The following is a 57,671-nucleotide window of genomic DNA, read 5'->3' as shown; positions in this document are numbered from 1 at the left end:
TACTTGCCCTGCAGTCAGGAAGTGGAGCACCGGATATTGCGGATATTGAGCTCAATCAGTATCCCAACTTTTTACGAGGAGAGCCTCAACTTCTCCCAATGAATGAATATGTGGAGCCTGAGCTTGAGAATTTTGTTCAGTCTCGTTTAGAGATTTATGCAAAGGATGGCACTTACTACGGACTACCAACACATGTAGGTGCAACGGTTATGTATTACAACACTGAAATTACAGAGGCTGCAGGAGTGGACATTGATAGCATTGAAACATGGGACGACTACATTGAGGCTGGGAAACAGGTCGTTCAAAATACCGATGCCGTCATGACGACAGTTGAGTCAGATGAGTCTTGGACATTTTATCCTCTCATCAGTCAACGAGGCTCCGATTATTTTGATGAGAATGGAGAGCTTATTTTAGATAATGAGGCGAATGTGGATACGCTTCAGTTTATTCACGATCTCGTTTACGAAGAGGAGATTGCTCAGCTGACACCAGGAGGTTTTCACCACGCAGAAGAATACTACGGATTTATGAATGACGGAGGCTCTGCGTCATTAATGATGCCAATGTGGTACATGGGTCGCTTTACAGATTACATGCCAGATTTAAAAGGGAAGATGCAAATTCGTCCTTTACCGACATGGGAGGAAGGTGGCAACCGTTCTGCTGGTATGGGTGGAACTGGTACAGTCGTGACTAATCAAACAGAGCATCCGGATCTCGCCACAGAGTTTTTAGCATTTGCAAAACTAACGCCTGAAAGCAACATTAAACTTTGGGAAATATTAGGATTTGATCCTCCTCGTTTCGATGTATGGGATTCACAAGAAATGAACGAGCCGAATGAATTCTATGATTATTTCCACGACGATATCTTTGAGATCCTATTAAGTATTCGGGATGAAATTAATGAGTTAAATATTACGGAGTATAATCCGGATGTTGCTCAAGAATTAGAATCAAACGTGTATCATTCCGTCCTAAGAGAGCAAAGCCAGACGCCACAAGAAGCGCTTGAACAAGCTGCTGAAGCGGTAAGAAGCAGAATCGTCGAATAGTCAGTCGGACTGATCATTAATCAAGCTGGATCTAGGTCGCGCGTTGTTGCTTAGATCCAGTCTATTAAGTGCTTCTAAGTCTTTTGAAGGTCAAGGGGGAATACATGTGGCAACTTCCACGTCAGAACAACGGATTCATAATGAAGGAGTAAAAAAACGTAGGTTTCGTTTTTTATATTCAAAAAAAGTAGCACCCTATGTATTTGTTTCTCCCTTCATTATCTCGTTTTTACTGTTATCTCTTTACCCGTTTTTAAGCGCGATTAATATGAGCTTTCAGCGTGTACTACCAGGCCAGATAGACTATATTGGCTTGCACAATTATTCGCGCGTATTTAATCCAACCTTTTATACAGCTTTGCAAAACACCACTATCTATGTGGTTTGGACGGTGCTTATCCTCACGTTTATCCCATTAGTCCTAGCGGTGCTGTTGAACAATCGTCTGATGACATTCACAAACATCTTTCGAGCAGCTATTTTCATTCCGGCGTTAACCTCGGTAATTGTAGCTGGGACAATTTTTAGAATGATCTTTGGAGACTCGGAGGCAGCATTTGCTAATCAAGTACTTCAATTTATTGGTCTGGATGCCGTGGAATGGCGATATGGTGCTGGATCGGGCATGTTTTTAATGGTTGCATTGGCTTCTTGGAGATGGATCGGTGTGAATATTCTTTACTATTTAGCAGCCTTGCAAAATGTTAATCACGATCTGTATGAAGCTGCAGATATTGATGGGGCGGGAGTATGGCAAAAGTTTAGAAACGTAACATTTCCAGCAATTAAACCTGTTGTTATATTTTTATCGACCATCACTATTATTAATGGCTTTAGAATGTTTGAGGAAAGCTTTGTGTTTTGGGAGACCAGCTCGCCTGGGAATATCGGGTTGACTGTAGTCGGATACATCTATATTGAAGGTATTCAGCGAAATGATATGGGATTTGGTGCAGCTGTTGGAATTGTTCTTCTTCTCATCATTTTAGTCATAAGCATCACGCAACTCGTATTGACCGGTGCGTTTAAAAAGGGTGATTCATGATGAAACAAAAAAAGAATCGTGAAAAAGCAATGGTGATCGGTCTATTAATCATGTTTGTACTTATAGCGGGAATAGCGCTATTTCCGGTGTTTGCGTTAGTCATCGCGTCATTGAGTCCTGCTTCAGACTTAATGCGCTACGGTTTAACGGGCGAGCTGTTTTTAAGCGCCTTTGATTTTCAAAATTATGAAGCGCTATTTGGTAGTGGAGAAACTAATTATTGGAGTTGGTATGCAAATAGTATCATCATTTCAGCCGTGCTTATCGTTGTGTCTCTATTCTTCTCTTCTATGGTTGGCTACGCACTAGCTCTTTATTCATTCAAAGGACAACGTTTTATCTTTCTCTTAGTGTTGGTGATCGTGATGATTCCATTCGAGATTCTGATGCTCCCACTATTTCGCTTAATGACGTCCCTTCAGCTCGTGGATACGTACCTAGCGGTTATGCTACCGCTCATTGTAGCACCAATTGCCGTGTTCTTTTTTAGACAGTATGCAATTGGATTACCAAAGGAACTAATGGAGTCTGCAAGGGTAGATGGCTGTACAGAATATGGGATCTTTTTTAAAGTGATGGCACCACTCATGCTTCCATCCTTTGCGGCGATGGCCATTTTACAAGGGTTAAGTAGCTGGAACAACTTTCTATGGCCATTACTCGTTCTAAGATCCAACGACATGTTTACGTTACCTATTGGGCTTGCTACGCTTCTAACCCCTTATGGTAATAACTATCAGGTGTTATTCTCAGGTGCCGTGCTAAGCATTATCCCAATCATTCTTTTATTCTTATTCTTCCAGCGATTCTTTATTGCTGGTCTAACCTCTGGAGGCGTCAAAGGATAGCTAGTAGGCTAATTAGGAAGGGGGAGAGTACGACATGGTGCCAGGATTAGAAGCATTTTTTAGGATTATTGCGCGGTTCGCTTACTTAAATGTCCTCTGGTTACTTGGAATAGTAGCAGGGCTTGGGGTAGTAGGGTTCTTTCCTGCCACACAGGCGCTACTCGCTATTTCTAAACGCTGGGTCAAAAATGATTATAGCTTCCCAGTGGCTAAAACCTTTATAAAGCTATACAAACAGTCAATATGGAGAGCGAATGCTACTGGTTTTCTCATTCTGTTAGTTGCAACGATTTTATATGTAAACTATCGAGTGATACAAGCAAGTGGCGGGCTTATCCCGTTTCCAGTTGTTATCGCATTTATTATTCTTGTACTCCTAGTGGGGTCTGTCAGTATTATGCTTTTTCCATTAGGAACATACGCGCAGGATTCATTAAAAACAAATGTGAAGACCGCAATTATTTTTGCATTCGGCCGGTTTCATATAACGATGTTGACGGCCTTAATTACGTGGTGCATGTTGTATATGTCATTAGCTATACCAACGCTCTTTCTATTTTTCTCAGGGAGCGTAGGATCATTTTTAATTATGTGGTTTATCGAGCAAGCGCTTCATAAATCAGAGTCGCGAGCAACTACTGTTTTACCATAATTCAGATACAGGTGATGGAAGGGGAATTCATTGTGAAAAAAGCAAAAATGATTATTGATAAGGCGTATAAGATTGCAGAAATTGATGAGCGAGTATACGGGTCATTTATCGAGCATTTAGGACGTGCCGTATACGGAGGATTATACGAACCAGGTCATCCAGAAGCTGACGAGCAAGGGTTCAGAAAAGACGTTATTGATCTCGTTCAACAATTGAATGTGCCGATCGTACGTTATCCAGGAGGAAATATGGTATCAGCGTATAACTGGGAAGACGGAATTGGACCTAAAGAGGATCGCCCAAAACGTCTAGAGCTTGCTTGGCGTGTAATTGAAACAAATGAGGTTGGAACAAATGAGTTTGTAGACTGGGCTAAAAAAGCAGGGTCAGAAGTCATGATGGCCATCAATCTAGGGACGAGAGGCATTGACGCAGCCCGAAATATTATTGAGTATACCAATCATCCAAGTGGTACGTACTGGAGCGATTTACGTGTCAAGCACGGCTATAAAGAGCCGCATAAAATTAAAACATGGTGTCTTGGAAATGAAATGGATGGACCGTGGCAGGTCGGGCAAAAAACCGCCTACGAATACGGGAGACTCGCAAGTGAAGCAGGAAAAGCGATGCGCCTAGTTGATCCAGATATTGAGCTTGTATCCTGTGGAAGCTCGAATACGGATATGCCAACATTTCCTGATTGGGAGGCGGAGACTCTTACACATACGTACGATGTCGTAGATTATATTTCCTTACACCAATATTTTGGTAATCGGGACGATGATTCGCAAAACTTTATTGCAAACGGAATGGAACTTGAACGATTTATCTCTACGGTAACCTCTGTAGCGGATTATATTAAAGCCAAAAAACGTAGTAAAAAGACGTTAATGCTTAGCTTTGATGAGTGGAACGTTTGGTATCACTCGAATGATGCGGATAAAGAGATTGAGCCTTGGACGGTTGCACCTCCCCAGCTAGAGGATCACTATAATTTTGAAGATGCGCTTCTTGTTGGAAGCATCTTGATTACCTTCCTAAAGCATGCAGATAGAGTGAAAATGGCGTGCATGGCACAGCTTGTAAACGTGATCGCTCCTATTATGACAGAGAACATGGGGGCTGCTTGGAAGCAAACTATTTACTATCCATATATGCATGCCTCTGTGTATGGACGAGGGGTTTCTTTAAAAGCGATTGTAGACTCTCCAAAGTTTGATACAAAGGATTATACAGACGTGGAGTATCTAGATACGGCTGTTGTATATAACGAAGAGGAAGAGGAACTAACTGTTTTTGCCCTAAATCGTCATATTGAAGACGACCTTCATGTAACGATTAATGTTAGTGGCTTTGAAGACTACGAGATTAAGGAGCATATTGTCCTTGAACATGATGATTTAAAAGCGGTCAATACGGCAACGCATGAGTCAGTTACTCCTCATCGAAATGGTAATGCCGTTTTACAGGATGGCTTTATTGAAGCAAAGCTTTCTAAAGCGTCTTGGCATGTGGTGCGACTACGTGCTAGTAAAACAACGAACTAATGGACAAAGGAGGAGAAGAGTATGAGTATCGAACAGCTAAAAAAAGAAGTATGTGTTGCTAATAAATCCCTTCCCTCTTACGGACTCGTTACCTTTACTTGGGGAAATGTGAGTGGTTTTGACGTAGACAGTGGTCATGTGGTTATTAAACCAAGTGGTGTATCCTATGAGGATTTAACACCCGAGAAAATGGTTGTCGTAAATCTGAGTGGAGAAGTGGTCGAAGGGGAGCTTAAGCCCTCTTCGGACACGGCTACCCACGTGCATATGTACCAGGAGTTTAAAGGTGTAACAGGTATTGTTCATACGCATTCTCCCTGGGCTACAGCTTGGTCTCAGGCTGGTCGAGAGCTCCTTCCGCTAGGTACAACACATGCTGACTATTTCTATGGGTCCGTCCCCTGCACACGCTCCTTAAGTTCGGAAGAAATCACTGCGGACTACGAGCTCAACACTGGAAGGGTAATAGTAGAAACCTTTCGCAAGCATGCTATTGATGAGCTTGCGGTACCGGGTGTTCTAGTAAATGGACATGCTCCTTTTACTTGGGGAGGGAGTGTAAAGGACGCGGTGAAGCATGCAGTGGTACTAGAGGAATGCGCCAAAATAGCTTTTCATAGCTTTCAGCTTAATAGTAAGCTAACAGCGGTCGACCAAACCCTTTTAGATAAACATTATTTAAGGAAGCATGGGAAAGACGCGTATTACGGTCAGTAGGGAAATGGACGGAGGAATAAAAATGGAGAAGTATACAATTGGGATTGATTACGGCACACAATCGGGACGAGTCGTACTAGTCTCTTTAAAGGATGGAAGAGAGCTAGTCGATCACGTCACCGAATATAAGCATGGGGTTATGGATGATACCCTTCCTATCGATCGTATATCGCTCGGAAATGAATGGGCCCTCCAGCATCCCCAGGATTATTTAGATGTGATTGAGCAATCAGTCCCAGCTGTCTTAAAGGCAGCAGAAGTAGACCCGGCAGACATTATTGGAGTAGGGATTGATTTTACTGCTTGTACAATGCTTCCAATAGACGAAAAGGGTGAACCTCTCTGCTTTAACGAAAAGTGGAGTAAAAATCCCCACAGCTGGATTAAGCTATGGAAGCATCATGCAGCTCAACCACATGCTAATGAACTAAATAGTTTAGCTAAAGAGCGTGAAGAAACATTTTTAGCAAGGTACGGTGGGAAGCTTTCCTCAGAATGGATGCTTGCAAAAGCCTATCAAATCCTAGACGAGGCGCCTGATGTTTATCAAGCTGCCGACCGGTTTGTAGAAGCGACAGATTGGGTAACGATGAAGCTATCGGACAATTTAGTAAGAAATAGCTGTACAGCTGGATATAAATCGGCCTGGCATAAAACAGAAGGCTATCCATCAGAAGAATTCTTTAAGGAAATCGATCCACGTCTTAAAGACCTTACTTCTACTAAGCTAAGAGGCGAGGTAGTGCCACTCGGTACAAAGGCAGGCAGAATCACGCGAGAGGTCGCTGAGAAAACGGGACTCAAAGAAGGTATTGCTGTAGCGGTTGGCAACGTTGATGCACACGCAGCGGTACCAGCTGTAGGAGTGGTGGATGAAGGCAAATTAGTCATGGCGATGGGGACATCGATTTGTCACATGCTTCTTGGCAAAAAGGAGGTACATGTGGAAGGGATGGCAGGAGTCGTAGAAGACGGTATTATCCCTGGCTATTATGGCTATGAAGCCGGTCAATCTGCAGTAGGAGATATTTTTGAATGGTTTGTAAATAAATCTGTTCCTGGTCATTTGCATCAAAAGGCAGAAGAGCGTGGCGTGAATGTTCATACAGTATTAGAAGAAGAGGCAGCTAAATATCGTCCAGGGCAGACAGGACTCCTTGCCTTAGACTGGTGGAATGGTAACCGTTCCATTTTAGTTGATACAGAGCTAAGTGGGCTTTTGTTAGGGTACAGCCTTAAAACGAAGCCGCAGGAAGTATACAGGGCTCTATTAGAAGCCACCGCATACGGAACGAAAATGATTATTGACGCTTTCACAGATAAGGGAGTTGCCGTCAATGAGCTTTATGCCTGTGGTGGGCTGCCACAAAAAAATGATCTTCTTATGCAAATTTATGCAGATGTCACTAACCTTCCTATTAAAGTTGCCGCTTCTAAGCATACGCCAGCTCTAGGTGCAGCAATGTTTGCATCTGTAGCAGCAGGTACAGATGAAGGTGGATATGAGTCGATCGTAGATGCGGCAGCACATATGGGAAGAGTTCGTGATAAGGTTTATCAGCCAATTGCCGAGCATGTTGACATTTATAAACAGCTTTACGCAGAGTATAAAGAGCTTCATGACTATTTTGGTAGAGGCAAAAATGATGTCATGAAACGACTTTTAAGCCTAAGGTAAAGCTATTCGAGTAAAATAGAACAAATGAGGAAGGGTGCCGATACATGAAAAAGGAAGCATATTCATTTTGGTTTTTATCTGGAAGTCAGCACTTGTATGGCCCAGAGGTGCTAGATCAAGTCGTCTCACAAACGGAGGAAATGGTTAGTGGTCTTGCAAACGCTTCTCTTCCCTTTACCTTAGAGCTAAAACCAATACTCACAAACGATGAGGATATTCAGGAGCTCATTATAAAAGCAAATTCTGATCCATCATGTGCTGGCGTCATCACATGGATGCATACCTTTTCCCCAGCTAAGATGTGGATAAGGGGAATCCAGCTTTTACAAAAACCATTGCTACATCTAAACACGCAATTTAATCGTGATATTCCGTGGGACTCAATTGACATGGAGTTCATGAATTTGAATCAATCTGCACACGGGGACAGAGAATTTGGTCACGTTGTTAGTCGAATGGGAATTGATCGTAAGGTCGTAGTCGGTCACTGGGAAGATAAAGAAGTATTACGCAATATGTCTGCATGGATGAAGGTGGCGGTCGCGCACCAAGAGAGCTACAAAGTAAAGGTTGCACGCTTTGGAGACAATATGCGCCAGGTAGCGGTTACGGACGGAGATAAAATTGAAGCCCAAAAGGTATTTGGCTGGACGGTAGACGGCTATGGAGTCGGTGACTTAGTCGAATATGTTCATAATGTTTCTGAAGAGGATGTAGAGGCACTCTTCGAGGAATATAAGCATCAATATGAGATAGAGGAAGACGTCCAACAAAACTCAACTAAAGTAGCCTCTGTAAAATACCAAGCAAGATTGGAACTTGGTATGAAAGCTTTCTTAGACACAAAAGGGTATAACGCCTTTACTACAACCTTTGAAGATCTTCACGGCCTTGAGCAGCTTCCTGGTCTAGCTGTGCAAAGATTGATGGAGCAGGGCTATGGATTTGCAGGAGAAGGGGACTGGAAAACGGCGGCGCTCTTAAGGGTTTTGAAGCAAATGACAAACAATGAAGGCACGACGTTTATGGAGGATTACACCTATCATTTTAAGCCGGGAAATGAAATGGTTCTTGGCTCCCATATGCTTGAAATTTGCCCAACTGTTGCAAATGACAAGCCTCGATTAGCTGTTCACCCTTTAGGTATAGGCGGAAAGGATGATCCTGCTCGAATGATCTTTAATGGTCAGGGTGGTAAGGCTGTTAACGCGAGTATTGTAGACTTAGGTGATCGTTTTCGTTTAATTGTTAGTGAGATCGAAGCCTTCGTACCAGAGGAAAGCACACCAAAGCTTCCTGTAGCTAAACTACTTTGGAAGCCTGAACCTTCGTTGTCTATAGCAACAGAGGCTTGGGTTCTGGCTGGTGGCGCCCACCATACGGTGCTATCATTCCATGCCAGTAAACAACAGCTTATAGAGTGGGCGGAGATGCATGGGGTTGAAGTAGTTCTTATTGACAATAATACGCAAATTCATCCGTTCAAAAATGAGTTAAAATGGAATAAACTTATTTGGAGGAGTTAATTTTATACCTCGAAAAGTATAGGTTAGGTTGGTTTTTCCCTTAGGTTCAAAGAGAAATATACTTAAAAGTGAATTAAGTATATAAAATAGTTATACGTATAAGTTAAAATCTAAGGTAGTTACCTAACGAATGAGGTGATTCCATGGAAACAAAATATAATATAGTGAAAAATCAAATTAGATCCATGATCTTACAAGGACGTATTCAGCCCCATCAAAAAATTGGATCTGAAAGTGAGCTTATGGAGCAATTTAATGTAAGTCGCCATACAATCCGCAAAGCAATTGGGGATTTAGCTAATGATGGCTGGTTATATAAAAAACAAGGCGCAGGAACGTTTTGTTCAGATCGTTCTGTAGAGTCAGATAATACGGGAGCGAGTCTCAAAAAAATAGCGGTTATCACCACATATTTTTCTGATTATATCTTTCCAACGATCATTCGGGGAATAGAAAGTTATTTAAGCGAGAACGGCTTTCAAATGACGGTATTCAGTACAAACAATGACATTGAATTAGAGCGAAAATATTTAGAAGTAGTGCTATCAGGAGATTTCGATGGATTAATCGTGGAGCCCACAAAAAGCGCATTACTAAACCCAAACATCAGCTATTACTTAAATATTGAGCGATTAGGAATTCCTTATGTCATGATCAATGCCTATTATGAAGAGTTAGAACCTCTTCACCTTATCATGGATGATACAGCTGGTGGATTAATGGCGACTACTCATATAATTAAACATGGTCATACAAACATTTTAGGTTTTTTTAAAAACGATGATATTCAAGGTATAAAGCGTATGAAAGGATTTATCCTGGCTCATCGTGCAAATAAGTTACAAATAGTCCCACAGAATATTGTGACGTATACGACTGAGACTAAAGATTATCTTCCAATGGAAGCATTGTACACAAGACTCCGTGCTAAAGGTGAAGCACCTACTGCAATTGTCTGCTACAATGATCAGCTAGCAGTCATGCTCCTAGATGTTCTTCGAGATATGAATATCTCTGTACCGGAGGATATGTCTATCATTGGCTATGACGATTCTTTTTTGGCAGTAGCGACAGAGGTAAAGCTTACAACAATTACACATCCGAAGGTAGCGCTTGGGGTAGACGCAGCCCGAACTATCCATCAGTTTATTGCCGAAAAGAATGATCCGTCTTTAAAAAATGAAGCGATGTCGATCATGTATCCTCCAAAACTAAAACAACGTCGTTCCGTACGCGAATTGCAAGTAAAAGAGGTGGCATATAGTGAATAATTCGTTACTTGATTGGTATCAGCTACACATGGAGAAACTTGAGGATAGTCAATTAGCAGCCCCATTACAAACGGAACAGATGGAAGTCGGAAAAAACGCATATGCAAAGCTTGAATCTTTTCTTAGTAGTCACGATTTCACACACATCCATCTTGTTTATGACAAGCATACGTTTCAGGCTGCTGGAGAAAGCCTTGTAAAACGTTTACCGTCACATAACCAAATTACCATTTCCAAGACGGAACTCTCTCCTGATGCGAATGGCGATGTTATAGCAAATGAGACGTCCATCGCGTATCTTCTTACAGAGGTGCAGCGACCGGATGTCTTAATTGCAATTGGTGCAGGAACGATCCACGATATTACGCGCTTTGTTAGCTATAAAATGGGGCTACCGTTTATTTCGATTCCGACAGCCCCATCTGTAGACGGCTTTAACTCTAAAGGAGCTCCAATCGTGCTTAAGAAGCGAAAAATTACCTTCCAAACGCAAGCTCCTATTGCGTTATTTGCAGACACGTCAGTACTGGCAGAAGCACCTCGTCCTCTTATTGCTGCGGGCGTAGGTGATATGATCGGGAAATGGACATCGCTCGCCGATTGGCAATTCGGCACAATGATGGCGCAAGAGCCATATAGTGAGACGGCTGTTGCGATGACGAAAGAAGCACTAAAGCTTGTCACGTCATCACTGGACGATATAAAGAACCAGACGGACATCGGAATGAAGGCGTTAATAGAAGCCTTACTAAAATCAGGGATGGCCATGTCTCTCTTTGGACTCTCTCATCCAGCCTCAGGGGGGGAGCATCATCTATCGCATTACTGGGAGATGCATTATTTAGAAAAGAATAAAAAACAGCTCCTTCACGGCGCCAAGGTAGGAGTTGCCTGCGGGCTACTGGCGGATCATTATCATAAGCAAGCGAACAAGCTTCTTTTAACTGATAGTCGCCTGACGATCAACCAACAAGAAAAAGCGCAGGCAATTCTAGCTAGTATACCGAGTGGCGACGAAATCCGTCGTACGTTATCAAGCGTGGGTGGTAGTACAACACCACATGAGCTAGGCGTCCCTAGTGAACTTGTAGAAAATAGTATCAAACACGCACACACGGTTAGAGATAGGCATACATTCTTACGATATATTAATGAAAGCAGATAGGGTGATCAAGTGAGAAAAACGGACAGATTTCAGTCCGTTTTTTTAATTTTTATTTATTTCCACTAATATTTGTAGATAATTAAATATTCAGAATGTTATTTAATTGATTTGTTCCAACAAGTTTCGACCAAACGAGTCGTTGACCCGAGCACAACTTGCTACGATGCTTGGGCGCATTCTAATAGAGGAGAGGGGCATTGAAGCACCGACCGAAAGCGTGTTCTCTGACGTAGATTCGAATTTCTGAGCGTTTGACATGATTAACCTTGTTCAAAAAGAGGGTATCATGACTGGTCACGAGTTTAATCAATTCCGTCCAAATGAGTTTGTGACTCGTGCTCAATTCGCAACAGTTGCTGACCGGTGGAGTGACCACATGGGTAAAGATATTACCACACCATACACGGACATAAGTCATCATTGGGCAATGTCATCAATTCAAGCCATGTATGACTTGGGCTGGATGAGTGGTTTCAATGATAATACGTTCCGTCCCAATGAGAACATGACTAGAGCGCAAGCAGTCAAAGTATTAAATCAAATGTTTGATCGTCCACTAATCTCTAACGTGCTAAAGAGCAAGTGGACCGATATACCAAATAGTCATTAGGCCTTCCTAAAAATTGAAACTGCATCAAATTCTTACAGAACAATGCTTGTAGATGGTGAGGAACTATTTGATACAATAATTGAATAATCACCATAAGAAGAGTGCCATAATCAATTATTGGCACTATTCTTTAATTTCCTTAAATTGCGAGACGAGTTTATTTTAAGATGCTGGAAGTTAGTATGTGTTTTCTTTATCAGTCTTCTTAATTTTATTCAGTCAGGAATGATAAAAAATAAAACATAAATAACCAGGAGTGACTTAATAACTTGAGCGACAGGATCGTATGGTCGAACATAATCTAAAAGCATTGTCACACATGACCTAACACACATTAATTGTAGAGAGGTGTAAATTATAATAATCATTTTTTTGATATTAACCTTAATGGTAAGTAGGAATATTCACAAGTAGATAAGTGGTCATTTAGGTATTGGGTCTTTAGTTAATACCGCTTTAATTGTAAGGATAGATATAGCAAAAGAGAGAGTGAAAATAGCAAGAAATATAAAGAAATATAAAGAAAGAAAAATCAAAGTAGATATGAAAATAATAAGGAAGCACATGGGGTAAATAAGGAAACGTTGGGTAATCTCTAACAACTAAATTAAGAACAGAGACAGGGATAATATTTATCCTATGAACTGAGTAAGTAAGTAGACAAATTATATAGGTAATAATAGCTAAATTAGCTGAAAGTATAAATGATTCACGTGTAATAGTAGCTAATTTCGGGCTTATTTTTAGCTGCTGTAAGATAGCTTGAGATCTATCCATGAGTCTTCTTGTTTTTATCCAATATGGAATGATAATAATTAATACAAAAATAATCAATAATAAAAGCAATTATCAGAGCATAGCTAGTTATTGGAAGCAATATCGCTCACGTCCTAACATAGAGCATTATGTAAAGAAGGGACTGTATCTTGAACTCTAAAAATGAGGTTGTCTGTATAGGTGTGACCATAGCATAAAACAGTTGCTGGATGAGAAAGGTGGTGCTGAAGAAGAAACTCATGAAGTATGGTAGTTACTTCATCGTCTTTAGTAGAGTCGTTAATAATGAATGTAGTTGTATTATTCGTATAGACGGACATAGCGAAAACGTGTTCCATTAACGGAGTATAGGTTAAGTAAATCCCACTTTTTCTAAGCGCATTCTTAAGTTATTGTTCTTCCTTTTTCTACGACAATTTATCGATGTAGAGGCTCAAAAGATGGCAGACTCGGAGAACATCAGGAGATAGTTAGGAATATTCTTGGAATGACCCCCGTTGGGATCGCTTTTGGAGGAGACGACAGTCGACTCCTGCAGAGCGAGGAGGCTCAGGCACAGACCCTGCTAATGTCGTAGGATGTTCGTAGAGCTGACCTATACTAGTTAGTATTTGAGCAACTTACTCTTCAACATAAAAAAAGGAAAAAATACTAACCTAGACTTGCACAATCTTTTCTACCCATGTTAAGCTTACGAAGGAATGAACAACTGAAAACGTCCTCGTTAGGTGAGGCTCCTGTGCAGGAGATACGCTGCTGCCCAAAAACGTCTAAAGACGCCAATGGGTCAACAGAAACTATCGACATAAGGTAGTTTTTAATGTAGCTGGCATTGTCCTATGCCGCACAGTGCTAAAGCTCTACGAATGGAGGGTGCGAGAATCTAGTTAACCATGTGCAAATTTGTACATTGGCTTACTTTACTATGGATGTAACCCTCTATTTCACCGAGATAGAGGGTTTTTGTATGTTTTCAGAATCTGTAAAAAAGGGGAGTGGACAGTATGGACGAAGATAGTTGTAGAAGCATGACAAAACTAGCATACACACAATTTCATCACACCAGACTGTCCCAATCCTACGTTGGGCGGCTGTCTTAAGGGAGGCTACCAACATGAAGCAGATTCATGCATTTATTGAAGAGCGCAGATTAGACGAAGCGCGTGAAGCATTGCTTGAGCTACACCCACGTGAACAGGGGGAGCTCTATCTATCTCTCAACGAGGGAGAGCGACTATTTTTATACGAGATTTTAAGCCCGAGTGAGCTCGGTGATATATTTGAGCACCTATCGGATAATGAGCGCGAAGACTTTTTGGACGAGCTGGACGAAACGTATTCGGCAATGATGTTAAACGAGATGAATGCCGATGATGCGGCAGATATTTTACAGCTCGTTGACGAAGCAAAGGCAGAGCGAATCTTTGCTAAAATGCAACAAGATGGCGCAACAGAGCTTAGACAGCTCATGAATTACGAAGAAGAAACTGCAGGTTCAATTATGACAACAGAGTTTGTTGTCTTAAAATCGACGGAGCGAGTGAGCGACGTAATGACACACCTTCGTGATGAAGCACCAAATGCAGAGACGATTTACTATCTCTATGTCGTCGATGAAGTAGGAAAGCTTGCTGGGGTTATCTCGCTAAGAGATCTCATCGTTGCAGATCCGAGTGAATTCATCGAAGACAAACTCAATAAGAAAGTCGTCTCCGTCGATGTGTCACTCGATCAGGAGGAAGTAGCGCGGATTATCAAAAAATACGATTTTCTCGCCGTACCGGTTGTTACGAACGACAATCATTTAGTTGGGATCATCACGGTCGATGATATTTTAGACGTCGTCGATGAGGAGACGGAAGAGGACTTCGGGGAAATCTCCGGTGCACGGGGATCGATGAACACGAAGCTATCCTCTTTTGAGGCGGCAAGAGCGAGGGCGCCGTGGATCATTATGCTTATGCTGTTTGGACTTATCACAGCAAATGTTATTGGCTTTTTTGAAGAAACGTTAGAGACGATCGTCCTGCTTGCAGCCTTCATCCCAATGATCATGGGGTCTGCTGGAAATACCGGTACGCAAGCCTTAGCTGTAGTCGTGCGCGGTTTAGCGGTCGGTACGATCGATCGATCCAGGTTTTTTTATATAATAAAAAAAGAGTTTGGGACGGGAGCACTTCTTGGAATCACCTGTGCACTGACTATGCTCATTATCATCCCAATCTTTTACGACAGCTTTATCATAGCTGCGATTGTTGGTACCTCTCTTTTCCTCACGTTATGTATGGCAACTGTCATCGGAGCGACGATTCCAATCATTATCAACAAGTTTAACATCGATCCAGCCGTAGCATCCGGCCCGTTCATCACCACGATCAACGACGTGATCGGACTACTCATCTACTTCTCCATTGCAACGTCGATGTTGCAGTATTTGTAAAGACTAAAGACGTTTGAGTACATCACTCAAGCGTTTTTTTGGCGAGAAAATAATGTAGTAGTAGCTAATTTTTGGTAGAATGAGGGAAATGAGGTGAGCAAAGGATGCATCAGATTGTAGAGAACTTAAACAAGCTGGGGGTTCATTCTATCGAAAACAACCTACAGCTCTTACTGGAGATTAAAGAGACAGATACGAAGCAGGTGTCGCAAATTGATGAACAGATGTCTCGTCTTTTTGCTAGGACACGAAAAAACCTCTCGTTGGAATGTCCGAAAGCATTGTTAGACGAGCTACCAATCACGGCAGGTCACATGCAGGCCACTGCAGAGCGTATGCATTATACGCGGTCGCTTACTGGGAGCGAGTTTATGGATACTTTCGACTTTGAGGTTTGGGATAGTGATGCAGAGAGCACGACGATGTTTCTATCAGAGGTAATGGAGAGAGACACCGCGGCAACTCGCGCGTTTATCCAGGTGATGAAGGAGGAGCTACCGTCGCAGGCTGCACGCATGATCACCGTCTCGCTCATAGACGGCGAACCAGCCGGGATCGTGCTACCGCACTTGGAGCCTGGGAAGGACGCCGAGGGACGCTTCTTTTGGATCGGTCTTCACCCCACTTTCCGAGGAAAAAACAGAGGATGCGCGCTCCATCACATTGGACTCCACAGACTCCAACACGACTTCGGCGCAACAACATATGTCGGAGCAACCGAGCTCGGCAATGCGCCGATGCGAGCCATCATGAAGCAAAACGGATGCACCGAGCAGAAAGCGGTAATGGTGACGCTGGAGTGTGTGGTGTGCAAGTAAAAAAGCCGTTCTGCACCGAACGGCTTTTGCTACGTGGTTGTTATATAGAGGACGGCTAGAATGATGAAAATAACTCCAAATACCCTGCTCCATATCTTAGACCTCTTTCTATCTTCACCAAAAGTGAATGTCTGAGCAATAGTGGTTACTCCTACAACAAGATAGACTAAGTATTGAGGCAAGTTAGAGAACAAAATAAAGGCAATTGTTATAAGTCCGAGTCCAGTAATAACATAAAAAGGCATGCAATCACTCCAAATAATTTTTGAATTATACTGTTGAAAAGCATAACATATTTCCATATTTGGATGTAATTGATGTGAAAGAGAGGATCGTGAACAATGTTAAAAATACCATACAAAATTAGAGGAAGAACGATATTTTCAGGTGTAATGTGGATGGTGGTGGCTGTAATACAACTATTATTATTTAGCTCAGGGTTATCCAGTGCTTATCCGTATTTCCCAGCGTTGAATTTATTTGTATTTATCTCTGGGCTATTCCTATCTTTAGCTCATTTTTTCATATACAAATTTGACTACTTGCGCCTTAATTCCGAGATTATCTCGACTGATCGAGGCTTTCCATCTCCGAGAAAAGAAATAGAGATCTCCACCATTAAAGAAGCAGACTTTTTAGAGGACAAAATTGTTTTACAAACACAAAAAAACAAAGAAATAGTTCTCAAAGCGGAGCATATAAGCGAAAGGGACTTTCAAAAAGTCACTACTGAGTTAAAAAAGTTGCTAAACAAACAAGAAACGCACTGCAAAGCAAGCACTACAGCAACTAGATCTTAGTTTTTCATTTATTTATAAAGCTTTATTAAGTAAGAATGTACCGTGCAGCGGATAAATGAACCGTACTACGGATAAATGAACAGTACGAAGAAGAAATGAACCACAGGATTGTAATACATGAAAAGGAAATTAATGCTAAGTGTCGAATTTAAGATAAAAGTTAGGTTATCGATATTTTTCTACCTTTCGTCTAGCTTTCAGATTAAAAATGGGGGACTCTTATGAGACACGTTTATTATTACCTTATTGGCTCATTATTCATTTTGTCAGGAACGATTTTGCTCGGGTTCATGCATCTAGCTATTGCTGTATATTTACCTGACTTATCAAGCTGGTCAAATCCACCTGGACAAGTTATAACAGTTATTGGTGTGATAGGAGGCTGGTTCCCATACACATTGAGTATTATACAGCTTGTCATAGGAATCATTTTGATATCGGTGCCGTTAATCAAAGAAGGAAAGAAAAAACAATTCATTGTGAGTGAATGAAATTTAAAACACTTATTATAAACAAATCCTCACAAAAGAAAAACTAGGCAACGTCCTGTCGCCTAGTGCTCTATTTCCTACACAAAAAAGAAGGTGTAAGGTCATCTCTCTCTATAAACCGTTCCGGAGGTGACCCGGAGCGGCGGGAGCGTACTACCAGTGGGTCAACCGTGAAGCGAAAATCCTTTCCGTCGGCCATTGGTTTGGCCGACGGAAATAGTTGAGCAAGCACCACAGGTAGTTGCGATCGCCGCGCAGGGGCACCGTAGGTGCCGCCCTTGACCTTAAGTTCTTGACCTTAATCTTTACAACCCAACCTTCTCATTACGCTTTACCATACGCTCCAAATTATACTGAAACATCTCCTCATGCTCTTCCGTCCACGGAAACTCCTGAAGCATACCCCGCTCTCGAAGCGCCACCTCAATGCGCTCCGTCAACTCCTTATTCGATACCGCTGGCTTCCCGTGCTCAGCAAGCGACGCCATCGTCTCCGGCACAATCTGCGGATACGTAAACGACGTTGGCGCACCTTGAACGGCACGCTCGTAAAACGTACGAATTAGCTCGGCGCGAGCCGCACCACTTTCCTTCATCGCTAAATAAATTTGCACCGCCACTCCGCCGCGAATGCGGCGTTGTGAGATGCCGGCGAACTTTTTACCGTCAACGCTTAAATCATATCTGCCCGGACAGTACGACGTCTCAACCTCTCCATCTACAATACTAGAGCCAAACTCCGGCAATAGTTCCTGCGTGAACTCGACCATGGCTTCGTAGCTACGGTCAATGGTGAGGCCGCGTTCTTCTTTAAATAGTAACGACAGGTTGTAGACATCCTCGTCCAGAACGACGGCAAGGCCGCCGGAGTTACGGACGATGACGCGGTAGCCTTGCTCCTGCAAATAGGAGATGCCGTCTTGTATGTGCGGGAGGCGGCTGTCCTGGATGCCTAACACCACGGTTTTATCGTGTACCCAGGTGCGCGCGATGCCGGTGTCTTCCTGCGTAGCAATGTGTCTACAAAGGGTATCATCAGTGGCAAACGACTCCATCGGGTTCATCGTTAATCCTGTTACGGATTGGTCGATCAGTAACCATTGTTTCTGCCCAAGAGGGCTTAGGGATTGTGTCATGCTGTGTGCTCCTTCTCATTATCATCTCATCAGATTATAGCAGAGGATGTGGGCTTAAAGGAACTCATTGAAGCGGTGGGCAAATAGGGGTAGAATGGACAAAGCTACGTTAGAGTCTAGGGAGGATATGCGTTTATGAAGAGGCCGGATGGGCAATTGCAGGAGGAGAAGGTGTTTAAGGACCCGGTGCATCGCTATATTCATGTGCGTGATGAGCTGATTTGGGAGCTTGTTGGGACGCGTGAGTTCCAGCGGCTGCGTCGGATTCGTCAGCTTGGGACGACGTATTTGACGTTCCACGGGGCGGAGCATACGCGTTTTAATCATTCGCTTGGGGTCTATGAGATTATGCGTCGTATGGTCGAAAATTTGGAGAAAAAGGGCGAGTGGGATAAGGATGAGCGTCTTGTTTGCCTTGCGGCGGCGTTGTTACATGATGTGGGGCACGGTCCGTTTTCGCATTCATTTGAGAAGGTTTTCCATATGGATCACGAGGAGTGGACGCGTCGCATTATTTTAGGGGATACGGAGATTAACAGCGTACTGTCTCGCATGGGCGCGGATTTCCCAATGCGTGTGGCGGACGTAATTGCGAAGACGTACGATAATAAGCTGATCGTGAGCTTGATTTCGAGTCAGATTGACGCCGATCGGATGGATTATTTGTTACGCGATGCGTTTTACACGGGCGTGAGTTACGGAAACTTTGATATGGAGCGCATCTTGCGGGTTATGCGTCCGAGTGAGGATCAGGCGGTCTTCAAGCAGAGTGGGATGCACGCGGTTGAGGACTATATCATGAGCCGTTACCAGATGTACTGGCAGGTCTACTTCCACCCTGTGAGCCGCAGCGCCGAGGTGATTTTAACGAAGATTTTGCACCGCGCCAAGCATTTGCTTGCGAATGGCTATGAATTCAAGCTCAACCCGCGTCATTTCCACACGATGTTCCGTGGCGAGACGACCTTAGAGGATTACATACGTCTAGATGAGTCAGTGATTTCCTACTATTTTCAGGAGTGGGAGGATGAAGAGGATGTCATCCTGCGCGATTTGTGCCAGCGCTTTATGCGTCGCCATTTGTTCCAGTACGTCGAGTGCGATCCAAGCGAGCAAATGCTTATTTGGCCCGAGCTCCAAGACTTATTTAAGAAAATTGGGGTAGACCCTCATTACTATTTAGTGGTCGATTCCTCGTCGGACTTACCGTACGATTTTTACCGTCCGGGTGAGAAGGACGAGCGTGTGCCAATTCATTTATTGATGCCGAACGGTTCGTTGCGCGAGCTGTCACGCGAGTCAGATGTTGTCGAGGCGATCTCTGGTAAGAAGCGAACGGATCATAAACTCTATTACCCGGAGGATTTGTTGCTAGATCAATCTGAGTTTGCCGAAGAAAAGCAGCGAATTCTTGCGCTGTTAAAGAAAGAGGAGGAATAATTGTGTTAGATCAGCATGCAAAGCTACTGTCCCTATTGAAGCAAACCGGCGAAATCGTGGGGCGCAAGAAGCTCCAAAAGATGGTGTACATCGCAAAGAAATTGGACTTGCCGTTTTACGAAAAGTATCAGTTTCATATGTTCGGTCCTTACTCCGAGGAGCTGACGCTTCGCGTCGAAGAGATGTGCAACGTGCAGTTTATTGAGGAAGTGAAGGAGAAGAAGGCTGGCTACCAGCAGTACCGCTACCAGCTTTCTGAAAAGGGTGAGGCATTTTTGCAAATGGCGCCTGACGCGCTTCCTGCGAAGGAAGCGATGCTTCAGGATATGAACGAGCAGTCGTCGAAGTTTTTGGAGCTTGTGTCGACGGTGCTGTACTTCGAGGAGCTTTCGAAGGAGGAAGTGAAGGCGAAGGTGTATAAGCTGAAGGCGAAGCAGAATTATTCGGATGAGGATATTGATGAGGCTTATCGGTATATTGAGAGGTTGCGTTCTTAATAGGCAGATTGTTTTTCTATGTTGGAGGTCAAGTGATTACGTGCGGGACCTCCGGTCCTCCTGCGCTTACTGACGGACGCGTTCGGCAGGGCTACCTCAACTATTTTGCCCGGCCAGCGGCCGTGCAAAAGGATTTTCGGAAACGCTAAGACCTCCTGCCTGAGTCGCCGTCAGACGCTCCGGAGGACCTGCGGGTGACGGTTGTGGTATACAGCGTCATCCTCTTTTTTGTGGGGAGGATCACTAGGCGAGAGATCATTGCCTAGCTTTTAGAGAGATTAATAGTTTAGGTTGCGTATGCAGACGATTGTCTGCGTACGCTTTTTGGTATGTACGTACGCAATCTGGATTCTGCGTACGGTTTGTTATCATCATGTACGCCGTGTATTCTTTAATTGAATAAGTTTCACTCATTGCTACATAAGGGAAATAAAATGAGAGGGTTAACTGAGGATGAGGTTATGTAAGTTTCTTAAAATAAAGAGTGTATAGAAAGGAGCGTTTACATATGGTTAAAGCAGAGAAACTCGCCTCCTAAAACAAGGTACATTAATTTTAGGAGGCGAAAGAAATGACATTTATCCGTATAAACAAAAAGGAATGGGATAGAAAAGAGTACTTTGATCACTATTTGAATCAGCAAACGACATTTAGTATGACGAGTAACATTGACATCACAAAATTGTTAGTGGAGTTAAAAAAGCGTCACTTAAAGATATATCCAGCTTTCATCTACCTAGTGTCTAAGGTGGCGAATAGCCATAAAGAATTTCGAATGGCGATGGATTCAAATGGAGAGGTTGGTTATTGGGGAGAAGTTTATCCCTCTTATACTATATTTGATCAAGAGGCGCATACCTTTTCAAGTATTTGGACGAAAGGCTTACATGATTTTGCTCTCTTCCATTCAAGCTATGAGAAGGACGTCGATCTATATAAAAATACCGGGAAGCTATTTCCTAAAACTCCGGTCCCAGAGAATACGATCCCTATCTCCATGATCCCGTGGAGTTCATTCACTGGGTTCCATTTATCTGTTAACAACGGAGGCAATTATTTGTCGCCTATTATTACATCGGGGAAATTCTCGCAACTAAATGGGCGTACAATACTCCCTGTTTCTGTCCAAGTGCATCATGCTGTTTGTGATGGCTATCACGCTAGTTTATTTATCAACGAGTTGCAATTGTTAGCTGACTCATGTGAAAACTGGATCTGATGTACGCGTAGAAGTTATGCGATAATTGTAGATGAATGATCATGTTAGAGGGGACTATCAAAAAAGCTTATTACAGAGCTTTTTTGATAGTTTTTTCACAATAAATAACTACCTTTTAGGAGGTCCAACCATGAAGGTGATTACGGTTTATCAATACGATGCGTTTAGTAGGGAGCCGGGTAAGGGGAATCCTGCGGGTGTGGTGCTTGATGGCGCTGATTTGTCTGATGCGGAGATGCAGGAGGTTGCTTATCGGGCTGGCTTTAATGAGACGGCTTTTGTGCTCGAGTCGGACGTTGCGGATCTCCAATTTCGTTACTTTACGCCTGGCCACGAGATGAATTTATGCGGGCACGGCACGATGGCGGCGGTCTATGCTTGCCAGTCTCATAATTTTTTAGGAGGAAAATCGGAGCTTACGATTGAGACGAAAGCAGGCATTTTACCAATACATATAGATGGTTCAGCGATCACGATGAAGCAGGCGCAGCCGGAATTTATGGAGTTTGCTGGTTCACGAGAAGCGTTGGCAAACGCCATCGGACTTGAGGAAGCCGAGCTTCATGGGGATTTGCCGATCCTGTACGGAAGCACGGGCACGTGGACCTTACTCGTTCCGATCAAAGAGCTCGATTCGTTCGACAAAATGGTGCCAGCTACTCAAGATTTCCCTCAAATACTCAAGGAATTACCGACAGCATCGGTGCACCCGTTTTGCTTAGCGACGCACGACCCAGCTGCCGAGATGCACGCCCGCCACTTCTCGTCCGCGGCATCAGGCACGATCGAAGACGCCGTCACCGGCACAGCCTCCGCCGTCATGGGAGCCTACTATGCCTCTTTTTTAGAAAATAAAGACGAACAGCACCTGCACCTTGTCGTCGAGCAAGGACAGGAAATGGGCAAAGACGGACGAGTCGACGTCCACGTCTCACGAAGCGGCGACACAGTCGACATTCACATAACGGGGAACGCGGTGTATGTGGAGGAGAGAAAGGTAGAGCTACTGTAAGAGAAGGAATGAACCGTATAGAAGATTTATGAACCGTATGAGGAAAGAATGAACCGTACAGAAGAATTATGAACGGTATGCGAAAAGAATGAACCGTATGGAAGAATTATGAACGGTATGCAAAAAGTATGAACCGTATAGAAAGTTTATGAACCATATTGCCATTAAACTAGTGCTTCAAACATGAAAGAAGCAATCAAAGACTTCATGGTAAAACGTGCCGAAGGTGTACCGAAGCGGAGGGAGCGGACTCCTAGAGGAATCTTTCGCGTAGGTGAAAATCCTTTCAGACGGCCACTGGACGGCTGAAATAGTTGAACTAGCGCCTCAGGAAAGACGCTCCCAGAGCGCAGGGGAACCGGAGGTTCCGCCCTTGACCTTGACCTTGAACTTAGAATCTTGACCTTGAACTTATTAAAACAACCTGCTACGATAAAACCAACAACTTGAAAGAGGGTGAACTGTAGGTCTATGAAGTACTAATCCTATTTTTATGAGCAGATAACGATACGTGTAAAAAACCTTCGTAAAAGAAGGCTTCTTTTGCGTGCGCGTTGTCGATGTTCAGAATAGGATTAGAGTAGGACCTGACAGTTTGCTCAAGCGGCAAGTCTCCTATTCTGAACGTATGTCCGGAAATAGGGGACTTTTTTGTATGAAAGTCTCCATGAACGAACGAAATGGAGATGGTATTTATGACATTGATAAATCTACACGATATTACCTGTGAACAAGGAGATCGCACGCTCTTTACCTTAAAGCAAGCATCCATCAACAAAAAGGACCGCATCGGACTTGTCGGTCGCAACGGATCTGGCAAAACAACGTTACTAAACATGCTGGCAGGAACCGTCGAGCCGACGAAAGGGACTGTTACGGCAACTACGACAGTGGCGCTACTGCCACAACTTAAGCCTCGGCGTGGTCAAAAGAGTGGCGGTGAAGTGTCGCAGGAGGTCATCTACGAGCTGCTGGCTGACGAGGCTGGTGTGTTACTCGCTGATGAACCGACGACGCATTTGGATACGCCACATATTGAGAGACTGGAAAAGCAGCTACGTGATCGCCCAGAGGCGCTTATTGTGGTTTCTCACGATAGAGCCTTTTTAGACGCTATTTGCACGCAGATCTGGGAGATTCGCGCCGGAGAGGTGCATATGTTTACGGGTAATTACTCGGACTTTGAGCGGCTGAAGGCGGAGGAGGAGCGGCATCACGAGCGTGAATACGAGAAGTATGAGCGGAAGAAGCGTCAGCTGGAGCTAGCGGTTACGGAGAAGGAGAAGCGGGCGCAGCGGGCGACGAAGAAGCCGAAAAATGTGTCTGCGTCGGAGGCGAGTATTACTGGAGCGAAGCCGTATTTTGCGAAGAAGCAAAAGAAGCTGAATCAGGGTGCGAAGGCGATGCAGACGCGGCTCGAGCAACTGGAGAAGGTGGAGAAGCCGGAGGATTTGCCGGAGCTTAAAATGCAGGTGGCGAATGAGGAGAAGCTTGGTCGCCGGCTGATTATTCGTGGCGAGAAGGTGGCTGGGCGCATTGGTGCTCGGGAGCTTTGGCGCGAGTTTGATCTGAATGTGCGTGCTGGTGAAAAGGTGGCAATTATTGGGGCGAACGGGAGTGGGAAGACGACGCTTCTTAACATGATCATGCGTAAGGCAGAACCGATTTACGTGTCGCCGGCGGTGTCGTTTGGCTATTTTGATCAGCTTTTGGAGGGGCTGTCGTTGAATGAGACGATCCTCAAAAACGTTGAGCTCACGTCGATCCAAGACGAGACGACGGTGCGCACGGTACTGGCGCGGCTTGGTTTTATGCGCGATGACGTGTTTAAGAAAGTCGGCGTGCTGAGCGGTGGTGAGCGCGTTAAGGTGTCGCTTGCAAAGCTATTTGTGAGTAGCGCCAACGTCCTTGTTTTAGACGAGCCGACGAGCTATCTTGACATCGATGCCGTCCAGGCGCTTGAATCCCTGCTCGCGAGCTATCCCGGCACGATTCTGTATGTGTCCCATGACCGTCGCTTTTTAGAAAATACAGCGACACGGATTCTCTCCTTTGAGGACGGGGTGATTCAGTCTGTGGAAGGTGGATATACAGCGCTTGAGCAAGAAGAAGCTGGAGCTGAGCCAACGTCTATAGACGAGGAGCGGATGAAGGTAGAAATGGAAATCACGCGCGTGCTGAGCGAGCTCAGTGTTGCTCCGTCAGAGGATCTTGAGCAAACATTTCAGGAGCTGTTGCGACAGAAACGAGAGCTGGCGGAGTAGAGCGTGTTTATGTGGAGGTATGTTCTTTATTTCAAAGTTATGGACTTCTTTGATTGAATACGCGCATCGTGTAGCTTTCTGCGCGAAATGCCACTGTATGGTAAAGATGACTGATGTTATCGCGCTAGTTGGGGTTTGATTAACGTGCTTTTTCTATAAAAGTGAAGGAAATAACGTGTTTAATTGGAATTATGTTCTTTATTTCAAAGTTATGTTCCTTGTTGTGGTTTTATGTGCCGCATTTGGATTTTATGTTCCTGGTTGAGGAGTTATGTTCCTCATTGTGGTTTTATGTGCCGCATTTGGATTTTATGTTCCTAATTGAGGAGTTATGGACTTGGTGGAAGGGTTGTAACGAGTTATGTTCCCCGTTCCTGATTTATGTGCCTTATTAGCTTTTTATGTTCCTTATGTGGAAGTTATGGACTTCCTTTCTGGAACAGAGTTATGAACTCATACCCACGTTAGGACCGCACAAAAAATCCCCCCTGCACCTTCATGCAGGAGGGGATTTTTACTTACACCTTATCGCTTGGGCGTTCGCCTGCAACACCGTAGTGTGCTGGGTTCATTTCTTCGATGATAACTGTCACCTTATCCTTTGGTGCCTGCGTTGTCTCAGAGACAGCGTCTGTTACACGAGCGACGAGGTCGCGCTTTTGGTCGTCGGTGCGACCTTCTAGCATTTGTACAGTTACTATTGGCATGTATAACTCCTCCTTTTTATGTACACTTCCCTTTCATCATAGCAGAAAAACTAGGAACGGATGTATGGAATGACCTAACGAAAAAAACTGTGATACACTAAACGTATTATGACCCGTATAAGGAGGCTATTTGTACCATGAATGAAGCAGATCGTTTAAAAAATGAGAAGATTAAAAAGATGAGTAAGAGCTTCAATATTTTAAGCAACGATTCCACTGATGGCCACGGAGGCTATGGAGTAGGAACGATCAATTTAAATAACGTCAGCCCACTTTTCATCGACATTGAAGAAGAGGAAGCGTTCGTTGACATGGGTGCTCTTCACGCTCGCAGTGTGGTAGAAAAGGGAATTAAGTTTCTGAAAACGAAGGAAGAGGTACCGAACGGCAAGCCGTACTGGCTCGTTTGGGTAACGACAGATTACATTAACGGCAAGCCAGCCTATGCAGGCGTGGCGGCGTGTGAAATGACGGTTGACCGCTCGATTCGTCGCGGCTATAAGAGCCTGCCGGAGCACGTGAACAACATGGACAAATCGATGAAGCACCGCATCGTAGTCGATCAAATGGACGACAAATCGAAGCGGATTTTGCGCGATTATTTGACGGGTCACAACAAAGAGCTTTGGGACAATGCCGTTGATCAACTGAAGCAGGATTTAGACCTTAGTTAATTTGTGAACAAAATGTGACATTCAAAGCATTCCCATTGATAGAAACGCTTACCTTCGGTACACTAAAGTCCACACATGCAATATACTAAGACAGGAAAACAGACGAAGGAGGCCTATGCCCTTTCGTCTGTTTTTCTTTGTGTTGAATGAAGTGCAAACTAGCTTAGTGAAGCTCTTTGAGCTAATTGCTTTAGTGCCAACAATCTTAGAGCGGCTCTTCGAGCTTCTAATTGCTAAAATGCCAACTAGTTTAGTGAAGGTAACTTTTGTTAGGTGGTAAGAGCAGTCAGCTCTGCAGGCATTCTACGACATCCGTAGGGTCTGTGTCTGAGCCTCCTCAGAAGGCAGGAGTCAACTGTCGTCTCTTCCTAAGCGCCCCCAGCCTATTCCTACGGATTGTCTCCGAATGTCTTCCGAGTCTGCCTGCTTTAGAGCTTCTTTTAAAAAAGGTTAAAACTAGATTAGCCGTCATCCATTTATTTTAAGTTCGTTTATAGAAATCAAAACTATTTCAAAGAACTAGGTGCTCATTCGTGGCCTAGTTTCTTTGTGCTTAATTTTAAAAAAACAGGGTAGGTGTATAAGAAAGCCTATATTTTCAAAAATATAGAAGAGAGGATGATTTGGTGAGTCAATCGAATAGAGAACCCTTTTACTCTACTTTTAAGAGATCTCCGTGGATGCCCACCTTTATGGCAGTTATAGCTGTTATTTTTATCACCTTATTTGATTTAGCTGGAGGAGGCTCTGTCATTCCTTCATTTCTTGGGGGATTGACAGGGATTGCAGTCGTTCTTTTAATCAATGCACTCTACATTAGTAAAAAGAAACAGCGAATAGATTGAAAATACTAGTTATAAACCATTATACGAATTAAAAAGTCACCTTAGAGGAAGAATGCTTTCATACCATCTTCAATCAATACTTACAGCTATCGGCTTTATGCAAATACGAGAATTAATTTAAAGCGAATCCGAAAGGAGTAACCTGTAGCTTATAATTTCTTAACTATAGAAGTAAGGCGTATTTAGTGAGAAGTAAGCTATAAACAAATTCTCCACAAAAAGAAAAGCGAGGCAACGACTTGTCGCCTCGTAGTCTAATAAAAAGGGAGAGAGTTAACGACAGAATTTTGTTCCGCAGGGGAACCGAAGGTTACGGGCACTTGACTGACCTTTAATCCTCATCCTGCGTCCACTCCGTCAACCTTCCAAGCCAACTTCTCTCCCTACCACCCTCATGCTGGTGCGGCAACGACTCACCTGCTTCTTCCACCGCACCACTCGCATCAGCAAGATGCGACGTGCAGAGGTCTGTCGGCTCCGTGCCGTTATAAAACAACGTCGTACGGGACACCGGACAACTATCCGACGCAAGCAAGCCGTTTGCCGGATTGATGTCTACCTCATGCACATTCTCCGGCACGTGAAACGCAAGCTTCAGCTCGGCATCTAACGACCGCTTCATAAACTCCGCCCACAGCTTCTTCGCATACTGAGAGTCACCGCGTTCTAAAGACGACCCATCGTCATAGCCCGTCCACACCGTCGTCAACAGCTGTGGCGTGAAACCGATCATCCAGCTGTCCGCAAGCGTCGAACCACTTTTACCTGCAACAGGACGATCCAACGCCTCCGAAATGCTGGCGCCCGTTACCGAGGCGTACGACGCGTTTAAGGACGGCTCGAACATACCTTGCATCATATTTGTCATCATCGCCGTATATGCGGGGTTTAAGACTTCCTCCTTGCGCGGCGATACTTCTAGGATGGTCGTACCGTCTGCGGCATCTACTTGCGTGACGAGCTGCGGAGCAACGCGACTGCCGCCGTTGGCAAACGGCGCGTAGGCGTTACCCATCTCTAAAACGCCAACTTCGGCTGTGCCGAGCGCCAATGAGGGTGTGGCTCGGAGCTCACTTGTGATGCCGAACTCTCGCGCGGTTTCACCCAGACGATCAAAGCCCAGGAGAAAGTGGGTCTTCATCGCATAAATATTGTCGGAGAGGGCGAGCGCCTGGAGCATGGTGATGTAGTCGTTGGCGTACTGATGATTAAAATTGCTCGGCTTGTACTCCTCGCGCCCCTCATCGTAGACGAAGGTGGTCTCCTCACTCTTCAGCATCGAATTTGGATGGAGGCCGTGCTCGAGTGCGGCGTAGTAAAGGAAGGGCTTCATTGTCGAGCCAGAGTGCCTGCGCGCCTGCACCGCACGGTTAAAGGCCGACTCGTCGTAGTCCTTCCCGCCGATCATCGCAACGACCGCACCCGTCCGCGGATCCTGAGCCGTGAGCGCAACCTCGACGTTCGCCTCGGTCAACTGCTCCTGCACAAGCGCCTCCGCGTGCTCCTGCATCTCTACGTCAAGCGTCGTGTAGATCTTCAGGCCACCGCGATTAATCACCTCTTCGTCGATCCCAGCGCGCATCAGCTCGGCGCGCACCGCGTCCTTAAAGTGTGGAGCGAAGGTCTTAGCGCGATCTTTTTGGGTAAACGAGAGTGACTCATTTACATACGTGCGCTCCTCCTCAGGAGAGGTGAAGCCTGCGGCAGTCAAGGAGGCAAGCACGATCCGCTGACGCTCGCGCGCCGCTTCTTCGTCTATGAATGGAGAGTACACGCTCGGTCCTTTCGGGATCCCAGCAAGCATTGCTGCCTCTGCATAGGTGAGCTCTTGTGCGGGCTTCGAGAAGTACGCGTCGGCCGCTGCCTGAATTCCGTAGACGCCGTGTCCATAATAGATGGTGTTTAAATATCCCTCGAGTATTTCTTCTTTTGAATAGTGGAGCTCAAGACGTAGTGCATAAAAAGCTTCATGGAGCTTGCGCTCCCATGTTTTATCGTGATAAAGGTATAAATTTCGGGCGTACTGTTGTGTAATGGTGCTGGCTCCTTCTGATTTTCGCCCAGTCTGAAGGTTGGTAATGATGGCTCTCGTGATCCGCACGGGATCGAGGCCAGGGTGCGAATAAAAGCGGCGATCCTCGACGGCGAGGGTGGCCTCTTGTATGGCGGTTCCCATTTCATCGATCGGGATCCAGTAGCGCTGTTCGCTGTGCTCAAATTCGCCGATCGGGCTTGCATCCTGTGCATACAGAGTGGTCGTTTGCGCGACTTGAAGCGGCGGTGCTTCCATCTGGTACGCATAGAAGACGACGCCTCCTGCGAGCAATGCGCAGGTGAGAATAAAAAAGATAGGAATAGTCCAAAGGCGTAGGCGTCGTTTATGTTTATTGCGTCTTGGGTTCATAGAGATTCCCTCCTTAGGGATAGTATGGGTAAGGAGGGAAAGAGTTATTCACAAAGCCCGTTGGTTAATGAAGTGCCAACTAGCTTGGTGCAGCTCTTCGAGCTTGTTTGCTTAAGTGCTAACTAGATTCGTTCAGTTCTTCTAACTTCATAGGTGTAGGAGCTGTCAGCTCTGCGAATACCCTACGACATTAGTAGGGTCTGAATCTGAGCCTACTCGTCGGCAGAGGTCGACTGCCGTCTCCCTCTAAGCGCCTTCCTGCGTGGTCTCAGCTCCATCCTATTCCTACTAATTGTCTCCGGGCATCCTCCGAGTCTGCCAGCTCTAGAGCTTCTTTAAAGGAAGGGCAAAAGCTAAGATTAGGTGAGGTCAAGTGCAAGACCAAGACCAAGACCAAGACCAAGACCTAGATCTAAACTTTGCTGAAGGTTGAGGGAATTAAGATCAGCTCTACGAGTAAGTTAATAAAAATGGCTTAGTAAGTACTAACTTGTAAGGGTGTTGAGGAAGTTTCAGTTTGATGGTCGCGTGAGTTTTCTAATTGAATAGTAACTTTATTGGAAATGAGATATGCTTACTTAAATGGAAAGGGTGAGTGAGTCATATGAATTTTCCTTTTGATAAGCTTAAGCGGAGTCCGGATCTTGTTGCTGTTCCGCTAATAATTGATCTGTTTTTATTCTTTGTCTTAATTTCTATTTTCTCTAGCTCTTATTCGGTAGGCTATCCATTTCAATTTGCGGTGACTATACAACCTGTTACGCCTTCACTTGTCGGTTTGTATGGAAATATAGGAGAAGCATTAGCCCAATTTGGCAACCTTATATTAATAGGAGTGTTTCTGATTTTTTCATTAGTGAGCAAGGCATTTGTAAACGCTGGTTATGTGTATTTATTAGATGAGACTGTTCGTCGTGAAGGGGCGAATCGTTCTAGTACAGCAGTTTTTGCGGAGGGAGTGAAACGGTATTTTCTCCCCATGATTGGTGTGGAAGCAGTCTTTGTGTTAATTTTGATAGGTGGGGCTATCGCCGGAGGAATGCTAGGAATTGTCGTTGTAGTGATATTTTTTGCTATCCGAATATTGCTTGTATTCTGGGAGTTTACGGTAGTGTTGGACGACGAGGATACGTTGAGCAGCGGAAAGCGTGCACGACAATATTTAAGAGAAAGTACGTCTGAGGTGCATGCAGCGATTATGCAAGTTATTGTAGTGCACCTTATATTTATAACAGCTACTTTTTGGATCCCTGCTGCGATCGATTGGATCGGTGCATTCAATTTAACCATCTTCTCTATTCCGCTTATCATCCTTGCCTATGCCGTATTTGCATCGGCATCGCAGCTTAATCTTTATGAAAAGCTGGTGAAGGTGCGGGGATGATTTGTTATGGAAAATGAACGGTATACATATAAAAAGAGCCCTGTTAAGTAGCGGCATCAGGTGTGAGCTTCTACGCTCAAAAGAAGTAATGCACAAATGTATAGAAGTAACACGGAAGTTGCTAGAACTAACGCGGAACGGTCGGGAAACAGCACGGAATTTGGTTCAAGTAACTCGCAAAAAAGAAGTAAGTTAGAAATGTGGAGAAGTAGTACGCAAAACGGAAGAAGTAGAACGGAAACTACCAGAAGTAACACGCAAAGAGAGAGAAGTAAGACACAGAAAGAACCAGCATCACTCTGCTGGTTCTTTTTGTGCCTTCTCCCACGCGTTTAACTTCTCTTGAATCAAGTCGTACGTCTTCTTTGATACCTCGGGAAGCTCGCCGAAGATGTCTTTGACGGCTTTAAAGCCGTCGTCGATTGCGCCTCGGAGGATGCCTAGCTTTTCGACGTCGCCTCCTGATAAGGCGATCGCGAAGTTGACGATGCGCTCACTTGTTGCTTCTGCGCCAAGGGGTCCGTCGTCTGCAATGGCTGCTGCAGCCTCTGCGCGAGTTTCGTCATCGACTTCGATCTTATCAAAATCGACGTTGCCATCGACAAAGTCCTGATAGCTGAGTCCCTGCTTTTCGAGCATCTTTTTCACGAGGTTTTTAAGGCTCTCAAAGTGTTGCTCCGACTGTTTGCGGAGATTGCTAATGTAATTGTCGCGCTCCTCCGGCGTCATTTCCTTCACGTTCGGCCGCGCGGACGGCACGTATTCTTCGGTCTTTGGCTTCTCGACAGGTGCTTCCTTCTTCGTGGCGTTATCCTGCGACTGTGGCTTGACTGGCTTTGCGACTGGTTGAGAAAATCGTGAAATTTCCACCATCGTCAGCTCCTCTTTTTTCTTATATATCGGCAGATCGATAGGAAGCTTTATAACAACTTCAAAGAATAGCCAAAGTAATACAAAAATGCTCCCTTTTTTCGATTGCATGTTTCCCCGATTTTCTGTACTTTTAGAAGGTAGGTGAAAAAGCACCCAACCCTAATGATGAGGTGAAGGATAGATGAGTATTTGGTTTACAGAAAAACAGACGGAAAACTTCGGCATCACGGCGAAGATTAAGCGCACATATGTAAGTGAGAAGACGGAATTCCAGCAGCTTGATATGGTCGAGACAGAGGAATTCGGTAACATGCTTCTTCTTGACGGCATGGTTATGACGACGGAGAAGGATGAGTTTGTGTATCACGAAATGGTGGCACACGTGCCACTTCATACGCATCCAAATCCTGAGCACGTGCTTGTTGTAGGTGGCGGAGATGGTGGCGTTATTCGCGAAATCTTAAAGCACCCTGAAGTGAAGACAGCAACGCTTGTCGAGATCGACGGCAAGGTTATTGAGTATTCGAAGCAGTACCTGCCATCGATTGCAGGCAAGCTTGAGGATCCACGCGTGGATGTGCAGGTGGACGACGGCTTTATGCACATTGCGAAAAGTGAGAATAAGTACGACGTGATCATGGTTGACTCCACAGAGCCAGTTGGACCTGCGGTAAACCTATTCACAAAAGGCTTTTATGAAGGCATTTCGAAGGCACTTAAAGAGGACGGCGTCTTTGTTGCACAGACGGACAACCCTTGGTTCCACCAGGATCTTATTAAGAACGCCTTCCGCGATGTTTCTCAAACATTCCCGATCACGCGTCTTTACACAGCAAACATCCCGACGTACCCAAGCGGACTATGGACGTTCACGATCGGATCAAAGAAGCACGATCCACTAGAGGTTGCAGAGGATCGCTTCCACGAGCTTGACACGAAGTACTACACAAAGGACATCCACCGCGCGGCGTTTGCACTTCCGAAGTTTGTCCAGGACTTGACGAAGGGAGAATAAGCGATGTTTTTTGATGAAGGATATTCTGGCCGCAAATTTATTATGGCCGATAAAAGCTACGACGACGCAGAAATCGTCATGTACGGCATGCCGATGGACTACACGGTAAGCTTCCGCCCAGGCTCGCGCTTTGGCCCAAATCGCATCCGCGAAGCATCGATCGGCCTTGAGGAGTACAGCGTCTACCTCGACCGTCATTTAGAGGAGCTACGCGTGCACGATGCTGGCGACATGATGCTTCCGTTTGGAAACGCGGGTCGAAGCCTTGACATGATTGAACAGCTGTTAGATCAGCTGTTTGCGGATGGCAAGTTTCCTGTCGGGTTAGGTGGAGAGCACCTCGTCACGTGGCCGGTTATTAAAGCAGCGCACAAAAAGTACAATGACCTTGCTATCATTCACATTGATGCACACGCAGACCTGCGCGAAGAGTACGAAGGAGAAGTACTTTCTCACTCCACGCCAGTACGTAAATCATGTGACCTTTTAGGTGCCGAGAACGTCTACTCATTCGGCATTCGCTCTGGCATGCGCGAGGAGTTCCAGTTTGCCAAGGAATCCGGCATGCATATGAGCAAGTTCGAGGTCGCTGAGCCACTTAAGAAAATCCTGCCGACATTAGCAGGGCGTAACGTCTACGTTACAATTGACATTGACGTACTAGATCCAGCCTATGCACCAGGTACAGGCACAGCAGAAGCAGGCGGTATTTCTTCGAAGGAGCTTTTAGAAGCAATCCATGCGATTGCAGGCTCTGACGTAAACGTTATCGGCTGTGATCTCGTCGAAGTAGCACCAGTCTACGACCATTCAGAAAAAACATCCATTGCAGCATCCAAGTTCATTCGGGAGATGATGCTAGGATTTACAGGTAAATAAGCTTTGATGAAAGGGGGTAACGCTTTAGAAGGCGTTGCCTTCTTTTTTTTGAAGCTAATTGCTGAAGTGCCAATTAGATTAGGGCATGTTACTAAAGTGCCAACTAGTTTCAGAGCAGCTCTTCGAGCTACTTTTATGAAGTGCCAACTAGTTAGATCAGCTCTTCGAGCTTTTGAATGCTCTAGTGCTAACTAGTTTAGTGAAGGTGACTTTTATTATTAGGTAAGAGCAGTCAGCTCTGCAGGCACTCTACGACATCCGTAGGGTCTGTGTCTGAGCCTCCTCAGAAGGCAGGAGTCGACTGTCGTCTCTTCCTAAGCGCCTTCCTGTGGGGTCTCATCCACAGCCTATTCCTACGGATTGTCTCCGAATGCCTTCCGAGTCTGCCTGCTTTGGAGCTTCTAATTCGGTGGGAGAGAACAAAAAGCTTGAAGAACGGAAGGTTCTCTACTCAGAAAGGCTGAATCACCTAACTCAGGTGCCTTCTTCTACTTTTGTTGTAAAGATAACGTTTAAATGTTCAGGAGTTTTTGTTTCATGATCTGCGATTTGAACAAGTAAGACTGGATTTCCAACTATAGAAATGTACTCTTCTTCCGTTTCAATGAGAAGGATGAACAAGTCGCCATTATCATAGCCATATCCTGTGACGTTCTTAATTAATCGACTTTTAGGAGAGATAGACGACGCTTGTACGTTAATTGGCCATGTAGGATTATCTGATAATTCGTAAGGAAGAGGCCCTGGCGTTTTTTGATGGTTAGATAGTAATATATGATCCCCGTCATTATTGTTTTCCCAGCCAAATTTAATAAAACCATAGTCAATTATATGCGACCAGTCATCAGATGGAAGGATCCAGTAAAGGTAGAATTGCTGATTCATTATTTGATAATGGAATTCATTAGCATCGTTGATCATGTTAAACCGATCTCCAAGAATTTGAGTTAAATCCTTTCCTTTAAGATCCATCAGTGATTGCCATTCTTTTTTCATTTGCACACCTCCAACAAATTAAGTCAATAAAGTATGTACGCTAGTGGCTCAAGTGTCTCCTTCTACTTTTGTTGTAAAGATCACTTGGTAGTATCCGTCCACTTCAAGTTCCTGTGTTGCAATACGGATTTCCATTAAGCCTGGTGCTCCTTCGATGTAGATGTACTCTTTCTCTGTTTCCAGAAGGAGGATGTACACATACTCCTCTCCCTCGGTTTCAAAGCCTAGTCCACTGACGTGCTTTACATAGTTGCTTTTAGGAAAATACGTTGATACATCTACACTGATTGGGGATGAGGTGTCATTTGTTAATCTATATGGAAGCGGATCTGGTGTTTGTTGCGTTTGAGATAACAAGATACTTTCACCAAAATCATTTTCAGACCAGTCGAATTTGATGAACCCATAATCGTGTATGGTGAGCAAGTCATCGGAGGGAGTTATCCAGCGAATAAAGAGTTGCGAGCACATTAGTTCAATAAGAAGCTCGTCCGATCGATTAAACATAATGAAACGATTCGCAAGAAGCTCCGCAAGATTTTTACCCTGAAGCTCCATTTTTCATAAACAGCCTCCTTGATAAAAAATTCACAAGTATATTAAATCAACTTATCCCTATTTTAACAGAATTATCCTATTAAAGGATTGGATAAGTGGATTTTATTAGCTTGGTTTTGATGTTTAGAAGAATTGCATACCTCGACTACATACTTCACAACAACTCCATCTATCAGCACACTCACCATCACAAAAAAACGAGGCAACGCCCTAACGCCTCGTCAACTCAAACAAAATAGAAGGTATTGTACTTTTCAAACGAACCGTAACCGAAGGCGACCCGGAGCGGCGGGCGCGAACTACCCGTGGAAAACTCCGTGAAGCGAAAATCCTTTTGACTAGGCATTGGTTTGGCTAGTCAAAATAGTTGAGCAAGCACCACCGGTAGTTGCGGCCGCCGCGCAGGGGCGCCGAAGGTGCCCGCCCTTGACCTTGCAATTAATCCCTTGATCTCCACCGTACATAACCCTCACTTTAAACCTTGAACTAAACCAACAACTGGCGTTATAATAAACAAGTTATAGACACAAAAGGATCGGGTGAATACGTAATGACAGGTCTACCAATTACGATACAAGTAAGAACAACGATTCGCGACGGCAAACGCAGCGAGCGTCACTCGATGGACGCAATCGGCGAACTATTTGTCAAAGGCGAATTTTTAATGCTCAAGTTTCAAGAGCCTCGCGAAGAGCAGGAGACCGAATCCACCAACCAAACCATCCAGCTTCGCGACGGACGCATGACCGTGCAACGAAAAGGCGCCGTCACCATGAATCAGCGCTTCGTGGAAGGTACGAAAACAGAAGGCATGTACAATAGCATTTACGGACCCATGCATATGGAAACAGACACAAAAAAAGTTTCTTATAATTGGAATGAAGACGATCAGGCAGGGGACATCACGCTAACCTACGACCTCGTCCTATCAGGATCACAAACAGGTCGCTATCATATGAAGGTAACATTCAAGGAGGAGACTAGCTAAATGAGTCAGGTAGAAGAGTTAAAAATCGGATTAAAAGAGCAGCTTGAAAAAGCCGCAGTTAAAGCAGAGCTCGCAACAGCAGAAGAAATTCCGTCCATCGTCATCGAGACACCAAAGGATAAAACACACGGGGACTTCGCAACAAACCTCGCGATGCAACTTGCGCGCGTAGCGAAAAAAGCACCACGTGCCATTGCAGAAGAAATCGCAGCAAACATTGACTACGACGCAGCATCGATCGAAAAGCTCGATATCGCAGGACCAGGCTTCATCAATTTCTTCATGAAAAAAGACTACCTGTCCGAAATAGTCAAAACAGTCCTTGAGCAGCAGGAAGACTTCGGAAGCACAAACGTAGGCGAAGGCAAAAAGGTACAAATCGAGTTTGTATCCGCGAACCCAACAGGTACACTTCACCTAGGCCACGCACGTGGAGCAGCGGTAGGGGATTCCCTTGCACACATTTTATCAAAAGCAGGCTACGACGTAGCGCGCGAATACTATATCAACGACGCCGGTAATCAGATCGACAACCTCACACTCTCGCTCGAAGCACGCTACCTGCAGGAGCTAGGCGAAGATGCCGAGATGCCAGAGGACGGCTACCATGGCCAAGATATTATCGGATTCGCCAAGGAAATCGCGAGCGAACACGGCGACCGCTATAAGAACGCTGATGTAGAGGAGCGCCGCGCCTATTTCCGCGAGTACGGCCTAAAGCGCGAGCTCGACAAACTTAAAGAGGACCTAGCCGACTTCCGCGTCAACTTCGACAACTGGTTCTCCGAGACATCGCTCTACGACAACAACAAAATCACGCCAGTGCTCGAGGAGCTTGCTACTCGTGGCGAAACGTTTGAAGAGGAAGGGGCAACTTGGTTCCGCTCCACAACTTACGGCGACGATAAGGACCGGGTTCTTGTAAAGAGTGACGGATCTTATACGTATCTTACGCCAGACATTGCCTACCATAAAGACAAGCTAAACCGCGGGTTTGGCGAGCTTATCAACGTATGGGGAGCAGACCACCACGGCTACATCCCACGTATGCGCGCTGCTATCCAAGCACTTGGCTACGATAAGGATCAGCTAACGGTACAAATTATTCAGATGGTAAACCTCTTCGAAAACGGCGAAAAGGTAAAAATGAGTAAGCGTACTGGTAAAGCCGTTACGATGCGCGAGCTTATGGAAGAAGTCGGCATCGACGCAACGCGTTACTTCTTCGCGATGCGCGCGCCAGAAACGCACTTAGACTTCGACCTTGGCTTAGCCAAGTCTCAGTCAAACGAAAACCCAGTGTACTACTCACAGTATGCGCACGCGCGTATTTGTAGCATGCTGCGCGCAGCAGAAGAAGAAGGTCTAAAACCAGATGCAAACGAAGCAGACCTATCTCTGCTAACTGCAGAAAAGGATCTCGAGCTGATGAAGAAAATCGGCGAATTCCCTGAAGCAGTAGCATCTGCAGCTAAAAACCATGCACCACACCGCATCACCAACTACGTTCACGAACTAGCAGCAGCGCTGCATAGTTTCTATAACGCAGAAAAAGTACTAACAGACGACGAAGCACTCACGAAAGCGCGCCTTGCGCTCATCGAAGCAGTCCGCATCACACTCATCAACGCCCTCGGACTCGTCGGCGTAACAGCACCAGAACGCATGTAACCAAAAAGCCCCTCCTGCCAGAGAATTGGACATAGACTAACCTAAATTAATGGGACACAATAAAACACCTTCGAAATGGTACACTTGAACAAAGTACTAATTCGGAGGTGTTTTTGCATGGGCAAAAACGTGTATTCAAATGAGGTAAAGTGGGCGGTAGTTAAAGAAAAAATGAGTGGTCAACTAACAAACAGAGAGATCATGGATAAGTATGAAGTTAAAAATGTGTCTCAAATCAAGACGTGGATGAAATGGTATCGTGAAAATCAGATTCATCGATTCGACCAGCCAATTGGAAAACAATATACGTATGGTCTTGGTCCTGAGGATTCGAGTGTAGAAGAGAAAAACGACCGGAAAATGAAGCATCTCACACAGGAGAATGAAATCCTAAAAAAGTATTTGGAGATCGAAAAGGAGCTGAAAAAGAAATCGTCCTCCAACTAGTCCAGAAATTAAGAAGGAAATATACTGTGTCAGCTATTCTATCTGTCTTAAACGTGCCTAGGTCTACCTATTACCGCTGGGCATCTGCCGAACCAGTTACATTATCTAAGGAAGAAAAGACAATGATCTACCTATGTAAGAAAACAAAGTACCGATATGGACACCGTAAAATTAAAGAGTTATTAAAACGCGACTATCATATCAAGCTACATCGTAATACGGTTCAACGGATGATGCAGAAGCATCACCTTCAATGTAGAGTGAAAAAGAAAAGAAAGTGGAAATCTCAAGGTGAGTCTGTCATTGTCGCACCACACTTATTACAGCGAGCGTTTCACGCAAGCAGACCGAATCAAAAGTGGGTAACGGATATTACGTACATTCAATATGGGGCAGACACGTTATATTTATCAACGATTATGGACTTGTTTAATAATCAAATCGTCGCTTATAAGCTGTATACACACCAGCAGATCCCTTTGGTTATGGATACTTTAACAGATGCGCTAGAAAAGAGAGGTCATCCAACAGGGGTCATGATTCATTCAGATCAAGGAAGTGTTTATTCTTCTTATGCATACCAAAACCTAATGAAAGAGAAACATTTGATCAGTAGTATGTCCCGAAGGGGAAACTGTTGGGATAACGCAGTCATTGAGTCTTTTCATTCAAACCTAAAATCAGAAGAATTCCAGTATGTAAAGTTTAATTCGTTGTCTATGGAAGCCGTAAAAGAACGGATAGATCAGTTTATGAAGTATTATAATGAAGAGCGTATCCAGGAAAAATTAGGCTACCATACACCAATAGAGTTTGGTGAAATGGCAGCCTAAGAGGGTGTTTTATTACTGTCTCATATGACTAGGTCAGTCTAACAGGAGGGGTTTTTAGTTTAGTAGCAGGCAGCTCTGCCTGAACACTCTTCTTATATACACTCATGTAAAAGTATCACACGTTAAATATCGTTACAATGCTCCTATTAGTCGCTCTCCCATTTCATTCGGTCAAAGGCGTAGCCAAGACTATAGCCGATAATTTCTTCAGCACGATTGTAAAGAAAGGAAATTGCTAAGTTACGATCATGGTCGACGTATCCGAGTAAGTGGATATCCTGTTCCTCGTCGCTATATGTATAGTAGTTCCCTCCAAAAGCCTGTTTGACTTCCTCGACTGTTGATCCAACAGCAATATATTAGCCTCCGGTAACGTAGCTTCGCTGTTTTCAAGAACGCTCACCTGTAGCACTATTTTCGTGCTCTGATCTATGCTAAGAAGAAGATCATCATTCCAATATTGATCATAATTTCTCCTTGGCGCATAGTACTCGTTATCGGGATGTAGTGTAAACGAATCGAAATCCGCCCTAAATGTCTCCTCATCAAAACGAGCCCCGACATAATTCCCCTCAATATGCTCAATCGTAAGCTCCGTAGAAGGAGCCTCCCTCATTAACTCCTCCTGCGTTTCCGTGCTACACGCAACAATCAACAGCAGGAGCGCAAATCCTATAAAGAGTTTAAAATACTGTTCTTTCACGCTTATCACCTCACTTATATGGAAAAAGTATACCATTAATCCGCCGAGTACAGTCTACTTAATCCAATAACTTCGGCCAATCCAGTAATCTAGGTTGCTAAAGTGCTTGCTATAAAGGGCAAAGAGCATTATTTGATAGCAACTGCACGTTATAACCGGCTCTTTAGCAATATAATCAGTTGCTTTACATGAAATGAGAGCACCAAACTAGAAAGAATGAACCGTGTGCGGAGTTTATGAACCGTATGGAGAAAGAATGAACCGTATTCGGAATTTATGAACCGTATGGAAAAAGAATGTACCGTATACAAAATAAATGTACCGTTCACCCAAAAAAGCACTTCAACCGAGGTGCCCCGGAGCGGCGGGCGCGTACTACCAGTGGTAGCCCTTCCGCGCAGCGAAAATCCTTTTGCACGGCCACTGGCCGGGCAAAATAGTTGAGCAAGCAACCACCGGAAGTTGCGCCCGCCGCGCAGGGGCACCGAAGGTGTCCGCCCTTGACCTTAATCCCTTGGCCCACAAAATTTTTTCAAAAACACTAGATGTACGTACCTCTTCATGATAGAATAAACAAGTCTTAACAAAACCGAATCGGCTGGAACCAAAAAACCAGCCAGAATAAGAAGGTGAAACAACATGCAAGAAGTATTATTAGCAGTGCTCGCAGGGTCAATCGTTGGATTCTTATTTGCGTGGATCAAGCTACCGATCCCAGCACCACCAGCACTTCCAGGAATCATGGGAATCTTCGGCATCTACTTCGGATTCAAATTATTCCAGTGGGTCTCAACAACATTTTTCGTCTAAGTATTGCGCATACTACCTCCATCACCTAAAGAAGGACGGATGGACATGCCATACACACATACACAGCCACATATTTATTACGAACAGGAGGGGAATGGGATTCCGCTCCTATTTGTGCATCCGCCAGGAATGGGCCACGTCACCTTCAGACACCTCCCGCCCCTCCTGCGCGACTACACCTGCATCCTCCCCGACCTACGCGGCTGCGGCAAAAGCGAGGACGGCCCCATCACCATCTCTGCGCTCGCAGACGACCTCAAACGACTACTCGACCACCTCTCTCTGGAGAAAATCATGCTATGTGGCTACTCAAACGGAGGATCTATCGTACAGGAATTTGCAATAAAGTACCCAGAGCGGACAATAGCCGCCGCGATTATAGGTGGATTTCCAGAAGTGAACACGTTCCTCTTAAAACACGAGTTTAAGCTAGGGTTGTGGGCAACAAAAAACAACCATATGACACTCCTCTCTGATGTAATCGCCGCAGCTCACGAGCTGCAGGGAGAGTACAGGGTGGAGCTGAAAAACTATATTAAAGCCGTCTCAAGCAAGACGCTTCACGCCTACTATAAAGCTGGAATCCATTACACCTCGACGAATCGCCTACACCAAGTAAGCTGTCCGTTTTTAGTGCTTTATGGGAGTAGGGACGATTACGTGCATGCCTACCGTCATATGTTTGTTTCTCAAATAAAGGGTGTGGAGATTGTCTTGGTTGATGGGGTTGGGCATCAGATTCCGACGAAAAAACCTCGTACGCTTGCATACATTCTGCGTGATTTTGGGTATAGGGCAGGGAGGTGATGGATATGAAGCATGAGGAATTGGTAAAGAGATGTGTAAAGCTTGCGGAGCGTAATGTGCGCGATGGACAGGCTCCGTTTGCGGCGATTGTGACGCGCGGCGGTGAGGTTGTGTCGGAGGCGGTCAATGATGGGAAGGCGACGTTTGATCCGACGGCTCACGGGGAGATCCGTGCGATTCAGATGGCGGGTACGAAGCTTGAGACGACGGATTTATCGGACTGTGAGCTGTACACAAACTGTGAACCGTGTCCGATGTGTCTGGCTGCGATTCACTGGAGTGGCATCAAGCAGGTTTATTATGGGCTGTCGATTGGGCAGCAGGCTGAGTTTGATGAGATGCCGCAGGAGTTATACGAAGCGTTTCGTACGGGTGAGCATTCGGTGAAGTTGCATGATTATAGTGGGAAGGTTGATGGTGCGGCGCCGTTTCGGTTGGAGGAGAGGGAATAAGGTCAAAAGATTAAGTTCAAGAGCGGTCACCTTTCGGTGCCCCTGCGCGGCGATTGCAACTACAGGTGGTGGCTAGGCGGGCTTTTCTGGCGGCCAAACCAATGGCCGTCAGAAAGGATTTTCGCTGCGCGAAAGTGCTACCACTAGTAGTACGCAATCGCCGCTGCGGGACACCTGCGGTTACGGTGAATATAAGAGCTGAACTTCTTTTTATTAAAGAGAATAGACCTTCATTTAAAGCAACTAGCTTTGCGGCAAATGGAGGTCTGTTTGCATCAATTTGGAGGTCGTATGCACCGAATCGGGGTGTGAGTGCATCAAACAAGGTTTTCGGCTATTCCCACGTAATTAACGCTACTTATTAAGCTACATACCCAAGCCGAATATCAAATGAATGAAGATCCAGCAACCTGAAAATGAATCAAAAGCCACCTACTTCAAATCAAACCCTTTCAGTAACCCAAGAAACGACAAACGCCACTATTCAAATGAATGAATAGTGGCGATATATGTCATCTAAGATGTTAATAACTAAGCTGTTAGTTATCTATTCCCTTGAACAAAAGTTTTAAACTTGTTTTACAAGAAACTTTCAACAGAAGTTGCAATCTTTTGTTTAGAGCGATCTAGAAGCGACCGATTCGCTAAATATTCCTTATTTATTGGCTCTGCATGATTATCAAAGTCATCACGGATACGAATTGTAGCATCATCAATAAACTCTTTATCTGTAATCGTGCAGTTGAGCTCATTATTTAAATAAAAGCTTCGCTGGTCGAAATTGGACGTCCCTATATCAATATAAGTGTCATCTACAATCAGCGCCTTCGAATGATAAAAGCCATTTGTAAACTGCTTTACTTCGGCGCCTTCATCAATGAGGGTCGGCAAGTAGCGGAATGCCGCGTCCTTTACTAGAGGATGATCTGGATACTTTGGTATTAAAATCTCGAGTTTTACCCCGCGCTTTAACAGTCGACGTAACTCCTCAAACATCTCGCTTCCAGGGATAAAATAAGGTGTCCCAATGAACACGCGTTTTCTAGCAGCTCGAAGTAAAAAGCTAATATGCTCGGTTACGTGTGCTCCGTCGGTCGAGTGTAGCATAATCGGCAACGAGCCCTCATCCGTCCGCGTTGCAGTCACCTCAAGCTGTTCGTTAGCAGCACCAAGCCAGTCGCGCGCAAACTGTTGCTGCAGAGGCTCCACAATACCACCCGTTACATATAGGTGATAGTCGCGCCAGTTACCAACCTCCGTGTCCCGGCCAAGATACTCATCGCCAATATTAAACCCACCTACATAGCCATGCGTATCATCAATCACCGTAACCTTGCGATGATTGCGATGATTAATGGAGGAAAATAGGAGGGGAAGGCGCGGTTTATTGACCTTAGCTACCTTCACACCACCCTTCTGAAGAGCCTTTACACCTTTTCTCGAGATAGCATAGCCACCCCAATCTACCATCAAACGAACGTCAACGCCATCATCCACACGATCTATCAGTGCTTTCATCATCTGATTCCCAATTTGATCATCACGGAAAATATAAAAGTGCATATGAATCGAGCGCTTTGCATTCGCAACCCGGTTTAACATGTGCGTAAACAGCTCGTTTCCATCCATAAAAAAGACGGCATCGCCGTGACTTGCCTCCTGAGGGGCATAAGGAGGTATTTGACGGCGTTTTAAATATCGGCCAAGCAGTAAATCGACCGTGATCCAAGTAATAATCGCAATAATAATTCGTAGCATATAGCGCCACCTCCTATAGGCAGGATTCCCTAAAAGGGAGCTGTGTAGTCATTGGTTTTTTGACTATTGAGGATAAAGTTTCTCCATTTTGGAGTTCAAGTTCAAGTGCGGCACCTCCGGCGCCCCTGCGCTCTGGTAGTGTCTTTCCTGAGGCGCTACTTCAACTATTTCGCCCGGCCATGGGGCGTGGGAAAGGATTTTCAGATACGCGAGTTCCCCTCTAGCAGACCACTCCCGCCGCTTCGGGTCGCCTGCGGTAACAGTGCAATCCTTCCTCATTTTTTGTTAAGGGCACGAGGCGTAAGGGCGTTGCCTCGTTTTTTTGGTAACACTTTTGCTTACTCGTCATTTCTCCCAACTTGCGCGTCACTTCCGGCAACTTCCTCTTCACAACGACGACGATTCACATCACTTCTAGAATCCTCGTCGATTTTGTAATTCCGTGTTTGGTTTCTCTAAAAGCCTTAATTAAGTGTCCACCCTACGCGGATCGTCCAGCCGAAAAGAACAAATTGCCAAAGTGCCAAATATCTAAAGAGGGAAAAATAGTTGAACACGATTAACGTTGCACCAACCCCTTCAATAGTTACTCCCTTCATCAAAGTCATCTTTAAGTGAAATTTACGAATAGTGGAAGTCTGTTTTCCCCATAAAAGTAGATAGTCTTCACTTTTTAAGCCATTCAACAGAATATGATTTAAAGTTGATATTGTACTCAACCTTATTAAGTTTTTGGTTTTCAACATGGAAAGTCTCGAGCTGGCAGACCCGGAGGACATTCGGAGACAATCCATGGGAGTAGGAGGTTTTGGAGATCCCACAGGAGGCGCACTTTGCCTCCGAGGAAGCTCCAAGGCCGACCCCATGGATGTCGTAGAGTGGCTATAGGGCTGACAGCTCGAAGAGCTCCTTTTAATGCTTTTATAAATTTTTCTAAAAAAATTATGAATGAATGGTCATTCATTTAACAAATCTATGATATACTATATCCACATACAGTCTTAACTGGAAGAAAGGAGCACACCCAGATGGATCCGATCATTATTAACTGGATTATGTTTATACTTGTAACCGCTTACGCTGGCTACCTATTTGCCACACTCGTTAAAACGCGCTACGAGTATATAAAGCTTGGTAAAAAAGCAGAGTTTATTCTCTCAATGAAGGAGCGCCGCGATGCAATGCTCACAATGGTTTTTGGACAGAAAAAACTATTGAAGGATAAGAAGAGTGGGATCATTCACGTCATGTTCTTCTACGGCTTCTTACTCGTGCAGTTTAGTGCGATTGACGTGATTATTAAAGGACTTGCACCAGGGAATCACCTCCCACTTGGTCCGCTATATCCGTTCTTCACCTTTTCTCAAGAACTCGTCGTACTAATGATTCTTGTCGCAGTCGTATGGGCCTTTTACCGACGATATGTCGAGAAGCTTGTGCGTCTAAAGCGTAACTTTAAAGCTGGACTCGTACTTATTTTTATCGGGGGACTGATGGTCTCCAAGCTATTTGCAAAGGGAATGGAGATCATTTGGCTTGATAAGCCGCTAACAGCGGCAGAGCCGATTGCCTCTTCAATTGCCGCAGTATTTGGACCAATTGGTGCAACAGCTGCGGGCGCTGGCTTCTTTATTTTTTGGTGGGCGCACCTACTATTCTTACTCGTCTTCCTTGTCTACATCCCGCAGTCCAAGCACGCACACTTAATTGCTGGACCAGCGAACGTCTGGATCGGGCCGACTCATAAGCGCGGTCAGCTGGAGAAAATTGATTTCGAGCAAGAGGACGTCGAGAAGTATGGGAAGAATCAAATTGAAGATTTTGACCAAAAACAGCTCATGGACCTTTACGCCTGCGTAGAGTGTGGACGCTGTACGAATATGTGTCCGGCAACTGGGACAGGTAAGATGCTTTCACCAATGGATCTCATTCTCAAAATGCGCGACCATTTAACAGAGAAAGGCGCGTCGGTTACATCCCGTAGTCCATGGCTACCAGCAGTTGCATTTAGTGGAACACGCGGTAACACGCTTGCAGCCGGCGGTGACGCAGCGGCAGCTTTAGAGATGAACCCTTACGACGTGAGTCTCATCGGCGATGTTATCACAGAAGAAGAGATTTGGGCGTGTACGACTTGTCGTAACTGTGAGGATCAGTGTCCAGTTATGAATGAACACGTTGATAAAATTATCGACATGCGTCGCTACCTCGTGCTAACGGAAGGAAAGATGAATCCAGATGCGCAACGTACGCTACAAAATATCGAAAAGCAAGGCAACCCATGGGGGATCAACCGTAAAGAGCGCGAAAACTGGCGCGACGGTCGCGATGACATTGACGTACCAACTGTGCGTGAGATGAAAAAGCGTGACGAAGAGTTCGACTATCTTTTCTTCGTTGGATCAATGGGCTCCTACGACAATCGTTCGATGAAGATTGCGCAGTCATTCGCAAAAATCATGAACGAAGCAGGCATCAAGTTTGCGATCCTTGGTAACAAGGAGAAGAACTCCGGTGATACGCCGCGTCGTATCGGAAATGAGTTCCTCTTCCAAGAGCTCGCGACTGCAAATATTCAGGAATTTGAGAAGAACGATGTGAAAAAGATCGTCACAATCGATCCGCACACGTACAACACCTTCAAAAACGAGTACCCTGATTTCGGCCTTGAAGCTGAGGTGTATCACCATACCGAGCTCATCTATGAGTGGATTCAAGAGGGGCGCATCAAGCCGACAAACGAAGTCAACGAGACAATCGTCTATCACGATTCGTGCTACCTCGGCCGCTACAATGACGTCTATGATCCTCCGCGCGAGATTCTAAAATCCGTGCCAGGCGTTACGCTCGTTGAGATGGAGAGAAACCGTGAGAACGGTATGTGCTGTGGAGCCGGAGGCGGAATGATGTGGATGGAAGAAGACACCGGTACACGCGTCAACGTTGCGCGCACCGAGCAGGCACTTGCAACCTCTTCCTCTATGATCAGCAGTGCGTGTCCATATTGCTTAACCATGTTAAGTGACGGTACAAAAGCAAAAGAAGTAGAAGAAGACGTCAAAACAATGGACATCGCCGAAATCGTCGAACGTTCCATCGTCAAAACAACAGTTGCATCATAAGTAAACCAAGTAACGCCAGGCCGATAGACGGTCTGGCGTTTTTCTGTAACTTCACCTACTCGTTCTCGACTAACAAGGAAGACATTGGTTAATTTTTCTAAGAGAGTAGGGGTATTGTGAAATATATATGTATGAGTACGATTGCGATTGTTGCGCTTGCAGGGTGTGCAAACGAGGAGGTTCTCGAGCCAATCGAGCCTGCACCCAAGGTCGAAGCGCCTACGCCAGACATTCCTTCCGTTGATCTTAGCTTTCAAGCGATCGTGACAGAGGCAAACGATACACTTCTAATCGACGCGCTAAACGGCGAATATCATCCTTCACCATCCATATCTACGTATCAATTAATTTCTGAGACTACGGGTGAAAATGTTGTGATGGAGGAGTTGGAGGTTGGTGACTATTTAGAAGTAACCTACAATGGTCGATTTGAGCAGAGTAACCCACCTGGTATTTTTGTAAGTGATGTAACGAGTATCGACGCACCAATTATCGATGGCTGGGTCAAAGAACGAGGAACGCCACTAGTGATTGGCGTATCTGAGGGATCGTTTCATCCAGAGGAAGGGGCTACCTCCTATAACCTCGATTTCTCCGAAGCGGAAGTAGACGTAACTGATTGGCAAGGACGTAACATTACAGCAGATAAAATATACGTTGGCAATCAGATACGCGTGCATTACGGGGGGAGTAGCAAATCGGAAGATATGACTACCATTAAGGCAACTCGCTTAGAAGACTTGAGAGAACCGACATTCGAAGCGAGAGTAACAACAGAATACGGAACATTAATAGAAGTGCTCGACAACCAGTTTCGCCCGGATGCAGGCACGTGGTATGGAATCATTGATCAAGATGAAGATAGTCCAGACGTGTTTGATGAAAACGATCAAGAAATAACCTTAGCTGACTTAGAAATCGCAGATGTGGTAGAAGTCACTTTTTTAGGTGGTTTTCAAGACAGTGAGCCACTAGGGCTGTTTGCTAAAGCCGTTCGGAAGTTAGATAAACCACAGTTTGAAGCGACCGTTATGGAAGTAAATGACGATGTCCTGATTAATATCGCAGAAGATGAGTATCTTCCATCCGATACTTCCACCTACGAACTAACTGGTAAAGAGCAAAATTTAGTAGTTTTAAACGAAGCACAAGAAGAAATCCATTTACTAGATCTTCAAGAGGGAGCCACCATCGAAGTCACTTATGAAGGAACCTTTAATCTTGGAACACCATCTCAAATTTTTGCGCACAAGGTGCAAGTAGTAGAGAATGAATAGCCATTTATTCACCAATTACCCCCTTTGTTAGGACTATTATCTGTGTTATCGTAGTAACCAATTACTAAACTGCGCAAAGGGGACTGTTATGAAATTTTTACAAGCATCAATATTTTCACTCGTGTTAGTAGGAATTCTGGCCGCGTGTTCTAACGAATCAGATCATTATCTTAATTCACGTGAAAATCCACAAGGTACTATCCATTTGGCGTTACAGGAGGCAGCGGAAGCAGCTAGACGTGAGCAAAATAGTGAGAGAGATTTACGAGAACAAAACCTGAATCAATTTGCAGAGTTTTATATTCCCGAAGAAGATAATCCAAGTTTTTCAATGGAGAGAATTGAAGGAGATTTTGACCTGCTTCAAGAGCTTGCCATAGATGATGGACGACAACTAGGTGGATCATTTGGCTCTTATGAGTTGTTCAAAACAGCTAATGGTAACTATATTTTATTCCACCTCACATACCCTATCGAAGGCGAATACTATATTCAAAACATTCACCACGTACCTGATGAAGTAGCGGAGTTCTTCGAAGAACTTGGATCGTAAGGAACTGTATGCAGTAAAAAGATTGATTTACTAAAAGTGAGGCAACGCCCTGTCGCCTCATGCTCTTACAAAAAAGAAGAAGGTTATGCAACTAATGAACCGTAACCGAAGGCGACCCGAAGCGGCGTTTGCGTAACTACCAGTGGTAGCCCTTTCGCGCAACGAAAATCCTTTTGCACGGCCGCTGGCCGGGCAAAATAGTTGAGTAAGCCACCACAGGTAGTAGCAAACGCCGCGCAGGGGCGCCGAAGGTGCCCGCCCTTGAACTTGACCTCAATCCCTTGACTTCCAAAGTAAAAGAACCTCCCCCAAACCCTATACATTCTCTTCCAACTATCGTACAATAAACATATCGATGTAAGCGCTTTATTAACCAAAGCCAGCACCCCTGGCTTCTTTCTTTCAAACTAAACTGAGCGAGCGTTCGGTCGCGTATGATCACCTTAGAGTCTCACCCTTGTTTCCCCCATACACGAAGCGGGCTCGACGATAAAAAGGAGCGTAATACACATGAGTAAAACGGTTATTGTTAGTGGCGCACGGACGCCAGTAGGCAGACTAGGCGGAGGCCTAGCGGGATTCACGGCAGCGGAGCTCGGAGGCAAGGCGATTAAAGAGGCACTCTCACGCGCAAAGGTAGACGCAAAGGACGTCGGGCACGTGCTCATGGGCTCGGTGCTTCAGGGCGGCCAGGGACAACTCCCTTCACGCCAAGCGATGCAGATCGCAGGTCTTCCTTGGGAAACAGAGACAGAGACGATTAACAAAGTATGTGCCTCTGGCATGCGTAGCGTGACGCTTGCGGACATTTTGATTCGCTCAGGCGAACAGGACGTCGTTGTTGCAGGTGGCATGGAATCGATGAGCCAGGCGCCGTTCTTTGTTAAAGGTGCGCGCTTCGGATTTAAGATGGGTCAGCAGGCGTTCCACGACATGATGATTCACGACGGACTCACGTGTACGTTTACGGGCGTGCACATGGGCACCTACGGCAATAGTACAGCAGACGAATTCAAACTCACGCGCGAGCGTCAGGATGAGTGGGCGTATCGTAGCCATCAGCGCGCCACCAAAGCAATCGACGCAGGCTACTTTGCAGAAGAAATCGTGCCTGTTGAAGTGCCACAGCGTAAAGGAGATCCAATTGTCGTGGAGCACGATGAGTCTCCGCGTAAGGATACGTCCGTTGAGAAGCTACAAAAGCTACGACCAGCGTTTGGCAAGGACGGCACCATCACTGCAGGGAACGCACCGGGCGTGAACGACGGTGCAGCGGCGATGCTTCTCATGTCTGACGACGAAGCGACAAAGCGCGGTCTTACGCCACTCGCGACGATCATCGGCCACACGCAGCTTGCCGTTGAGCCAGAGAATTTTCCAAAGACGCCAGGGCTCGTGATTAAGAAGCTATTAGAAAAAACAGGCAAGAATGCCGATGACGTTGACCTCTTTGAAATTAACGAAGCGTTTGCTGCGGTTTCCTTAGCAAGCGGTGAAATAGCAGGACTAGACGAAGGAAAAATCAACGTAAACGGCGGAGCAGTAGCACTCGGTCACCCAATCGGAGCCAGTGGCACACGCATCATTTTAACGCTTGCCTACGAGCTAAAGCGCCGCGGCGGGGGAATTGGTGTCGCCGCAATTTGTAGCGGTGGCGGACAGGGTGACGCAGTGATGATTGAGGTGAAGGCATAATGACAGCTATCAAACACGTGATGGTCATTGGCGCCGGTCAAATGGGCTCAGGTATTGCGCAGGTTTGTGCAACATTTGGCTACGAAGTTAGGCTCCACGACATGAAGCAGGAGTTTGTCGATAAAGGTCTTACTGGCATTCAAAAACGCCTCCAGCGTAACGTAGATAAAGAAAAAATAACAGCTGAAGAGATGGAGGCAACGCTTTCTCGTCTGCATCCTTCCACCGATATCGCGGACGCAAAGGATGCCGACATCATTATCGAAGCCGCGGTAGAAAACATGGACATTAAAGCTGGACTGTTTGCCCAGCTTGATAAATTAGCGCCAGCACACGCGATTTTAGCGACAAATACATCGAGCCTACCAATTACGGAGATCGCAGCCGTTACATCTCGTCCCGAGAAAGTGATTGGCATGCACTTTATGAATCCAGTTCCCGTCATGAAGCTCGTCGAGGTCATTCGCGGACTGCAAACGTCTGATGAGACGTTCCAGCTCGTCACCGAAATGGCCAAGGCGCTCGCAAAAACGCCAGTCGACGTCAATGACTTCCCTGGCTTTGTATCGAACCGCATCCTGATGCCGATGATCAACGAAGCCATTTACACAGTCTACGAGGGCGTTGCCTCGCCTGAGGACGTCGACGAGGTGATGAAGCTCGGCATGAATCATCCAATGGGTCCGATCACACTCGCCGATTTTATCGGTCTCGACACCTGTCTCTTTATTATGGAAACGTTGCACGAAGGCTTTGGAGACGACAAATACCGTCCATGCCCACTCTTACGTAAGTACGTCAAAGCCGGATGGCTTGGTAAGAAAACAGGGAAGGGCTTCTACGATTACAGCGAATAGAGGGTGAACAGCATGAATTTACGCTTTACAGAAGAGCAGGAAATGATGCGCAAAATGGTGCGTCAGTTTGCAGAAGAGAAGGTTGCAAAAGCCGTTGAAAGGATGGAGGAGCACGACGAGTTTCCCACAGAAATCGTCAAAGAAATGGGCGAGCTCGGTTTAATGGGGATCCCAATTCCGGAAGCCTACGGCGGTTCCGAAATGGACGTTACCTCTTACGTACTAGCAATCCACGAGCTGTCGCGAGTGAGTGCAGCAGTAGGCGTTATTTTATCCGTCCACACGTCGGTCGGCACGTACCCGATTCTTGACTTCGGTACAGAAGAGCAAAAAAAGCGCTTTATTCCAAAGCTTGCATCTGGGGAGTACCTCGGTGCATTCGCCTTAACGGAGCCCGGCTCCGGGAGTGATGCTTCGGCTTTAAAAACGAGCGCAGTGCTCGATGGGGATCACTATGTGATAAACGGATCCAAGCTGTATATCACAAACGGTGGTGCCGCAGATACGTTCATCGTTTTCGCCCGAACAGACCGAGAAGCAACTGGTAGCAAAGGGATTAGCGCCTTTATCGTCGAGCGGGATACGCCGGGACTTAGCATTCTTCCGTCTGAGAAAAAAATGGGTTCACACGGCTCCAGCACAACGCCACTTGCCTTCGAAGACTGCCTCGTGCCGAAAGAAAATCTTCTGGGAGTTGAGGGAGAGGGCTTTAAAATCGCGATGGCAAACTTAGATGCAGGACGCATTGGTATCGCGGCGCAGTCTCTCGGCATTGCGGAGGCAGCGTTAGACGCCGCAACGGCCTACGCAAAAGAGCGCAAGCAGTTTGGTAAAGCCATCGGACAGATGCAGGGAGTCGCTTTTAAGCTCGCTGACATGGCAACGAAGGTCGAAGCGGCAAAGCTATTAACCTACCAAGCAGCCGACCTAAGACAGCGCGGGCTTCCATCAGGTAAACAAGCGTCGATGGCTAAAATGTTTGCCTCAGACACGGCAATGGAGGTGGCGATCGAAGCGCTACAGGTCTTCGGTGGCTACGGCTATACGAAGGACTATCCGGTCGAACGATTCTTCCGTGACGCAAAGGTCACGCAAATATATGAAGGTACGAATGAAATTCAAAAAATCGTGATTAGTAATCACTTAGTGAAATAGGAAGGGGACAGCATCATGAATTTTGGTCTTACAGATGAGCAGGAAATGATTCGTAAAATGGTACGTGATTTCGCAAAGAAGGAGGTTGAGCCAACGGCCGCTGAGCGCGACGAAGAGGAGCGCTTTGATCGCAGTCTTTTCGATAAGATGGGTGAGCTTGGACTAACCGGCATCCCGTGGCCCGAGGAATACGGTGGTATCGGCGCAGACTACGTGAGCTACGTGATCGCCGTCGAGGAGCTCTCGCGCGTGTGTGCATCGACTGGCGTGACGCTATCCGCGCACATCTCACTCGCCGGCTGGCCGATCTACACGTTCGGTACTGATGAGCAAAAGCAAACCTTCCTTAGACCGATGGCTCTGGGTGAAAAAATGGGTGCCTATGGCCTGACAGAGCCAGGCTCCGGAAGCGACGCTGCTTCTATGAAGACGACTGCCGTAAAGGACGGCGACGACTACATTTTAAACGGATCTAAAATTTTTATCACAAACGGTGGCGAGGCAGATATTTACGTGGTCTTTGCGCTAACTGATCCAGAAGCTAAACATAAAGGCTGCACGGCTTTTATTGTGGAAAAGGATATGGTCGGATTTTCCATGGGGAAGAAGGAAAGAAAGCTCGGCATCCGTTCCTCACCAACACTTGAAATTATTATGGATAATGTCCGCGTCCCTGCGGCAAACCGCCTCGGAGACGAAGGGCAAGGCTTCAAAATCGCAATGATGACATTAGACGGTGGCCGCAACGGTATCGCAGCCCAAGCAGTCGGTATTGCCCAAGGCGCCCTCGACGCATCCGTTGATTACGCAAAGGAGCGCAAACAGTTCGGCAAGCCAATCGGTACCATGCAGGGCATCTCCTTTAAGCTTGCCGACATGGCAACAAAGGTCGAAGCTGCTCGCCTGCTCACCTATCAGGCAGCGTGGCGCGAGTCCGAGAAGCTTCCATACGGCAAAGAGTCCGCCATGTCGAAGCTATTCGCAGGCGACATCTCCATGGAAGTAACGGTAGAAGCGGTCCAAGTCTTCGGAGGCTACGGTTACACAAAAGACTACCCAGTAGAGCGCTACATGCGTGACGCAAAAATCACGCAGATTTATGAAGGCACCAACGAAGTCCAGCGTCTCGTTATCTCGAAGATGCTTCTGTCATAAGCCCGAAGGGCTTACTTATCTAAAAATGTAGAGCTCGAAGAGCGTTTGATTGTTAAGAGCCAACTAGCTTCTTGCAGCTCTTCGAGCTAAATACTTAAGAGCTAACTAGAGCAAGTTAACTCAGAGCCAACCAAATTAGAATAGCTCTTCGAGCTAGTTGCTTAAGGGCTAACTAGTTCTTGCAGTTTTAGAGCTTCGTAAGGAGTGAGAGGAGTCAGCTCTACGAACGCCCTTCGACATTAGTAGGGTCTCTGTCTGAGCTTACTCGCCCTGCAGGGCGCGGCTATCGCCTTACCCTAAACGCCTCCTGCGTGATCTCATCCAGAGCCTATTCCTACTAATTGTCTCCGGGCATTCTCCGAGTCTGCCTCCTCTTGAGCTTATATTTTGGAGGTCAAGATCGGACGCGTAGTCGGATCATATAGGGAGTAAGTAAACTAGGATGTGCTTTCAATTTCTCGGGAATAGTTCGATAACGTGATTAGTTGCTGGAGTGCTTGCTGTGAGTGCTTAGTGCCTTTCGCACTTCGTTTTAGCATTTGATAGTTGGCACTTTGGCAATTTGTTCTTTTGGAATGGATGATCCGCTTAGCGTGGACATTTTGACCTTGCTTTTGGAGAAACCAAACACGAAATGGCGAAATCGACGAGAAACCAAACACAAAACCTGACTTATCAAACACAGAATACGCTAAGTTACCAAACACACCCACAGTGTACTGGAAAAGTCTTACTTAAAAAGCGAGGCAACGAACTCTCGCCTCGTGCTCTAAAACAAAAAAGAGGAAGGTTTACACCGTCACCGCAGGCAACCCGAAGCGACGTTTGCGTACTACCAGTGGTAGCCCTTCCGCGCAGCGAAAATCCTTTCTGGCGGCCATTGGTTTGGCCGACAGAAATAGTTGAGCAAGCAACCACCGGTAGTTGCAAACAGAGCGCAGGGGCGCCGGAGGTGCCGCACTTGACCTTGAACTTAATCACTTGACCTTGACCTTAGTCTTTTGACCTACAACGTTTGAAAGGAGGACAGCAACATGGACATCCAAATTGAAAAACTCCTACAAGGTGACCACCGCACCCTTGCCAAAGCCATCTCCGCCGTCGAAAACCGCTCCGACGATCACCGTCGCATCATGAAGGACGCCTACCCGCATACCGGCGGCGCCCAAGTCATCGGCATTACAGGCTCGCCAGGAGCCGGCAAAAGCTCGCTCGTGACAGAGCTTGTGAAGGAGTGGCGCAGTGCCGGAGACACCGTCGCCATCGTTGCTGTCGATCCGACGAGTCCTTTCTCCGGCGGCGCACTGCTCGGCGACCGCATACGCATGCATGCCCACGATGGGGATCCAGGCGTGTTTATCCGCAGTATGGGGACGCGCGGAAGTCTCGGTGGGCTATCCGAGGCGTGCCAGGATACCGTGCGCCTTATGGAGGCTGCGGGTTTTGACCGCATCATCATCGAAACGGTCGGCGTGGGACAGTCGGAGCTTGATGTGATGAAGACAGCGGATACGATCGTGCTCGTGCTTTATCCGTCTGGCGGCGACATTATCCAGGCCTTTAAGGCAGGCATTATGGAGATTGCGGACCTGTTTGTGATTAATAAAGCCGATCTCCCAGGCGTCCCGCAACTGAGAGGGGAGCTTGAAGATTTAGTCCATATGACGAAGGCTGATGCCACCTGGGAGCCGCCCATCGTTGAGACCGTTGCGACGAGTGGATCTGGTAGGCAGGACGTGGTTAAACAAATAAAAAAGCATCACGAATATCTCAAGTCTTCGGGTGAAAAGCATGTAAGGCGCGCTGCGCAGCGAGAGACAGAGGTTATGCGTCGATTGTTGCAGCGTGTGGAGTTGGATGTGCAGCAGGAGATTCACCGGGCGCTTGAAGACAATAGTGAGGCGGATCCGTACGATGTTGCTGAAATGGTGTATGATCGTTTTAGACGGCAGGAGGAGTGAGAGTATGCGTAAAAAAGATGTTCCTTCGTTAGTGAAGGATCCGCATTTGATTGATATGCGTCGCGCGCAGATTGTGAAGGCGGCGGTGCAACTGTTTAACGAGAAGGGCTACCATAAAGCGACGACGCGTGCGGTGGCCGAGGCGTCTGGGTTTAGTATTGGGACGCTGTATGAGTACATTGGGTCGAAGGAGGATATTTTATATCTCGTGTGTGACTCGGTGTACGATGAGGTCATTAGTCGTTGGGAGGAGCTATTAGACGAGAAGCTGACGGGGCGCGAGCGTCTGAGTCAGGTGATCGAGGCGTACTTCCGCGTGGTGAATGATCTGCAGGACGAGGTACTTGTTATGTACCAAGAGTCGAAGTCGCTTTCTGAGGAGGCTCTTCGGTATGTGCTAGAAAAGGAGCTCCGTATGAAACGCATGTTTGAGCAGGAGCTAACGCGTGCAAAAAAGGAAGGTTTGGTGACATTAACCGAGGGTGAGATGTCCCTAGCGGCCCACCAAATTCTTGTCGCCGGGCACATGTGGACGTTCCGTCGCTGGGCAATTCAACGCGATTATTCTATAGAAGAATACATCACCTATCAGCTACGACAGCTGTTTACCGGGTTTGGTATGAAAGAGATATCGTCAAGCTAAAGGAGGAAGACATCCGTGACTAGCTATCAGCACCCTATTCGATTTGTGACGGCATCGAGTCTGTTTGACGGACACGATGCCTCCATTAACATTATGCGCCGCATGCTACAGGCAACAGGCACCGAAGTCATTCATTTAGGACATAACCGCTCCGTGCAGGAGATTGTACAGGCGGCCATACAAGAAGACGTCCAAGGCATCGCCATTTCTTCCTATCAGGGCGGCCACGTGGAATATTTTAAATACTTATATGATGAGTTGGCCGATCGCGGCGCTGGCCACATCAAGATTTTTGGAGGCGGGGGCGGCGTCATCATCCCGTCCGAGATCAAGGAGCTACACGATTACGGCATCACCAAAATCTTTTCTCCAGAAGACGGGCGCAAGCATGGGCTACAAGGCATGATCGATTCCATGATGGAGGCCTGTGATTTTGATACTCCGGGGAGAAACAACGTCACAGAGCTTCTCAAACAAAGCGATCCGACTGCTATTGCCCGCCTCGTTAGCCTCGCTGAAAAGCGTGCCTTTGGTCTGCCAATGGACGAGGTAGAGGAGCAGCAATTCGTAAGTCTCATGGAGGAACAGTTGCCGACTGTGCCGGTGCTTGGTATCACAGGAACAGGGGGCGCAGGAAAGAGCTCACTCACAGACGAGCTCGTTCGCCGTTTCCTCCGCGCGTTCCCAGAGAAGTCCGTTGCCATTCTGTCAGTAGACCCAACAAAGCGTAAAACAGGCGGAGCCTTGCTCGGTGACCGTATTCGCATGAATGCGATCCATCACGACCGCGTATACATGCGCTCGTTAGCAACGCGCGACAGTCATCAAGAGCTGTCCAAAGCGGCAAACGAAGCGATTGCGGTTGTGAAGCACGCTGGCTACGATCTGGTCATTGTAGAAACGAGCGGAATTGGGCAAGGAGATGCCGCTATTTCAGACGTTGCCGACGTTGCAATGTACGTGATGACAAGCGAGTTCGGTGCACCTTCACAGCTGGAGAAGATCGATATGATCGACTTCGCCGACGTGATCGCCATTAATAAATTTGATCGTAAAGGCTCCGAGGACGCACTCCGTGAAGTACGCAAGCAGTACCAGCGCGCGCACGTGCGCTTTGAAGAAGACCCTTCTGTGATGCCAGTATACGGCACGATCGCGAGTCAATTTAATGATTCTGGTACGAACCGTCTCTTTTACGAGTTGATTCAAACGATTAATAGTAAGGCTGGTCTCAAGTGGAAGACGGATCTCGGTAAAGGCGAAGAGCTGGCTAGACGTAGCGCCGTCATTCCAGCCGAGCAAATCCATTATTTACGCGAGATTTCGCAAACGGTAAAAGGCTACCACGAAGAAACCGAGCGTGAAGCAACGAAAGCACGCCAGCTCTTCCAGCTTGAAGGCGCTAAAGCGCTTATGGACGACGAGAATATTGTAA

General features: G+C 45.9%; 49 protein-coding genes and 1 riboswitch (2 of these 50 cut by a window edge). Of the genes, 41 read left to right on the top strand and 8 right to left on the bottom strand.

The annotated features are described in order from the left end of the window. The 15 genes from FLK61_RS18395 to FLK61_RS18325 form a co-directional block, all read left to right on the top strand. Positions 1–1,061, top strand: partial view of an ABC transporter substrate-binding protein gene (locus FLK61_RS18395; protein ID WP_176010802.1) — the 3' portion only. 301 nt of this gene lie to the left of the window's left edge; 1,061 of the gene's 1,362 nt are visible here — the last part of the coding sequence; its start codon lies beyond the left edge, outside the window; its stop codon occupies positions 1,059–1,061. Between the two features lie 106 nt (positions 1,062–1,167). After that, the gene (locus FLK61_RS18390) at positions 1,168–2,106 is read left to right on the top strand and encodes a carbohydrate ABC transporter permease (RefSeq protein ID WP_176010801.1); all 939 of its coding nucleotides are present in this window, start codon (positions 1,168–1,170) and stop codon (positions 2,104–2,106) included. Continuing rightward, the gene (locus FLK61_RS18385) at positions 2,103–2,954 is read left to right on the top strand and encodes a carbohydrate ABC transporter permease (protein WP_430708774.1); all 852 of its coding nucleotides are present in this window, start codon (positions 2,103–2,105) and stop codon (positions 2,952–2,954) included. The genes FLK61_RS18390 and FLK61_RS18385 overlap by 4 nt, the downstream gene beginning before the upstream one ends. 34 nt (positions 2,955–2,988) lie before the next feature. Beyond that, positions 2,989–3,606, top strand: coding sequence for a YesL family protein (locus FLK61_RS18380; protein WP_176010800.1), 618 nt, complete (start codon positions 2,989–2,991; stop codon positions 3,604–3,606). A 47-nt stretch (positions 3,607–3,653) separates the two neighbouring features. Further along, on the top strand, positions 3,654–5,153 hold the full coding sequence (arfA, locus tag FLK61_RS18375; protein WP_430708822.1) for an arabinosylfuranosidase ArfA: 1,500 nt from the start codon (positions 3,654–3,656) through the stop codon (positions 5,151–5,153). A 21-nt stretch (positions 5,154–5,174) separates the two neighbouring features. Continuing rightward, positions 5,175–5,870 (top strand): L-ribulose-5-phosphate 4-epimerase, encoded by a 696-nt coding sequence (locus tag FLK61_RS18370; protein WP_283811865.1) that lies wholly within the window; start codon positions 5,175–5,177, stop codon positions 5,868–5,870. A 22-nt stretch (positions 5,871–5,892) separates the two neighbouring features. Beyond that, complete coding sequence (locus FLK61_RS18365) at positions 5,893–7,548, top strand: ribulokinase (RefSeq protein ID WP_176010798.1); 1,656 nt, start codon at positions 5,893–5,895, stop codon at positions 7,546–7,548. A 44-nt stretch (positions 7,549–7,592) separates the two neighbouring features. Continuing rightward, positions 7,593–9,074: an L-arabinose isomerase gene (araA, locus tag FLK61_RS18360; RefSeq protein WP_176010797.1), complete on the top strand. Its 1,482-nt coding sequence runs from the start codon at positions 7,593–7,595 to the stop codon at positions 9,072–9,074. A gap of 143 nt (positions 9,075–9,217) precedes the next feature. Further along, a complete protein-coding gene (locus FLK61_RS18355; RefSeq protein WP_176010796.1) occupies positions 9,218–10,345 on the top strand; it encodes a GntR family transcriptional regulator in 1,128 nt (375 codons plus the stop codon). After that, positions 10,338–11,510, top strand: a complete 1,173-nt coding sequence (locus tag FLK61_RS18350; protein ID WP_176010795.1) for a sn-glycerol-1-phosphate dehydrogenase — start codon at positions 10,338–10,340, stop codon at positions 11,508–11,510. The genes FLK61_RS18355 and FLK61_RS18350 overlap by 8 nt, the downstream gene beginning before the upstream one ends. Positions 11,511–11,766: 256 nt before the next feature. Further along, positions 11,767–12,120 carry an S-layer homology domain-containing protein gene (locus FLK61_RS18345; protein ID WP_283811864.1) on the top strand — a complete coding sequence of 118 codons (354 nt, stop codon included), beginning with the start codon at positions 11,767–11,769 and terminating at the stop codon, positions 12,118–12,120. Between the two features lie 1,490 nt (positions 12,121–13,610). Beyond that, a riboswitch (M-box (ykoK) riboswitch) is annotated at positions 13,611–13,776 on the top strand. A 235-nt stretch (positions 13,777–14,011) separates the two neighbouring features. Further along, positions 14,012–15,337, top strand: coding sequence for a magnesium transporter (gene mgtE / locus FLK61_RS18340; RefSeq protein WP_176010793.1), 1,326 nt, complete (start codon positions 14,012–14,014; stop codon positions 15,335–15,337). A gap of 104 nt (positions 15,338–15,441) precedes the next feature. Beyond that, the gene (locus FLK61_RS18335) at positions 15,442–16,155 is read left to right on the top strand and encodes an N-acetyltransferase (protein ID WP_176010792.1); all 714 of its coding nucleotides are present in this window, start codon (positions 15,442–15,444) and stop codon (positions 16,153–16,155) included. A 341-nt stretch (positions 16,156–16,496) separates the two neighbouring features. Beyond that, positions 16,497–16,955, top strand: a complete 459-nt coding sequence (locus FLK61_RS18330) for a hypothetical protein (protein WP_176010791.1) — start codon at positions 16,497–16,499, stop codon at positions 16,953–16,955. 221 nt (positions 16,956–17,176) lie between these two features. Further along, on the top strand, positions 17,177–17,446 hold the full coding sequence (locus tag FLK61_RS18325; RefSeq protein WP_176010790.1) for a hypothetical protein: 270 nt from the start codon (positions 17,177–17,179) through the stop codon (positions 17,444–17,446). Positions 17,447–17,751: 305 nt separating this feature from the next. Here the strand turns inward: FLK61_RS18325 and FLK61_RS18320 are convergent, their stop codons facing one another. Then, positions 17,752–18,582: a lipoate--protein ligase family protein gene (locus FLK61_RS18320; RefSeq protein WP_176010789.1), complete on the bottom strand. Its 831-nt coding sequence runs from the start codon at positions 18,580–18,582 to the stop codon at positions 17,752–17,754. Positions 18,583–18,717: 135 nt separating this feature from the next. On the opposite strand from FLK61_RS18320, the gene FLK61_RS18315 reads away from it, so the two are divergent. The 5 genes from FLK61_RS18315 to abc-f all read left to right on the top strand — a co-directional run bounded on the left by FLK61_RS18315 (position 18,718) and on the right by abc-f (position 25,014). Further along, on the top strand, positions 18,718–20,022 hold the full coding sequence (locus tag FLK61_RS18315; RefSeq protein ID WP_176010788.1) for an HD domain-containing protein: 1,305 nt from the start codon (positions 18,718–18,720) through the stop codon (positions 20,020–20,022). A gap of 2 nt (positions 20,023–20,024) precedes the next feature. Continuing rightward, complete coding sequence (locus tag FLK61_RS18310; RefSeq protein ID WP_176010787.1) at positions 20,025–20,519, top strand: YwgA family protein; 495 nt, start codon at positions 20,025–20,027, stop codon at positions 20,517–20,519. Between the two features lie 571 nt (positions 20,520–21,090). Continuing rightward, the gene (catA, locus tag FLK61_RS18305) at positions 21,091–21,738 is read left to right on the top strand and encodes a type A chloramphenicol O-acetyltransferase (RefSeq protein WP_176010786.1); all 648 of its coding nucleotides are present in this window, start codon (positions 21,091–21,093) and stop codon (positions 21,736–21,738) included. A gap of 130 nt (positions 21,739–21,868) precedes the next feature. Beyond that, positions 21,869–22,750 (top strand): PhzF family phenazine biosynthesis protein, encoded by an 882-nt coding sequence (locus FLK61_RS18300; RefSeq protein WP_176010785.1) that lies wholly within the window; start codon positions 21,869–21,871, stop codon positions 22,748–22,750. Positions 22,751–23,445: 695 nt separating this feature from the next. Continuing rightward, positions 23,446–25,014, top strand: a complete 1,569-nt coding sequence (gene abc-f / locus FLK61_RS18295; protein WP_176010784.1) for a ribosomal protection-like ABC-F family protein — start codon at positions 23,446–23,448, stop codon at positions 25,012–25,014. Between the two features lie 518 nt (positions 25,015–25,532). Here abc-f and thmT read toward each other — a convergent pair. After that, positions 25,533–25,721 (bottom strand): 2-hydroxymuconate tautomerase, encoded by a 189-nt coding sequence (gene thmT, locus FLK61_RS18290; protein ID WP_176010783.1) that lies wholly within the window; start codon positions 25,719–25,721, stop codon positions 25,533–25,535. A gap of 137 nt (positions 25,722–25,858) precedes the next feature. Between thmT and FLK61_RS18285 the strand changes: the two genes are divergently transcribed. Continuing rightward, on the top strand, positions 25,859–26,395 hold the full coding sequence (locus FLK61_RS18285) for a YwhD family protein (RefSeq protein ID WP_176010782.1): 537 nt from the start codon (positions 25,859–25,861) through the stop codon (positions 26,393–26,395). 692 nt (positions 26,396–27,087) lie between these two features. Beyond that, positions 27,088–27,240 (top strand): hypothetical protein, encoded by a 153-nt coding sequence (locus FLK61_RS18280; protein ID WP_176010781.1) that lies wholly within the window; start codon positions 27,088–27,090, stop codon positions 27,238–27,240. 331 nt (positions 27,241–27,571) lie between these two features. Here FLK61_RS18280 and FLK61_RS18275 read toward each other — a convergent pair whose 3' ends face one another. Further along, positions 27,572–29,644 carry a transglycosylase domain-containing protein gene (locus FLK61_RS18275; RefSeq protein WP_176010780.1) on the bottom strand — a complete coding sequence of 691 codons (2,073 nt, stop codon included), beginning with the start codon at positions 29,642–29,644 and terminating at the stop codon, positions 27,572–27,574. Between the two features lie 604 nt (positions 29,645–30,248). Between FLK61_RS18275 and FLK61_RS18270 the strand changes: the two genes are divergently transcribed. Further along, positions 30,249–31,028, top strand: coding sequence for a hypothetical protein (locus FLK61_RS18270; protein ID WP_176010779.1), 780 nt, complete (start codon positions 30,249–30,251; stop codon positions 31,026–31,028). A gap of 294 nt (positions 31,029–31,322) precedes the next feature. Here FLK61_RS18270 and FLK61_RS18265 read toward each other — a convergent pair whose 3' ends face one another. Continuing rightward, positions 31,323–32,009, bottom strand: a complete 687-nt coding sequence (locus FLK61_RS18265; protein WP_176010778.1) for a hypothetical protein — start codon at positions 32,007–32,009, stop codon at positions 31,323–31,325. A gap of 73 nt (positions 32,010–32,082) precedes the next feature. On the opposite strand from FLK61_RS18265, the gene speE reads away from it, so the two are divergent. Both speE and speB read left to right on the top strand, forming a co-directional pair. Next, a complete protein-coding gene (gene speE / locus FLK61_RS18260) occupies positions 32,083–32,916 on the top strand; it encodes a spermidine synthase (RefSeq protein ID WP_176010777.1) in 834 nt (277 codons plus the stop codon). Positions 32,917–32,919: 3 nt separating this feature from the next. Then, entirely contained in the window at positions 32,920–33,795 is an 876-nt protein-coding gene (gene speB, locus FLK61_RS18255; RefSeq protein ID WP_176010776.1) for an agmatinase, read from the top strand. A gap of 474 nt (positions 33,796–34,269) precedes the next feature. On the opposite strand, the gene FLK61_RS18250 is transcribed toward speB, so the two are convergent. Both FLK61_RS18250 and FLK61_RS18245 read right to left on the bottom strand, forming a co-directional pair. Then, the gene (locus FLK61_RS18250; RefSeq protein ID WP_176010775.1) at positions 34,270–34,791 is read right to left on the bottom strand and encodes a hypothetical protein; all 522 of its coding nucleotides are present in this window, start codon (positions 34,789–34,791) and stop codon (positions 34,270–34,272) included. A 48-nt stretch (positions 34,792–34,839) separates the two neighbouring features. Beyond that, positions 34,840–35,349 carry a hypothetical protein gene (locus FLK61_RS18245; protein WP_176010774.1) on the bottom strand — a complete coding sequence of 170 codons (510 nt, stop codon included), beginning with the start codon at positions 35,347–35,349 and terminating at the stop codon, positions 34,840–34,842. A 550-nt stretch (positions 35,350–35,899) separates the two neighbouring features. Between FLK61_RS18245 and FLK61_RS18240 the strand changes: the two genes are divergently transcribed. The 3 genes from FLK61_RS18240 to FLK61_RS18230 all read left to right on the top strand — a co-directional run bounded on the left by FLK61_RS18240 (position 35,900) and on the right by FLK61_RS18230 (position 39,288). Beyond that, positions 35,900–36,337, top strand: coding sequence for a YwiB family protein (locus FLK61_RS18240; protein WP_176010773.1), 438 nt, complete (start codon positions 35,900–35,902; stop codon positions 36,335–36,337). After that, on the top strand, positions 36,338–38,008 hold the full coding sequence (argS, locus tag FLK61_RS18235) for an arginine--tRNA ligase (protein WP_176010772.1): 1,671 nt from the start codon (positions 36,338–36,340) through the stop codon (positions 38,006–38,008). A 117-nt stretch (positions 38,009–38,125) separates the two neighbouring features. Continuing rightward, positions 38,126–39,288, top strand: a protein-coding gene (locus tag FLK61_RS18230) for an IS3 family transposase (RefSeq protein ID WP_176010771.1) whose coding sequence is annotated in 2 segments (ribosomal slippage) — positions 38,126–38,402 and positions 38,402–39,288 — 1,164 coding nt in all. Because the reading frame shifts where the segments join, the coding sequence is not laid out codon by codon here. Between the two features lie 235 nt (positions 39,289–39,523). Here the strand turns inward: FLK61_RS18230 and FLK61_RS18225 are convergent. Next, positions 39,524–39,991, bottom strand: coding sequence for a hypothetical protein (locus tag FLK61_RS18225; protein ID WP_176010770.1), 468 nt, complete (start codon positions 39,989–39,991; stop codon positions 39,524–39,526). A 639-nt stretch (positions 39,992–40,630) separates the two neighbouring features. Here FLK61_RS18225 and FLK61_RS18220 point away from each other — a divergent pair. Genes FLK61_RS18220 through FLK61_RS18210 form a run of 3 tightly spaced genes read left to right on the top strand, consistent with a single transcriptional unit; the run spans position 40,631 to position 42,060 of the window. Next, positions 40,631–40,801 (top strand): XapX domain-containing protein, encoded by a 171-nt coding sequence (locus FLK61_RS18220; RefSeq protein WP_176010769.1) that lies wholly within the window; start codon positions 40,631–40,633, stop codon positions 40,799–40,801. A 45-nt stretch (positions 40,802–40,846) separates the two neighbouring features. Then, positions 40,847–41,608, top strand: coding sequence for an alpha/beta fold hydrolase (locus tag FLK61_RS18215; RefSeq protein ID WP_176010768.1), 762 nt, complete (start codon positions 40,847–40,849; stop codon positions 41,606–41,608). Positions 41,609–41,613: 5 nt separating this feature from the next. After that, positions 41,614–42,060, top strand: a complete 447-nt coding sequence (locus tag FLK61_RS18210; RefSeq protein WP_176010767.1) for a nucleoside deaminase — start codon at positions 41,614–41,616, stop codon at positions 42,058–42,060. Between the two features lie 579 nt (positions 42,061–42,639). Here FLK61_RS18210 and cls read toward each other — a convergent pair. Further along, on the bottom strand, positions 42,640–43,818 hold the full coding sequence (gene cls / locus FLK61_RS18205) for a cardiolipin synthase (protein WP_176010766.1): 1,179 nt from the start codon (positions 43,816–43,818) through the stop codon (positions 42,640–42,642). A 1,028-nt stretch (positions 43,819–44,846) separates the two neighbouring features. Between cls and FLK61_RS18200 the strand changes: the two genes are divergently transcribed. The 10 genes from FLK61_RS18200 to icmF all read left to right on the top strand — a co-directional run. After that, the gene (locus FLK61_RS18200; RefSeq protein ID WP_176010765.1) at positions 44,847–46,940 is read left to right on the top strand and encodes a (Fe-S)-binding protein; all 2,094 of its coding nucleotides are present in this window, start codon (positions 44,847–44,849) and stop codon (positions 46,938–46,940) included. Positions 46,941–47,056: 116 nt separating this feature from the next. Continuing rightward, positions 47,057–48,217 (top strand): hypothetical protein, encoded by a 1,161-nt coding sequence (locus tag FLK61_RS18195; RefSeq protein ID WP_176010764.1) that lies wholly within the window; start codon positions 47,057–47,059, stop codon positions 48,215–48,217. An 88-nt stretch (positions 48,218–48,305) separates the two neighbouring features. Beyond that, positions 48,306–48,770, top strand: coding sequence for a hypothetical protein (locus FLK61_RS18190; RefSeq protein ID WP_176010763.1), 465 nt, complete (start codon positions 48,306–48,308; stop codon positions 48,768–48,770). 510 nt (positions 48,771–49,280) lie between these two features. Continuing rightward, entirely contained in the window at positions 49,281–50,465 is a 1,185-nt protein-coding gene (locus FLK61_RS18185; protein ID WP_176010762.1) for an acetyl-CoA C-acetyltransferase, read from the top strand. Next, positions 50,465–51,322 (top strand): 3-hydroxybutyryl-CoA dehydrogenase, encoded by an 858-nt coding sequence (locus tag FLK61_RS18180; protein WP_176010761.1) that lies wholly within the window; start codon positions 50,465–50,467, stop codon positions 51,320–51,322. Before FLK61_RS18185 ends, FLK61_RS18180 begins: the two co-directional genes overlap by 1 nt. A gap of 12 nt (positions 51,323–51,334) precedes the next feature. Further along, positions 51,335–52,477 carry an acyl-CoA dehydrogenase gene (locus FLK61_RS18175; protein ID WP_176010760.1) on the top strand — a complete coding sequence of 381 codons (1,143 nt, stop codon included), beginning with the start codon at positions 51,335–51,337 and terminating at the stop codon, positions 52,475–52,477. A gap of 15 nt (positions 52,478–52,492) precedes the next feature. Continuing rightward, complete coding sequence (locus tag FLK61_RS18170) at positions 52,493–53,632, top strand: acyl-CoA dehydrogenase (RefSeq protein ID WP_176010759.1); 1,140 nt, start codon at positions 52,493–52,495, stop codon at positions 53,630–53,632. Between the two features lie 1,034 nt (positions 53,633–54,666). Next, on the top strand, positions 54,667–55,593 hold the full coding sequence (gene meaB / locus FLK61_RS18165; RefSeq protein WP_176010758.1) for a methylmalonyl Co-A mutase-associated GTPase MeaB: 927 nt from the start codon (positions 54,667–54,669) through the stop codon (positions 55,591–55,593). Between the two features lie 4 nt (positions 55,594–55,597). Beyond that, positions 55,598–56,236: a TetR/AcrR family transcriptional regulator gene (locus FLK61_RS18160; protein WP_176010757.1), complete on the top strand. Its 639-nt coding sequence runs from the start codon at positions 55,598–55,600 to the stop codon at positions 56,234–56,236. 15 nt (positions 56,237–56,251) lie between these two features. Further along, positions 56,252–57,671 carry the 5' portion of a fused isobutyryl-CoA mutase/GTPase IcmF gene (gene icmF, locus FLK61_RS18155; protein ID WP_249777634.1) on the top strand. The gene runs 1,811 nt beyond the window's last position, so the window shows 1,420 of its 3,231 coding nt (coding positions 1–1,420); the start codon lies at positions 56,252–56,254; the stop codon falls past the right edge of the window.

Origin of the sequence: Paenalkalicoccus suaedae, from assembly GCF_006965545.2 — a bacterium.
GTDB lineage: Bacteria > Bacillota > Bacilli > Bacillales > Salisediminibacteriaceae > Paenalkalicoccus > Paenalkalicoccus suaedae.
Note: the sequence above shows the minus strand (reverse complement) of the source record. Positions and strands in the feature narration are given on the sequence as shown.

Bases quoted from the DNA above. Each gene is read 5' to 3' on its own strand.
- FLK61_RS18385 (WP_430708774.1), top strand. From the start codon at position 2,103: ATGATGAAACAAAAAAAGAATCGTGAAAAAGCAATGGTGATCGGTCTA.
- FLK61_RS18380 (WP_176010800.1), top strand. From the start codon at position 2,989: ATGGTGCCAGGATTAGAAGCATTTTTTAGGATTATTGCGCGGTTCGCT.
- arfA (WP_430708822.1), top strand. From the start codon at position 3,654: ATGATTATTGATAAGGCGTATAAGATTGCAGAAATTGATGAGCGAGTA.
- FLK61_RS18370 (WP_283811865.1), top strand. From the start codon at position 5,175: ATGAGTATCGAACAGCTAAAAAAAGAAGTATGTGTTGCTAATAAATCC.
- FLK61_RS18365 (WP_176010798.1), top strand. From the start codon at position 5,893: ATGGAGAAGTATACAATTGGGATTGATTACGGCACACAATCGGGACGA.
- araA (WP_176010797.1), top strand. From the start codon at position 7,593: ATGAAAAAGGAAGCATATTCATTTTGGTTTTTATCTGGAAGTCAGCAC.
- FLK61_RS18355 (WP_176010796.1), top strand. From the start codon at position 9,218: ATGGAAACAAAATATAATATAGTGAAAAATCAAATTAGATCCATGATC.
- FLK61_RS18345 (WP_283811864.1), top strand. From the start codon at position 11,767: ATGATTAACCTTGTTCAAAAAGAGGGTATCATGACTGGTCACGAGTTT.
- mgtE (WP_176010793.1), top strand. From the start codon at position 14,012: ATGAAGCAGATTCATGCATTTATTGAAGAGCGCAGATTAGACGAAGCG.
- FLK61_RS18335 (WP_176010792.1), top strand. From the start codon at position 15,442: ATGCATCAGATTGTAGAGAACTTAAACAAGCTGGGGGTTCATTCTATC.
- FLK61_RS18330 (WP_176010791.1), top strand. From the start codon at position 16,497: ATGTTAAAAATACCATACAAAATTAGAGGAAGAACGATATTTTCAGGT.
- FLK61_RS18325 (WP_176010790.1), top strand. From the start codon at position 17,177: ATGAGACACGTTTATTATTACCTTATTGGCTCATTATTCATTTTGTCA.
- FLK61_RS18320 (WP_176010789.1), bottom strand. From the start codon at position 18,582: ATGACACAATCCCTAAGCCCTCTTGGGCAGAAACAATGGTTACTGATC.
- FLK61_RS18315 (WP_176010788.1), top strand. From the start codon at position 18,718: ATGAAGAGGCCGGATGGGCAATTGCAGGAGGAGAAGGTGTTTAAGGAC.
- catA (WP_176010786.1), top strand. From the start codon at position 21,091: ATGACATTTATCCGTATAAACAAAAAGGAATGGGATAGAAAAGAGTAC.
- FLK61_RS18300 (WP_176010785.1), top strand. From the start codon at position 21,869: ATGAAGGTGATTACGGTTTATCAATACGATGCGTTTAGTAGGGAGCCG.
- abc-f (WP_176010784.1), top strand. From the start codon at position 23,446: ATGACATTGATAAATCTACACGATATTACCTGTGAACAAGGAGATCGC.
- thmT (WP_176010783.1), bottom strand. From the start codon at position 25,721: ATGCCAATAGTAACTGTACAAATGCTAGAAGGTCGCACCGACGACCAA.
- FLK61_RS18285 (WP_176010782.1), top strand. From the start codon at position 25,859: ATGAATGAAGCAGATCGTTTAAAAAATGAGAAGATTAAAAAGATGAGT.
- FLK61_RS18280 (WP_176010781.1), top strand. From the start codon at position 27,088: ATGGCAGTTATAGCTGTTATTTTTATCACCTTATTTGATTTAGCTGGA.
- FLK61_RS18275 (WP_176010780.1), bottom strand. From the start codon at position 29,644: ATGAACCCAAGACGCAATAAACATAAACGACGCCTACGCCTTTGGACT.
- FLK61_RS18270 (WP_176010779.1), top strand. From the start codon at position 30,249: ATGAATTTTCCTTTTGATAAGCTTAAGCGGAGTCCGGATCTTGTTGCT.
- FLK61_RS18265 (WP_176010778.1), bottom strand. From the start codon at position 32,009: ATGCAATCGAAAAAAGGGAGCATTTTTGTATTACTTTGGCTATTCTTT.
- speE (WP_176010777.1), top strand. From the start codon at position 32,083: ATGAGTATTTGGTTTACAGAAAAACAGACGGAAAACTTCGGCATCACG.
- speB (WP_176010776.1), top strand. From the start codon at position 32,920: ATGTTTTTTGATGAAGGATATTCTGGCCGCAAATTTATTATGGCCGAT.
- FLK61_RS18250 (WP_176010775.1), bottom strand. From the start codon at position 34,791: ATGAAAAAAGAATGGCAATCACTGATGGATCTTAAAGGAAAGGATTTA.
- FLK61_RS18245 (WP_176010774.1), bottom strand. From the start codon at position 35,349: ATGGAGCTTCAGGGTAAAAATCTTGCGGAGCTTCTTGCGAATCGTTTC.
- FLK61_RS18240 (WP_176010773.1), top strand. From the start codon at position 35,900: ATGACAGGTCTACCAATTACGATACAAGTAAGAACAACGATTCGCGAC.
- argS (WP_176010772.1), top strand. From the start codon at position 36,338: ATGAGTCAGGTAGAAGAGTTAAAAATCGGATTAAAAGAGCAGCTTGAA.
- FLK61_RS18220 (WP_176010769.1), top strand. From the start codon at position 40,631: ATGCAAGAAGTATTATTAGCAGTGCTCGCAGGGTCAATCGTTGGATTC.
- FLK61_RS18215 (WP_176010768.1), top strand. From the start codon at position 40,847: ATGCCATACACACATACACAGCCACATATTTATTACGAACAGGAGGGG.
- FLK61_RS18210 (WP_176010767.1), top strand. From the start codon at position 41,614: ATGAAGCATGAGGAATTGGTAAAGAGATGTGTAAAGCTTGCGGAGCGT.
- cls (WP_176010766.1), bottom strand. From the start codon at position 43,818: ATGCTACGAATTATTATTGCGATTATTACTTGGATCACGGTCGATTTA.
- FLK61_RS18200 (WP_176010765.1), top strand. From the start codon at position 44,847: ATGGATCCGATCATTATTAACTGGATTATGTTTATACTTGTAACCGCT.
- FLK61_RS18190 (WP_176010763.1), top strand. From the start codon at position 48,306: ATGAAATTTTTACAAGCATCAATATTTTCACTCGTGTTAGTAGGAATT.
- FLK61_RS18185 (WP_176010762.1), top strand. From the start codon at position 49,281: ATGAGTAAAACGGTTATTGTTAGTGGCGCACGGACGCCAGTAGGCAGA.
- FLK61_RS18180 (WP_176010761.1), top strand. From the start codon at position 50,465: ATGACAGCTATCAAACACGTGATGGTCATTGGCGCCGGTCAAATGGGC.
- FLK61_RS18175 (WP_176010760.1), top strand. From the start codon at position 51,335: ATGAATTTACGCTTTACAGAAGAGCAGGAAATGATGCGCAAAATGGTG.
- FLK61_RS18170 (WP_176010759.1), top strand. From the start codon at position 52,493: ATGAATTTTGGTCTTACAGATGAGCAGGAAATGATTCGTAAAATGGTA.
- meaB (WP_176010758.1), top strand. From the start codon at position 54,667: ATGGACATCCAAATTGAAAAACTCCTACAAGGTGACCACCGCACCCTT.
- FLK61_RS18160 (WP_176010757.1), top strand. From the start codon at position 55,598: ATGCGTAAAAAAGATGTTCCTTCGTTAGTGAAGGATCCGCATTTGATT.